This window comes from Vibrio lentus, assembly GCF_002875945.1.
GTDB classification, from domain to species: domain Bacteria; phylum Pseudomonadota; class Gammaproteobacteria; order Enterobacterales; family Vibrionaceae; genus Vibrio; species Vibrio apostichopi.
In genome coordinates this window covers 1-57,671 of the sequence record NZ_MCZK01000158.1, presented here as the reverse complement: position 1 = coordinate 57,671, position 57,671 = coordinate 1, and the positions used below count along the sequence as shown (strand labels likewise).

The 57,671-nt window shown below is 44.9% G+C and carries 47 protein-coding genes, 1 tRNA gene and 2 pseudogenes (1 of these 50 running past the window's edge); 19 read left to right on the top strand and 31 right to left on the bottom strand.

The window, feature by feature from the left end:
* The 7 genes from BCT49_RS20080 to hrpB form a co-directional block, all read right to left on the bottom strand.
* Nucleotides 1-583: the start of an ammonium transporter gene (locus tag BCT49_RS20080; protein ID WP_017106910.1), read on the bottom strand. 647 nt of this gene lie to the left of the window's left edge; only the first 583 of its 1,230 coding nucleotides appear in the window; its start codon is at nucleotides 581-583; its stop codon lies beyond the left edge, outside the window.
* A gap of 27 nt (nucleotides 584-610) precedes the next feature.
* Complete coding sequence (glnK, locus tag BCT49_RS20075) at nucleotides 611-949, bottom strand: P-II family nitrogen regulator (protein ID WP_004738200.1); 339 nt, start codon at nucleotides 947-949, stop codon at nucleotides 611-613.
* A 226-nt stretch (nucleotides 950-1,175) separates the two neighbouring features.
* Complete coding sequence (locus tag BCT49_RS20070) at nucleotides 1,176-1,544, bottom strand: YacL family protein (RefSeq protein ID WP_102437712.1); 369 nt, start codon at nucleotides 1,542-1,544, stop codon at nucleotides 1,176-1,178.
* Nucleotides 1,545-1,949: 405 nt separating this feature from the next.
* Nucleotides 1,950-4,538 (bottom strand): bifunctional aconitate hydratase 2/2-methylisocitrate dehydratase, encoded by a 2,589-nt coding sequence (acnB, locus tag BCT49_RS20065; protein WP_102382984.1) that lies wholly within the window; start codon nucleotides 4,536-4,538, stop codon nucleotides 1,950-1,952.
* A gap of 271 nt (nucleotides 4,539-4,809) precedes the next feature.
* Nucleotides 4,810-7,149, bottom strand: coding sequence for a patatin-like phospholipase family protein (locus BCT49_RS20060; protein ID WP_102437710.1), 2,340 nt, complete (start codon nucleotides 7,147-7,149; stop codon nucleotides 4,810-4,812).
* Nucleotides 7,150-7,187: 38 nt separating this feature from the next.
* Complete coding sequence (gene mrcB, locus BCT49_RS20055; protein WP_102437708.1) at nucleotides 7,188-9,587, bottom strand: penicillin-binding protein 1B; 2,400 nt, start codon at nucleotides 9,585-9,587, stop codon at nucleotides 7,188-7,190.
* Nucleotides 9,584-12,022: an ATP-dependent helicase HrpB gene (hrpB, locus tag BCT49_RS20050; protein ID WP_241908108.1), complete on the bottom strand. Its 2,439-nt coding sequence runs from the start codon at nucleotides 12,020-12,022 to the stop codon at nucleotides 9,584-9,586. The genes mrcB and hrpB overlap by 4 nt, the downstream gene beginning before the upstream one ends.
* A gap of 94 nt (nucleotides 12,023-12,116) precedes the next feature.
* Here hrpB and sfsA point away from each other — a divergent pair, with 94 nt between their 5' ends.
* From sfsA to panC, 7 genes are all read left to right on the top strand, one after another.
* Nucleotides 12,117-12,860, top strand: a complete 744-nt coding sequence (gene sfsA / locus BCT49_RS20045) for a DNA/RNA nuclease SfsA (protein ID WP_102437704.1) — start codon at nucleotides 12,117-12,119, stop codon at nucleotides 12,858-12,860.
* Between the two features lie 135 nt (nucleotides 12,861-12,995).
* Entirely contained in the window at nucleotides 12,996-13,442 is a 447-nt protein-coding gene (gene dksA / locus BCT49_RS20040; protein WP_017108728.1) for an RNA polymerase-binding protein DksA, read from the top strand.
* Between the two features lie 145 nt (nucleotides 13,443-13,587).
* Entirely contained in the window at nucleotides 13,588-14,463 is an 876-nt protein-coding gene (gene gluQRS, locus BCT49_RS20035; protein ID WP_102437702.1) for a tRNA glutamyl-Q(34) synthetase GluQRS, read from the top strand.
* A gap of 183 nt (nucleotides 14,464-14,646) precedes the next feature.
* The gene (pcnB, locus tag BCT49_RS20030; protein WP_102437700.1) at nucleotides 14,647-16,002 is read left to right on the top strand and encodes a polynucleotide adenylyltransferase PcnB; all 1,356 of its coding nucleotides are present in this window, start codon (nucleotides 14,647-14,649) and stop codon (nucleotides 16,000-16,002) included.
* Nucleotides 15,999-16,484, top strand: coding sequence for a 2-amino-4-hydroxy-6-hydroxymethyldihydropteridine diphosphokinase (folK, locus tag BCT49_RS20025; protein ID WP_017106900.1), 486 nt, complete (start codon nucleotides 15,999-16,001; stop codon nucleotides 16,482-16,484). Before pcnB ends, folK begins: the two co-directional genes overlap by 4 nt.
* 22 nt (nucleotides 16,485-16,506) lie before the next feature.
* On the top strand, nucleotides 16,507-17,301 hold the full coding sequence (panB, locus tag BCT49_RS20020; protein WP_102437698.1) for a 3-methyl-2-oxobutanoate hydroxymethyltransferase: 795 nt from the start codon (nucleotides 16,507-16,509) through the stop codon (nucleotides 17,299-17,301).
* An 8-nt stretch (nucleotides 17,302-17,309) separates the two neighbouring features.
* Nucleotides 17,310-18,200, top strand: coding sequence for a pantoate--beta-alanine ligase (panC, locus tag BCT49_RS20015; protein ID WP_017106898.1), 891 nt, complete (start codon nucleotides 17,310-17,312; stop codon nucleotides 18,198-18,200).
* A gap of 112 nt (nucleotides 18,201-18,312) precedes the next feature.
* Here the strand turns inward: panC and BCT49_RS20010 are convergent, their stop codons facing one another.
* The 3 genes from BCT49_RS20010 to BCT49_RS20000 form a co-directional block, all read right to left on the bottom strand.
* Entirely contained in the window at nucleotides 18,313-19,083 is a 771-nt protein-coding gene (locus BCT49_RS20010; RefSeq protein ID WP_102437696.1) for an ABC transporter permease, read from the bottom strand.
* 1 nt (nucleotide 19,084) lies between these two features.
* Nucleotides 19,085-20,002 (bottom strand): ABC transporter ATP-binding protein, encoded by a 918-nt coding sequence (locus BCT49_RS20005; RefSeq protein ID WP_102437807.1) that lies wholly within the window; start codon nucleotides 20,000-20,002, stop codon nucleotides 19,085-19,087.
* Nucleotides 20,003-20,313: 311 nt separating this feature from the next.
* Nucleotides 20,314-21,945, bottom strand: coding sequence for a SulP family inorganic anion transporter (locus BCT49_RS20000; RefSeq protein ID WP_198595885.1), 1,632 nt, complete (start codon nucleotides 21,943-21,945; stop codon nucleotides 20,314-20,316).
* A gap of 286 nt (nucleotides 21,946-22,231) precedes the next feature.
* On the opposite strand from BCT49_RS20000, the gene can reads away from it, so the two are divergent.
* Nucleotides 22,232-22,891 carry a carbonate dehydratase gene (gene can / locus BCT49_RS19995; protein ID WP_102437692.1) on the top strand — a complete coding sequence of 220 codons (660 nt, stop codon included), beginning with the start codon at nucleotides 22,232-22,234 and terminating at the stop codon, nucleotides 22,889-22,891.
* A gap of 91 nt (nucleotides 22,892-22,982) precedes the next feature.
* Here can and hpt read toward each other — a convergent pair whose 3' ends face one another.
* Nucleotides 22,983-23,513, bottom strand: coding sequence for a hypoxanthine phosphoribosyltransferase (gene hpt / locus BCT49_RS19990; RefSeq protein WP_010435974.1), 531 nt, complete (start codon nucleotides 23,511-23,513; stop codon nucleotides 22,983-22,985).
* 337 nt (nucleotides 23,514-23,850) lie between these two features.
* Here hpt and BCT49_RS19985 point away from each other — a divergent pair, with 337 nt between their 5' ends.
* A complete protein-coding gene (locus BCT49_RS19985) occupies nucleotides 23,851-24,456 on the top strand; it encodes a LuxR/HapR/OpaR family quorum-sensing transcriptional regulator (protein ID WP_048664508.1) in 606 nt (201 codons plus the stop codon).
* 240 nt (nucleotides 24,457-24,696) lie between these two features.
* Here BCT49_RS19985 and lpdA read toward each other — a convergent pair whose 3' ends face one another.
* The 5 genes and pseudogenes from lpdA to ampD form a co-directional block, all read right to left on the bottom strand.
* Complete coding sequence (gene lpdA, locus BCT49_RS19980) at nucleotides 24,697-26,124, bottom strand: dihydrolipoyl dehydrogenase (RefSeq protein WP_004735450.1); 1,428 nt, start codon at nucleotides 26,122-26,124, stop codon at nucleotides 24,697-24,699.
* Nucleotides 26,125-26,366: 242 nt separating this feature from the next.
* A complete protein-coding gene (gene aceF / locus BCT49_RS19975; protein ID WP_102437690.1) occupies nucleotides 26,367-28,259 on the bottom strand; it encodes a pyruvate dehydrogenase complex dihydrolipoyllysine-residue acetyltransferase in 1,893 nt (630 codons plus the stop codon).
* 26 nt (nucleotides 28,260-28,285) lie between these two features.
* Nucleotides 28,286-30,949 carry a pyruvate dehydrogenase (acetyl-transferring), homodimeric type gene (gene aceE / locus BCT49_RS19970; RefSeq protein WP_102437688.1) on the bottom strand — a complete coding sequence of 888 codons (2,664 nt, stop codon included), beginning with the start codon at nucleotides 30,947-30,949 and terminating at the stop codon, nucleotides 28,286-28,288.
* A gap of 62 nt (nucleotides 30,950-31,011) precedes the next feature.
* Complete coding sequence (pdhR, locus tag BCT49_RS19965; protein ID WP_009847596.1) at nucleotides 31,012-31,773, bottom strand: pyruvate dehydrogenase complex transcriptional repressor PdhR; 762 nt, start codon at nucleotides 31,771-31,773, stop codon at nucleotides 31,012-31,014.
* 483 nt (nucleotides 31,774-32,256) lie between these two features.
* Nucleotides 32,257-32,857: pseudogene (gene ampD, locus BCT49_RS19955) on the bottom strand (1,6-anhydro-N-acetylmuramyl-L-alanine amidase AmpD).
* Nucleotides 32,858-32,940: 83 nt separating this feature from the next.
* Here ampD and nadC point away from each other — a divergent pair.
* The 8 genes and pseudogenes from nadC to yacG all read left to right on the top strand — a co-directional run bounded on the left by nadC (nucleotide 32,941) and on the right by yacG (nucleotide 40,085).
* Entirely contained in the window at nucleotides 32,941-33,831 is an 891-nt protein-coding gene (gene nadC / locus BCT49_RS19945; protein WP_102437684.1) for a carboxylating nicotinate-nucleotide diphosphorylase, read from the top strand.
* Nucleotides 33,832-34,086: 255 nt separating this feature from the next.
* Nucleotides 34,087-34,555: pseudogene (locus BCT49_RS19935) on the top strand (pilin).
* Nucleotides 34,555-36,240 carry a type IV-A pilus assembly ATPase PilB gene (pilB, locus tag BCT49_RS19930; RefSeq protein ID WP_102437680.1) on the top strand — a complete coding sequence of 562 codons (1,686 nt, stop codon included), beginning with the start codon at nucleotides 34,555-34,557 and terminating at the stop codon, nucleotides 36,238-36,240. Before BCT49_RS19935 ends, pilB begins: the two are co-directional and overlap by 1 nt.
* A gap of 14 nt (nucleotides 36,241-36,254) precedes the next feature.
* The gene (locus BCT49_RS19925) at nucleotides 36,255-37,484 is read left to right on the top strand and encodes a type II secretion system F family protein (protein ID WP_102437678.1); all 1,230 of its coding nucleotides are present in this window, start codon (nucleotides 36,255-36,257) and stop codon (nucleotides 37,482-37,484) included.
* Between the two features lie 68 nt (nucleotides 37,485-37,552).
* Nucleotides 37,553-38,422 (top strand): prepilin peptidase, encoded by an 870-nt coding sequence (locus BCT49_RS19920; protein WP_102437676.1) that lies wholly within the window; start codon nucleotides 37,553-37,555, stop codon nucleotides 38,420-38,422.
* A gap of 2 nt (nucleotides 38,423-38,424) precedes the next feature.
* A complete protein-coding gene (coaE, locus tag BCT49_RS19915) occupies nucleotides 38,425-39,039 on the top strand; it encodes a dephospho-CoA kinase (RefSeq protein ID WP_102437674.1) in 615 nt (204 codons plus the stop codon).
* Between the two features lie 26 nt (nucleotides 39,040-39,065).
* Nucleotides 39,066-39,806, top strand: coding sequence for a cell division protein ZapD (gene zapD / locus BCT49_RS19910; protein WP_102437672.1), 741 nt, complete (start codon nucleotides 39,066-39,068; stop codon nucleotides 39,804-39,806).
* A gap of 81 nt (nucleotides 39,807-39,887) precedes the next feature.
* Nucleotides 39,888-40,085: a DNA gyrase inhibitor YacG gene (gene yacG / locus BCT49_RS19905; RefSeq protein ID WP_017056605.1), complete on the top strand. Its 198-nt coding sequence runs from the start codon at nucleotides 39,888-39,890 to the stop codon at nucleotides 40,083-40,085.
* A gap of 358 nt (nucleotides 40,086-40,443) precedes the next feature.
* Here the strand turns inward: yacG and rplS are convergent, their stop codons facing one another.
* The 5 genes from rplS to ffh form a co-directional block, all read right to left on the bottom strand.
* Entirely contained in the window at nucleotides 40,444-40,797 is a 354-nt protein-coding gene (gene rplS, locus BCT49_RS19900; protein ID WP_009847607.1) for a 50S ribosomal protein L19, read from the bottom strand.
* Nucleotides 40,798-40,856: 59 nt separating this feature from the next.
* On the bottom strand, nucleotides 40,857-41,597 hold the full coding sequence (gene trmD / locus BCT49_RS19895; protein WP_065110800.1) for a tRNA (guanosine(37)-N1)-methyltransferase TrmD: 741 nt from the start codon (nucleotides 41,595-41,597) through the stop codon (nucleotides 40,857-40,859).
* A gap of 26 nt (nucleotides 41,598-41,623) precedes the next feature.
* The gene (rimM, locus tag BCT49_RS19890) at nucleotides 41,624-42,178 is read right to left on the bottom strand and encodes a ribosome maturation factor RimM (protein WP_009847609.1); all 555 of its coding nucleotides are present in this window, start codon (nucleotides 42,176-42,178) and stop codon (nucleotides 41,624-41,626) included.
* Between the two features lie 26 nt (nucleotides 42,179-42,204).
* Nucleotides 42,205-42,453, bottom strand: coding sequence for a 30S ribosomal protein S16 (gene rpsP / locus BCT49_RS19885; RefSeq protein ID WP_004735508.1), 249 nt, complete (start codon nucleotides 42,451-42,453; stop codon nucleotides 42,205-42,207).
* A 212-nt stretch (nucleotides 42,454-42,665) separates the two neighbouring features.
* Entirely contained in the window at nucleotides 42,666-44,060 is a 1,395-nt protein-coding gene (gene ffh / locus BCT49_RS19880; protein WP_029223244.1) for a signal recognition particle protein, read from the bottom strand.
* A gap of 200 nt (nucleotides 44,061-44,260) precedes the next feature.
* Here ffh and BCT49_RS19875 point away from each other — a divergent pair, with 200 nt between their 5' ends.
* The gene (locus BCT49_RS19875; protein ID WP_102437805.1) at nucleotides 44,261-45,055 is read left to right on the top strand and encodes a cytochrome C assembly family protein; all 795 of its coding nucleotides are present in this window, start codon (nucleotides 44,261-44,263) and stop codon (nucleotides 45,053-45,055) included.
* Between the two features lie 127 nt (nucleotides 45,056-45,182).
* Nucleotides 45,183-46,454: an HlyC/CorC family transporter gene (locus BCT49_RS19870; RefSeq protein WP_102437670.1), complete on the top strand. Its 1,272-nt coding sequence runs from the start codon at nucleotides 45,183-45,185 to the stop codon at nucleotides 46,452-46,454.
* Between the two features lie 124 nt (nucleotides 46,455-46,578).
* Here BCT49_RS19870 and luxS read toward each other — a convergent pair whose 3' ends face one another.
* From luxS to BCT49_RS19820, 10 genes are all read right to left on the bottom strand, one after another.
* Complete coding sequence (gene luxS / locus BCT49_RS19865) at nucleotides 46,579-47,097, bottom strand: S-ribosylhomocysteine lyase (protein ID WP_017079953.1); 519 nt, start codon at nucleotides 47,095-47,097, stop codon at nucleotides 46,579-46,581.
* Nucleotides 47,098-47,121: 24 nt separating this feature from the next.
* Nucleotides 47,122-47,772, bottom strand: a complete 651-nt coding sequence (locus BCT49_RS19860) for a hypothetical protein (protein ID WP_102437668.1) — start codon at nucleotides 47,770-47,772, stop codon at nucleotides 47,122-47,124.
* Nucleotides 47,773-47,782: 10 nt separating this feature from the next.
* Entirely contained in the window at nucleotides 47,783-49,351 is a 1,569-nt protein-coding gene (gene gshA / locus BCT49_RS19855) for a glutamate--cysteine ligase (RefSeq protein ID WP_102437666.1), read from the bottom strand.
* Nucleotides 49,352-49,450: 99 nt separating this feature from the next.
* Nucleotides 49,451-52,309: a M16 family metallopeptidase gene (locus BCT49_RS19850; protein ID WP_102382997.1), complete on the bottom strand. Its 2,859-nt coding sequence runs from the start codon at nucleotides 52,307-52,309 to the stop codon at nucleotides 49,451-49,453.
* A gap of 9 nt (nucleotides 52,310-52,318) precedes the next feature.
* Entirely contained in the window at nucleotides 52,319-52,780 is a 462-nt protein-coding gene (locus BCT49_RS19845; RefSeq protein WP_102437664.1) for a YqaA family protein, read from the bottom strand.
* A gap of 6 nt (nucleotides 52,781-52,786) precedes the next feature.
* A complete protein-coding gene (locus BCT49_RS19840; RefSeq protein ID WP_102437662.1) occupies nucleotides 52,787-53,740 on the bottom strand; it encodes an NADP-dependent oxidoreductase in 954 nt (317 codons plus the stop codon).
* A gap of 171 nt (nucleotides 53,741-53,911) precedes the next feature.
* Entirely contained in the window at nucleotides 53,912-55,042 is a 1,131-nt protein-coding gene (locus BCT49_RS19835) for a sodium ion-translocating decarboxylase subunit beta (protein WP_004735495.1), read from the bottom strand.
* Nucleotides 55,043-55,051: 9 nt separating this feature from the next.
* The gene (gene oadA, locus BCT49_RS19830; protein WP_102437660.1) at nucleotides 55,052-56,836 is read right to left on the bottom strand and encodes a sodium-extruding oxaloacetate decarboxylase subunit alpha; all 1,785 of its coding nucleotides are present in this window, start codon (nucleotides 56,834-56,836) and stop codon (nucleotides 55,052-55,054) included.
* A 31-nt stretch (nucleotides 56,837-56,867) separates the two neighbouring features.
* Entirely contained in the window at nucleotides 56,868-57,125 is a 258-nt protein-coding gene (locus tag BCT49_RS19825; protein ID WP_010435831.1) for an oxaloacetate decarboxylase subunit gamma, read from the bottom strand.
* Between the two features lie 374 nt (nucleotides 57,126-57,499).
* Nucleotides 57,500-57,576, bottom strand: a tRNA-Arg gene (locus BCT49_RS19820).
* Nucleotides 57,577-57,671: the final 95 nt, after the last annotated feature.

Below are 57,671 nucleotides of genomic sequence, written 5' to 3'. Positions count from 1 at the left end.
TTTTACCATATTTACCTTTACGAGCACCCAGTAGAAGCACACCCGCTAACGCTGCTGAAGCACCAGCCATATGTACGATACCTGAACCAGCAAAGTCACTGAAACCTGCTTCTGATAGGAAACCACCGCCCCAAGTCCAGTAACCTTCCATTGGGTAGATGAACGCTGTTAGCACGACAGAGAAGATAAGGAATGACCAAAGTTTCATTCGCTCAGCAACCGCACCAGATACCACAGACATTGCTGTTGCAACGAATACTACTTGGAAGAAGAAATCTGATTCTAATGAATGGTCTGCACCTTCACCTTGAGTACCAATCAGAGTACCAAATGACGGTAACCAGCCACCTTCGCCGTTATCGACATACATAATGTTGTAACCAACGACTAAGAAAGTGGTACAAGCAATCGCGTACAAACAAATGTTCTTAGTTAAAATTTCTGTGGTGTTCTTTGAGCGAACGAGGCCAGCTTCTAACATCGCGAAGCCTGCAGCCATCCACATTACCAACGCACCTGAAATGAGGAAGAAAAAAGTGTCTAGTGCGTAACGTAGTTCCGTTACTGTTGTTGTAAGTTCCATATTAAAGTCTCCAGTCCTTGTAATTCTTTAAAGTGCTTCAGCATCCATTTCACCGGTACGAATTCGTACGGCTTGGCTTAGGTCATACACAAAAATTTTGCCATCGCCGATTTTTCCGGTGTGTGCCGCTTGGCTAATCGCTTCAACAACTCGGTCAACATTTTCAGCTTGGGTTGCAATTTCTAACTTTACCTTTGGTAGGAAATCAACTTGGTACTCCGCACCACGATACAACTCAGTGTGTCCTTTTTGACGACCAAATCCTTTCACTTCAGAAACTGTCATACCTTCAATACCGACATCAGAGAGCGCTTCTCGAACATCATCTAACTTAAATGGTTTAACTATGGCGTTTATTAATTTCATATTCTTTCCTTAAATTCTTCACTTAATCCGTTAATACTCTTTTTATAATCCAAGTAGCGTGCCAGGAATTTAAGTTATTGAATTTAAACAAAATAGAAACAATAGCACTTTAGAAACGAAAAAGGCCGCACCAATATGGTGCGACCTTTTCACTATCTTAATGCGTTGCACTGTCGTTGCTCTAGTTTTGGGCAACGAAGCTTTCATGATGCAAAGCCATCAATGATTAGTAACCTAAAAAATCAATCCAACGTTCGATTAGCAACTCAAAATCATCGATTCCGCAGCTTGCTTCGCTTTCACAATTATAGAAATCGAACTCACTACCCTCTTCCATCTCTTGCTCATGCCTTAGTACATTTTCTTGAATGGTAACGTCGTCTTCATTGATCGCTAGGCTGATCTCTTTGCCTAGTAAAGTAACTTCATTATTCAGATCCAAACGTGAACGCTCAATAAGCGCCATCACGTGATCGAGCTTTTGCTTATCTTTGCCGATCTCTTCTTGAAGCCAGCGGCCAACAATTTCATGACCCATGCTGCATTTCACATAGTATTCACCCATCAGAGTGTTTCTAGTAAATTCGAATTCCATAAGGCTCCAAAGCTCTAATAAAAAGAGGATTCAATAAAGAGGATGTGGCAAAAATGAGGCGAGAGTATATAGCGAAGTCTATTGGAGATCGAGCCTGATACCAATCACAGTAAGTAAGTGTTCAGAAATAGCGCAGGAAAAAGGCTTGAGAACAAGGCGGCTCTTTTCGACAAGAAGTTTCGATAAGTAGTTATTCTACAATCAAAAATTATAACGCAGTTATTGAGCGTTTTAACCAGCTAGGCTGACCAGTTATTTACTACGATTGGTATGACTTATTCAACCTCAAACGAACCGTTAGAACCCAGAAACAAAAACGCCCTCTCACAAAGAGAAGGCGTTGTATTAGCAGCGAGTGCTTTACTGCAGCGCAGTCGGCACTTTATCGCAATCCATTAACCGTGCTTACGCAGGCTCTTGGAAGATAACCGTGTCTGCTTTGTCCGTGTACTGACCCATTTTATGGAAGTTCAAGTAACGGTAAGTATCGGCAGCGGTTGCATTAATCTTCTCTGCGTACGCTAAGTACTCTTCTTTCGTTGGGATACGACCAAGAATCGCACCAACAGCAGAAAGCTCAGCAGAAGCTAGGTAAACGTTCGCACCATTACCCAAACGGTTCGGGAAGTTACGTGTTGACGTCGACATAACCGTCGAAGCGTCAGCAACACGTGCTTGGTTACCCATACATAATGAACAACCCGGAGTTTCAATACGAACCCCAGCACGACCGAAGATGCCGTAGTAGCCTTCTTCTGTTAGTTGGTCTTTATCCATCTTAGTTGGCGGAGCAACCCATAGGCGAGTATTCAAAGAGCCATTAAACTCTTCAAGCATCTTACCTGCAGCACGGAAGTGACCGATGTTGGTCATACAAGAACCGATGAACACTTCTTGAATCTCAGTGCCTTGAACGTCAGAAAGAAGACGAGCATCATCTGGATCGTTTGGTGCACATAGGATTGGCTGATCGATGTCAGCAAGGTCAATCTCGATAACATGAGCGTATTCAGCATCTGAATCAGCAGCAAGCAACTCAGGGTTCGCGAGCCACTCTTCCATTGCCGTAATACGACGCTCAATAGTACGAACATCACCGTAACCTTCAGCGATCATCCACTTAAGCATAACGACGTTCGAGTTCAGGTATTCTTCGATAGACTCTTGAGAAAGCTTAACAGTACAACCAGCAGCAGAACGCTCAGCAGATGCATCTGAAAGTTCAAATGCTTGCTCAACAGACAGATGGTCAACACCTTCAATTTCTAGTACACGACCAGAGAACTCATTGATCTTACCGGCTTTTTCAACGGTCAGTAGGCCTTGCTTGATACCGTAAAGAGGAATTGCATGTACTAGGTCACGTAGCGTGATACCCGGCTGCATTTCACCTTTAAAGCGAACCAAGATTGATTCAGGCATATCAAGAGGCATAACACCTGTTGCTGCAGCAAATGCTACTAAGCCAGAACCTGCAGGGAATGAAATACCTAGAGGGAAACGAGTATGCGAGTCACCACCTGTACCAACAGTATCAGGCAGAAGCATACGGTTTAGCCATGAGTGGATAACACCATCGCCTGGACGAAGTGAAACACCCGCACGGTTCATGATGAAATCAGGCAGTGTATGGTGAGTGTTTACATCAACTGGTTTCGGGTATGCAGATGTGTGACAGAAAGACTGCATCACAAGATCTGCTGAGAAACCAAGACAAGCCAGATCTTTCAGCTCATCACGTGTCATAGGACCCGTAGTATCTTGAGAACCTACTGTTGTCATTTTAGGTTCGCAGTACTGACCCGCACGCACACCTTCAACACCACACGCTTTACCTACCATCTTCTGAGCTAACGTGTAGCCTTTATCAGAAGCAGAAGGGTCGATTGGCTTAGCAAACAGATCGGTTTCAGCTAGACCTAGCGCATCACGAGCACGGCCCGTTAAGCCACGACCAATGATCAGTGGAATACGACCACCAGCACGTACTTCATCTAGAAGAACTTTACCTAGCTCAAAGCTTGAGATATCTGCACCGTCTTTACGAACAACACCTTCATAAGGGTAGATATCAATCACATCACCCATGTTCATGTCTTGTACGTTCAGCTCAATTGGTAGCGCGCCTGAGTCTTCCATTGTGTTGTAGAAGATCGGAGCAATTTTACCACCAAGACAAACACCGCCAGTACGCTTGTTTGGTACAAATGGAATATCTTCGCCCATGAACCAAAGTACTGAGTTTGTTGCTGATTTACGTGAAGAACCAGTACCAACAACATCACCAACGTAAGCCAGTGGAATGCCGTCTTTTTGCATTTCTTCAATTTGAGTAATTGGACCAACGTTACCCTGCTCATCAGGAGTAATACCATCACGTTCCATCTTCAGCATTGCTTTTGCGTGTACCGGAATATCAGGACGTGACCATGCATCTGGCGCTGGAGATAGGTCATCGGTGTTCGTTTCACCAGTGACTTTAAATACTTTAACGGTAATTTTTTCCGCTACTTTCTCTTTAGCTGTAAACCACTCAGCATCAGCCCAAGACTGAAGAACTTGCTGAGCAGAAGCATTGCCAGCTTTTGCTTTTTCTTCTACGTCGTAGAATGCGTCAAACATCAGTAGAGTATGAGAAAGTGCTTTAACAGCGATTGGAGCAAGCTCTGCATCATCCAGTAGAGAAACTAGAGATTCGATGTTGTAACCACCTTGCATTGTGCCAAGTAGTTCCGCAGCTTTTGCTTTGCTTACTAGTGGAGATTCAACTTCACCTTTAGTGATAGCCGTTAGGAAGCCCGCTTTAACGTAAGCAGCTTCATCTACACCTGGTGGAATACGGTTTTCTAGTAGGTCAAGAATAACAGCTTCTTCACCTTGGGGCGGGTTCTTTAAAAGTTCAACTAGGCCTGCTACTTGTTCAGCATCTAATGGTCTAGGAACAACTCCTTCGGCAGCACGCTCTGCGACGTGTTTACGGTAGGCTTCAAGCACGACTTTTTCCTCTCATTGCGGTTCCTTCTTTACATTGGTAATTATTAGTAAAATAAAGAAGCGAACATCCTTGGAAACTTGGCTCTCCATTGCCATTTTTGTCATTCAATTTATATTGATGAGCGGCGTCATAGAGGCCAAACTGTGGGCGACAGAATAGCAAATTTAACGTTAAATTAAAATCTTATCATTTTGACCAACATAGCAAGTTAAGACGAAAGTCCCACTATTTTTGCCTATTTACGCACTTAAATGACGACTCTACGCATGATTATTTGTAAGAGGTTCCTACAATCAAGTAAACCGAGTCGAAGTTATCTTCAGTTCGTCCATAAGCTAATATGATTGGTCCAATTGGCGAATCCACACCCGCGAACACAGATCCTGCTGTGTACATTGGCGCTTCATCAAGCCTTAAATCATTGTTCGACCAGACACCACCATGTTCAATGGATGCGCCCACGTAGAACGGTGATTCAAAGAGACCGAAGTCATTTTCAAACCACTTATATCGATAGATCAGACTGGTGTACGCTAAGTTCTGACCGATTAAGCTATTTCTTGGGATTCCGGATAGGTTAAGGAAACCACCTAGCTCTTTAGGGTCGATAGGGAAAACCGAGTTTTTACTCTCTACAATGCCGTAATCTACCTTTCCGACTAAAGTATGCCTTTCATAGCTTTTCGCAGCCATGAAATTAGCCGAAAACTCGTAAACAGTATCGCTTTCAGCCGCTAGCTCCGGGCTATCTCCAGACGTGTTGTCCTCAAAATCATCATGAGAAACAAGGTACTCAAGATCAACAAAGTAACCTTCCGTTGGCAAACTAAAATTATCTAAAGTATCGAGTCGATAACTAATAAATCCGCCTATACGTGTATACGCTCCTTTACCAAAAGATGGTAGCGAAGAAACCTCAAAATCCCCATCAGTATAACGAGCACCAAATTTCAACTCTTGCCACAGCGTAGGCTGATAGCCTAAAGCCAATTCACCGACATATTCACTATAAGTCAGTGGGACATAATCTTTAGTCGCATCTAATGTCGGCTCTCCGATCTCGCCCTCACCTGCTGGCAGGTTTCTGTTTTCCTTGCTGTAAACAACCGATGCTGAGGTGAACAACTTATGACTAGAAAAGAATGGCGAGTAAAGTTCCGCCTCAATTCGTTTATCCGTACCCATCTCTACATTCGTTCTTAACTCAGCACCGTGTGAGTTAATGTCGGTAAAATTGGCCGAGAGACCGATCGAGTATTGGCTTGTGGTAGAGAAATCGTCTTCAAGAAAGAATCGGAAATTAAGGTAGTTAGGGCCCCACGACTTCTCATTCACATCCACATGAAGTTGTTCTTCACCATCAACCGTATCAAATTCATAAGTCACGAGTTCAAACCTATCTAATGCATAGAGATCTTGTACTTTAGATTCGATTTCACTGGTTTTCAGAACCTCACCAGCATCGAGATTTAAGCGGTTTTCAATCAGCTTATCTGAGTAATGGGTATTGTTATTGATAACCACTTTGTCGATCACGGTTTTATCACCGTGCTTCAACTGTCTGCGAGCCTTCTGCTTATCATCAATATAGTGTTGGTAGTCTGCATTCGAGAGCGACAACTTAGAAAGTTGCTCTGTGTACTGCCTAGTCGCTTCATACCCAGCATGATAAGCCGTCGGCATTTTATCGAACTCTGTGGTTTCCATTTCCCCAACATCAGGACGTAGGAAGAAATCATGGTCTGTTAACGTCGCGGCTTGATCTTGGGTACTGCGTTGAACCAGATAATTAGAGAGTTGGTCTGCGGCAGCAAGAAAGTTAGTGAAGTCTTCTTTGCTCTTGTAGTTTGTACTGATATCAACAGCAATGACGATGTCTGCACCCATCGCTCGGGCAACATCCACAGGCATGTTATTGGTAACACCACCATCGACCAGCATTCGTCCGTCGACTTCATAAGGTGGAAGCGCTCCTGGTACTGACATACTCGCCATCATGGCGTCAACGAGATGACCATGGTCAATAACTACTTCTTCAAGTTCAATAATATCGGTAGCTACAGAGCGGTATGGGATAGCAAGGTTATCAAAAGAGTCAAATGAAGATAGATTTCCGGTGGTCTCACGCAGGATACGCAACATATTCTGGCCTTGAACCACACCTTTTCTGGCTTTGATTTCACCCCAACCTAAACCGAGGTCGGTATTCAGTTGATAACGATCTTCATACTCTTTGTCACGCACACGGCGATCACTACGGTTAACGCGATCGCGATAGCCGCGATTCCAATCCACCGTATAAATAAAGCTCTCGATCTCATCTGCGCTCATCCCTGTCGCATAAAGACCACCAACGTAAGCGCCCATACTGGTACCGGTAATGTAATCAACCGGAATTTGCATCTCTTCTAAGGCTTTAAGCACGCCAATGTGGGCTGCACCTTTAGCGCCTCCACCAGCGAGAACGACAGCAACGGTTGGCCTTTTATGAGCTTCTTTAAGTTCAACATGTTCTGATGAATCAACCTGTGCTGCAGTAGCTGCAAACAGTTGAAAACTGATCACAGTACCGACAATACCTAAGCCACTCACTAACCAACGAGAAATCATTATCTAAACTATCCTTGTCATTCTTTTCTGTTATGACTTTACCACTGAAAAAGCTTCTTTAGCCACTGTTTTGGTTGACTTTCGCAGCCCTTTTTAATGCTGCCACTCTCATCCCAAACCGGCAATTTGACCGTACCATCACAGTCAAACTCTAATGACCCTTCAGAAGTTCGAGTAAAGCTTGCGGTCGCAATTCCTGTTGGCCAAGGCAACAATAGCTGTTCTGGCGTTCTCTGTTTCAGGTAATCGGCGTAAACACGCAACGCACCACTAGAACCTGTTAGTTTAGTCGGTTTATTGTCATCTCGACCTAACCAAATGGTCGTTACTTCACGACCATCAACACCCACAAACCAACTGTCTCGGCTGTCATTACTGGTACCGGTTTTACCGGCTAACCCAGCCCATGCAAACTGACCTTGTAGGAAACGACCAGTACCTTCAGATACTCCACGCTTCATCGCATACGTTGTTAACCAAGCCGCTTGTTGATCAACGCTTTGTGAAACTCGAGGAATCGATTGATACAACACCTCACCTTCACTATCAATCACAGAGCGAAGCGCAGACAATGGCGCGATACGGCCGGAGTTGGTAATTGTTTGGTACATCTGAGCAACCTGGAAAGGTGTCAGCGAGAATGAACCCAAGAACATCGATGGTACTGGACGAATTTCGTTTTTATCGACACCCAATTTCTCAATCGTATTGGAAACACTATCGATACCTAACTGCATGCCCAAGCGAACCGTTGGTACGTTATAAGACTTAGAAAGCGCCACATACAAAGGCACGTCTCCACGGAACTTACGGTCAAAGTTTCGAGGACTCCACACGCTGCCTTTACTGCCCTTCAAGCTCAGCGGTGTATCCATCAAGGTTGTGGCAAGCGTGTACTTCTGAGGTTGATCTAATGCTGTCAGATAAATAGCGGGCTTCACCAAAGAACCAATAGGGCGACTTGCATTCAGTGCGCGGTTAAAACCGTCATAACCCGTGCGTTTACCGCCGACCATCGCTCGGATTTCACCAGTATTTCTATCAACGGCAATCGCAGCCGCTTCGAGCTTATTGCCCGCCGTTTTAGACAATTCCGGCACCTTACGTGCTATCGATTTTTCCAGCTTGTCTTGGGATACAGGATCAAGAGAAGTAAAGACTCTGATGCCTTTTTGAGCCTCAAATCGATCGCCTACGTATTTCTTCAACTCAATATTAACCTGCTGAAAATAAGCGGGTTGGCGGCTGGCAATACGCGGGTTGTCTTGAATATCCAGATCACGACTCGCGGCTTCTTCATACTGCTTAGGTGTCAATATGTCTTGCTGCATCAACAAACGCAGAACCAAATCACGTCGTGTTTTTGCACGCTCAGGGTAACGAACTGGATTGTAATACGATGGGCCTTTAACCATACCCACTAATAAGGCTAGCTGATCAATTCTAAGTTCTTGAATCGGTTGGCCGAAATACAAACGAGATGCCAAGCCGAAACCGTGGATCGCTTCACCGCCATTCTGCCCAAGGTAAACCTCGTTCAAATACGCTTCTAAGATACGATCTTTGCTATAACGATGATCCAAGATCAACGCGATATACGCTTCACGAACTTTACGCCACAAGGTACGTTCACTGGATAGGAATAGGTTTTTGGCTAATTGTTGAGTCAGGGTACTACCACCCTGTACCGTTCGCCCAGCTTTAACGTTGACCACCATGGCACGCGCTATCGCTAACGGCGATACACCATCATGTTGATAGAAATTTCGGTCTTCGGTTGCCAGCAATGCATCAACCATCACTTCTGGGAACTGATTACGTTTTAAGAACAAGCGCTGCTCATCGTTACTTTTTTCAAGCATGCCAAGCATTTTCGGTTCAACACGCAGATAGCCCATATCGCCTTTCTTCTCTAGCGACTGGATACGAGTTAGTTCGTTGCCATTGAAGTGCAACATCACATGACGATCCGCTTCTGGCCCATCGACAAACTCGAACGGACGACGAATCATTTCAATCTTGGTTGAAGAAGAAGAGTACTCACCAGGGTGACGAGGAGAATTCACCTTACGGTAATTCAGCACATCCAATTCATTTTTGACTTGCACCAAACTAACGGCTGTACCCGGAGAGAGATCCAACACACGAGCATAAACAACGGTTGGCAAATCAAACAGCTGACCTTCAAAACGCTGCTTAACCACCGAATCCAAATAGATCCCAACAAACAACAACAGAGCTGCCGTCGCTAAACCCATCTTCCAAGCGATGCCCCATAGCGTCTTCAACCAACCTCTGTTGCCCGTTTTCTTGGCCTTTGCCTTACCTTTCTTCGCTGCTGCTCTAGGCTTTCTTGGCTTGGCTTTGGTCGCTGGTGACTTTTTTGCTGGCGCTTTTTTAGGTGGTGCCTTTTTCGGCGTTAACATTTTGGTCATCATCGGTTCAACTGTCGTTTAGTTTTAGTGGTTGCTACATGATTAGCAGGGTCATCCGGCCAAGGATGTTTGGGGTAACGGCCTTTCATTTCTTTTTGAACTTCTTTATACGCGCCAGCCCAAAAGCCAGCTAAATCCTGAGTGATTTGCAGTGGTCGTTGTGCAGGCGACAATAACTCAAGCACCACCTTTTTACGTCCTTGGGCAATCAAGGGTGAATCTTGCTCACCAAAGACTTCCTGCATTCGAACAGAGATCATTGGCTCAGATTGATATTGGTATCGGATCGACTTCTTGCTGCCTGTTGGCATCAGGTAATTCGTAGGTAGCCATTGATCAATTTCTTGATTAAGAGGCCAGCCAAGATAAGCCGACAATGCTTGCTCGACCGAGATACTCATCAGTCCTTTTGCCGACTTAATACCATTCAGATAAGGTAAAAGCCATTCATCAAGGTGACGCAATAAGCTCGCTTCATCCATTTGAGGCCATTGCTGTTCGGGCAGCCATAACTCAGCACAGCGCACGCGTTCAACCAGCTGTTTAGCAGAAGCCGTCCAATTTAAACTTTCAAGTCCACGTCGAGCGATATAATTCAACAACGCTTGACTTATCTGATCGGAATCAGGCTCCGGCAAAGGTTTAGTGCTGATAATTAGCTTACCCAGTAATACTCTTTCCTCAGCAACCAAGCGACCGCGTTTTTCATCCCAATCCGCATAATTTTCGCGTGTGAAAAGACCGGAAAATGAAGTCTCTAGCTGCACAATATCAATCGGCGTCGCTAAAAATATCTGACTTGCTCGCCCTGCCGTACGCATCAAATCAATCACCACGATGTATTCGTTGTTTGCCAATGGATCATCATCACGAACCTCGGCTCCATGGCCATTGGCAAGACGAAATGCACAGCCACTCGAACTTCTCGATTGGGCAATTCGGTCTGGAAAGGCCAAGCAAAGCACTAATGGTAGCAATGATTCATCGAGTTGTGACAAATCTAAGTGATGATTGAGTTTGCTGGCGAGACTTTTCGCTCGCTGCATCACAACACTGTTTTTCGAGTGCTTTCTTTGCTTAAGTCGATGTAGCGAGTGCTGAATATCCGTCACGTTACGTTCAGGCTCTTCGAGTAAAGCGGCAGCGACAATCGCGACATTCAACAAGGCTTGGCTGTTTTGTTGCGCTTTGACCAACATACTGGCGATACGTGGCTCAATACCTAAGCGCTGGGCTTGCTTACCGACCGGAGTAAATCGCCCATTACTATCTAATAAATCAAGCTCTTGTAACAGTTCTGTCGCTTGCTCAATCGATGCCTGTGGCGGAACATCTAACCAATGAAGCTCATCGGCACTGCTTGCTCCCCATTGCGTCAATTCAGCCACCAGCGAAGAGAGATCGGAATGAAGGATTTCAGGTTCTGGAACAGAGGGTTGTTGCATCAACTGTGCCTCGCTGTATAAGCGAACACACAAGCCCTCTTCAATTCGCCCTGCACGCCCCGCTCTTTGTTCAGCTGAAGATTGTGAAATTTTCACTTGTTCAAGCTTGGTAATACCGGTTTTAAGATCGAACTTTGCTACTCGTTCCAATCCCGAATCGACCACCAAACGAATCCCCTCAATCGTCAAAGAGGTTTCCGCAATATTAGTGGCTAACACCACTTTTCGGCGACCTTGTTTTGACGGCGCAATGGCTCTCTGTTGCTGTTCAAAACTCAATTGGCCATACAGCGGACACACATCAATATCACTAGCAAGTTTTCCAAGCTGTGATTCAACCTGTTTTATCGCCGAGACACCCGGTAAGAAAGCCAAAAGTGAGCCCGATTCTTTCTCTATCAGAGATTGAATCACCTTGGCCATTTTAGGTGCTAAATATTCATTCGAGCTTAACGGCTGATAACGGAAATCGACAGGGAAAGTACGGCCTTGTGATTCAACATACTTGGCATCAGGCAACAAAGATTGCAGCGCGTGCTGATCCAATGTCGCTGACATCACGATCACCTTGAGATCATCTCGCAGCGCTTCTTGGATCTCTAAGCTAAACGCCAATGCAGTATCGGCGTGAATACTGCGTTCGTGGAATTCATCAAAGATCACCATATCCACCCCGGTCAATTCAGGATCGCTTTGGATCATTCTGGTCATGATCCCTTCGGTGACGATTTCCAAACGCGTTGCACTACTGGTTATAGATTCACCACGAACTCTAAAGCCAATGCTCTCTCCCACCTTCTCTCCCAATTGACTCGCTAAATAAGTCGCAATATTCCTAGCCGCTAAACGCCTTGGTTCGAGCATGATAATCTTCCCCTTAACAGCATTGGCCTTAACCAACTGCAGAGGGAAAAATGTTGACTTACCCGCACCGGGAGCAGCCTTTAGAATAAGTTGAGTATGTGTTTCTACGCCAGCGAGCAGATCTGGCATCACAGCTTCTATGGGCAGTTGTGGCAATGGGAGAACCTTGTGGTGTAATGTTGGCAACATTGTACATAAAAACCCACCTGTCTAAATAAGTAATATGCACTTCAATCCCCCTTTAGAGCCAGCGACTCTTATTAAACGCTATAAACGTTTTCTTGCTGATATCACATTGCCTGACGACAGTGTGCGTACCATTCACTGTGCGAACACTGGAGCCATGACTGGCTGCGCCACACCCGGTAATACGGTTTGGTATTCAACCTCAGATAATGCAAAGCGAAAATACCCAAACAGTTGGGAGATCTCAGAAACAGATAAAGGTCATCGAATTTGTGTAAATACTGCGCGAGCGAACCAGCTAGCAGTGGAAGCAATTGAAAATAAGACTATAGTTGAACTCTTAGGCTATGACGCTTTACGAACTGAAGTGAAATATGGCAGTGAGAATAGTCGAATTGATATTCTGCTGGAAGACAGTGAAAAGCCATCTTGTTATATCGAAGTAAAAAGTGTCACTTTGCTCGACGAGCAACAAACGTCAACTAAGCAAGACACCTCAACCGAAGGACAAGGCTTTTTCCCTGACTCGGTCACCACCAGAGGTCAAAAACACCTGCGTGAACTCACAGAAATGGCAGAATCTGGAAATAGAGCCGTACTTTTATTCACTGTTTTACATTCAGGTATTGAAAAAGTATCTGCAGCACACCATATAGACGCCAAATATTCGTTATTACTAAAACAAGCACAAGACGCTGGGGTTGAAGTGCTTTGCTATAAAGCAGAGCTCAGCAGTACTCAAATACAACTAAAACAGGCTGTTGAATTTATCAATAGCTAGACAAAGATGATGAAGTAATCACTTTGACTACAAGTTTGGATAAGAGTATTTGCCAGAACCAGATCTTTCTGCTATAGATACCCGCCTTAAAATTAGCTGCTTTGCAGTTGACTAGGTGTAAATAGGAGATGCTGTATGCCAGAATCTAAGAAAAAAGCGCTAGGCATCCTAGCCATCGCAGGTGTTGAACCGTACCAAGAAAAGCCAGGTGAAGAGTACATGTCACCTGAGCAAACGGAACATTTTACAAAAATTTTAGCAGCTTGGCGCAACCAGCTCAGGGAAGAAGTTGATCGTACTGTGCACCACATGCAGGACGAAGCAGCGAATTTCCCAGACCCAGTTGACCGTGCTTCTCAAGAAGAAGAATTCAGCCTAGAGTTACGTAACCGTGACCGTGAGCGTCGTCTTATCAAGAAGATTGAAAAGACACTAGATAAGATTGAAGAAGATGATTTTGGCTTCTGCGATTCTTGTGGTGTTGAGATCGGCATTCGTCGCCTTGAAGCTCGTCCAACAGCTGACCTTTGTATTGACTGTAAAACACTTGCAGAGATCAAAGAGAAACAAATGCAAGGTTAATTCTTGCTGATGTAAAAAAGGGAGCTTTCGCTCCCTTTTTTGTTTGTATTGAAAGCTATTTTCAACACGTGCTATCTCATTATCAAATAGCTACCAATACCAACAAACCGTTAATGTTGTTCTATCCAGACTAGGTTTTTCACTCATGAGTTATATCGGGCGTTTTGCACCATCACCGTCAGGTCCTCTTCATTTGGGCTCACTGGTTGCCGCACTAGGTAGCTACTTTCAAGCGAAATCACACCAAGGACAATGGTTGGTTCGTATGGAAGACCTTGATCCACCAAGAGAAATGGCTGGCGCTGCAGAACTCATCCTCAAAACACTTGAGGCTTATCATCTATTTTGGGATGGCGATGTGGTGTATCAAAGCCAGCGTCATGATTTGTACCAAGCTCAAATAGATGCATGGGTAGCCGATAACCAAGCCTACTATTGCCAATGCACTCGTAAACAGATCAAAGCCCTTGGCGGCTTTTATACTGGAACTTGCCGTAAGGCTGAGTTAATTGGTTCAGGTGACCAAGCCGTTCGCTTACTGATGGCACACCCTATTGAATCGTTTACCGACATTCGCCATGGTGAAATACATATACCAAAAGCACTGGCTGAAGAAGATTTCATCATAAAGCGTCGAGATGGCTTATTCGCTTACAACTTGGCAGTCGTGCTCGATGATATCGACCAAGGCATCACAGAAGTTGTACGAGGAGCGGATTTGATTGAGCCAACAGGTCGTCAAATTAGTTTATATAAAACACTCAAACAAAAAACAGTCAGTTACTTGCACTTACCATTGGCAACCGATGGCTTGGGTAATAAACTGTCAAAACAAAATCATGCAACTGCGATAGATCTCGACAATCCGAAACCGACGCTAATTAACGCGATGCGATTCTTAGGTTTTGATATCACCGAAGCCCTTTTGAGTGCTTCAATTGACGAGATTTTGTTTTGGGGCTGCCAGCAATGGAGCATTGCTCAATTGCCTGATAGTTTACAAAAAGAACACCGTGATTAACCCGAGTTCAGAGCTAAATAGCAAAAACGACACATAAAAATGCCATAACCAATAACTGTGGTTAAGCAGACGATGTTCTCAAATGGCTCGCGCTAAGCTATTATTAGCCGCAATTAAACTCTGCACTACCACTTTGGACTAAGAGAAAAACAAAGTTGGCGATACCTACTTTGTTCTAAACTAATGAATACAAAAGACAATACCCCAAGCGAACAACGCGGATTCCACGAATTAGCACTGAATATTTATACTCGTCAAGAGCACAATATTTCACGCAAGCAGATCAGCGACAACGCACTAAAAGTATTATATCGCCTAAATGGGGCGGGTTTTGATGCATTTTTAGTCGGTGGTGGTGTGCGCGACATCTTATTGGGTTCTCAACCAAAAGATTTTGATATCGCAACCAACGCTACGCCAGAACAGATCAAAAACCTGTTTAGAAACTGCCGCCTAATTGGCCGCCGTTTCCGCTTGGCACATATCATGTTTGGTCGCGACATCATCGAAGTTGCAACTTTCCGTGGTCACCACCAAGAGCCATCGAAAAACGTGTCTGCGCAATCTGATGAAGGCATGTTGCTACGCGATAACGTGTACGGCAATGTTGATGAAGATGCAGAGCGTCGTGACTTCACTATTAATGCGATGTACTACAACATTGCAGACTACAGCATTCACGATTACGCGGGTGGTGTGGAAGATTTAGAAGACAAGCTGATCCGCTTAATTGGCGATCCAGAAACTCGCTACCGTGAAGACCCGGTACGTATGCTTCGCGCAATGCGTTTTGCCGCTAAACTAGATTTCGATATTGAAGAAGATACTGCCGACCCAATCGAAGAGTTAGCACACCTTCTAAAAGATATTCCAGCTGCGCGTCTTTACGAAGAATCACTTAAGTTACTGCAATCAGGGCACGGTTTAGAAACTTACCACTTAATGCGTGAGTACAATCTATTCCAACAGATGTTCCCAGCCGTGGCTGAGCACTTCACTGAAGGTTATGATTCTCATACCGAGCAGATGCTTGATTTAGTACTCGATTCAACTGACCTTCGTATCGACGATGGCAAGCGAGTAAATCCAGCCTTCATGTTTGCTGCAATTCTTTGGTATCCAATGAATAAGCTAGCGGACAAACTAGTCGCTGAACAAGGCATGGCGCACTACGATGCGATCATGGAAGCAAGCAACATCATCCTTGATCAGCAAGTAAAGTCGATTGCTATTCCTCGTCGTCACACCGCGACTATTCGTGAAATTTGGCAGCTGCAAGTTCGACTTCCACGTCGCAACGGTAAACGTGCTGTACGCCTAATGGAACTGAACAAATTCCGTGCAGGCTACGACTTCCTAGAAATGCGTGGCGAAATCGAGGGTGGCGAAACCAAAGAGTTGGCAAAATGGTGGGAGCGTTATCAAACGGCCGGTCGCAATATGCGCCAAGCTATGGCTAATGACGTTGCTGCACCATCAAAATCAGGTCATCGTCGCCGTAAGACTTACCGTAATAAAAAAAGTAAGCAATCCGAATGATAACGGCTTATATTGCGGTCGGCAGCAACCTTGCCGACCCAGTTAGCCAAGCAAATTTGGCTATCGAAACACTAAAAAGCCTACCGCGATCAACGTTTATTGCGACCTCCAAGCTATATAGTAGCACTCCGATGGGGCCGCAAAATCAACCCGACTACATCAACGCGGTAGTGGCAATCCAAACCGAATTAACGCCAATTGAACTGCTTGATTGCACTCAAAAAATCGAGTTAGAGCAAGGGCGCGTCCGTAAAGACGAACGTTGGGGACCAAGAACCTTGGATCTCGACATTGTGCTTTACGGCAATGAGGTGATCGATTCAGAGCGCTTAACCGTTCCTCATTATGGAATGAAAGAACGAGAGTTTGTACTCTACCCGCTTGCTGAAATCGCACCAAGTTTACAACTCCCTGATGGGACTGAGCTGAACGAACTACTCAAAGTAGTCGATCAAAATGGGCTCAATGTTTGGCAACAATAGCCAAGCGCATTAAGGAAACCCAATGAAAAAAGTAACCATTAACGACCTTATCAAGTGCAAACAAGAAGGCCGTAAATTCGCGACGTCGACAGCTTATGATGCGAGCTTTGCTCAATTATTCGAAAGCCAAGAGATTCCTGTATTACTTGTCGGTGATTCACTAGGCATGGTTTTACAAGGCCAAACTGACACATTGCCAGTGACAGTCGACGAAATTGCTTACCACACTCGCTCAGTGCGTGCTGGTAGCCCAAACTGTCTTCTTATGGCTGATATGCCGTTCATGAGCTATGCCACACCTGAGCAAGCTTGTGAGAGCGCTGCAACCATAATGCGTGCTGGTGCAAACATGGTTAAAATCGAAGGCGGAAGCTGGTTGGTTGATACCGTGAAGATGCTAACAGAGCGCGCTGTTCCCGTTTGTGCTCACTTAGGGTTAACACCTCAATCAGTGAACATCTTTGGTGGTTACAAAGTTCAAGGCCGTGACGATGAGCAAGCGGACAAAATGGTTGCTGACGCGCTAGCTCTGCAAAATGCTGGCGCTCAAATCGTATTACTTGAATGTGTTCCGGCATCATTAGCCAAACGCATTACTGAAGCTTGCGATGTACCAGTGATTGGTATTGGCGCAGGCAACGTTACCGATGGTCAGATCTTAGTGATGCATGACATGTTCGGTATCTCTGCGACTTATATGCCAAGGTTCTCTAAGAATTTCTTAGCTGAAACGGGCGATATGCGTAAAGCGGTCGCTCTATACAAAGAAGAAGTAGAGAGCGCGCGTTTCCCTGATGAAGCTCATACAATAGCTTAGGAGTTACTATGCAAACTTTTGCTGAAATAGCGGCTCTTCGCGAGCAGATTAAACAGTTTAAGCGTGATGGACGTACCGTTGCTTTTGTACCAACAATGGGAAACCTTCATGAAGGCCACCTGACGCTGGTAAAGAAAGCGCGTGAATTAGCAGACATTGTTGTGGTGAGCATCTTTGTTAACCCAATGCAGTTTGACCGTGCTGACGACCTGAACAATTACCCTCGAACGTTAGAAGCTGATTTAAGCAAACTAACAGGCGAAGGTGTTGAGCTTGTGTTTACGCCAACGCCAGAAGTGATGTACCCAGATGGACTAGATAAACAGACGTTTGTTGAGGTTCCTGGTATTTCGCACATGCTTGAAGGAGCATCTCGCCCAGGCCACTTCCGTGGTGTGGCTACAATTGTTGCTAAGCTATTTAATATCGTTCAGCCAGACTTTGCATGCTTCGGTGAGAAAGACTTCCAACAGCTTGCGGTCATTAGTCACATGACAACGGATCTTGCTTTAGATATCCAAATTATCGGCGTACCAACCGTTCGTGAGATGGATGGACTTGCGATGAGCTCTCGCAATAGCAATCTGACTATCGACGAGCGCCAGCGCGCACCTGTGCTTGCTCGCACTATGCGTTGGATCAGTAGTGCTATTCGTGGCGGCCGTGACGATTACGCATCTGTCATTGAAGACGCAACTGACCAACTTCGTGCTGCAGACCTGCAACCTGATGAGATTTTCATTTGCGATGCTAAAACGCTACAAGCCATCACTTCAGAATCGACTCAGGCCGTTATCTTGATGTCAGCTTTCCTAGGTAAGACTCGTCTTATCGACAACCAAGTTCTCGATTTGGTCACGGAAACGAAAGAAGAAGTGAAAGAAGAAACAGCGGAGTAATCGCTCCCTGCTCTAAAGGCGAAATAAAAGCACAAAACGCAGAACACAAAAAAGGTCGATGTAATATCGACCTTTTTCTTTGCGTGTCATTCAGAGCTTTATCAGCAATATATTAACTACGTAAGCCGATGCCCTTTGTCACTAGGTAGTGTGCAATGCCATATAACACCACAATAAACACACCTAGTACGCTGAATGACGTCACGATACCCACATCAGACACACCCAAGAAGCCATAACGGAACGCGTTTACCATGTACACAATAGGGTTCAATTTCGACACGCTCTGCCAAACCTCAGGCAATAGACTGATTGAGTAGAACACGCCGCCAAGGTATGTCAGCGGTGTTAGAATAAACGTTGGGATAATAGAAATATCATCGAACGTGCGGGCAAATACCGCATTAATCAGACCACCAAGAGAAAAGACTATCGAGGTCAAAAATACCGTCGCGATGATCACACCCCAGTGCTCGACCTGCAGGTCAACAAAGAACAGCGATACGAAGGTTACGATGGTACCTACTAATAAGCCACGCACCACGCCACCCATCACGAAACCAGCGATAATCACATAGTTAGGAACAGGGGCTACGAGTAACTCTTCAATGTTCTTTTGAAATTTCGCACTAAAGAACGACGAAGCGACGTTAGAGTATGAGTTGGTGATCACCGACATCATGATCAATCCCGGCACAATGTATTCCATGTAACTAAAACCGTTCATTTCACCGATACGAGCACCAATCAGGTTGCCGAAGATGATGAAGTAAAGCGTCATAGTGATTGCAGGTGGAACCAGTGTTTGCACCCAAATTCGAGTGAATCGGTTCACCTCTTTGGTCAACAAGCTACAAAAAGCTGTCCAATATAATTTATGCATGTTACTTGCTCCCCTCACGCACGATGCTCACAAATAGCTCTTCTAGACGGTTCGCTTTATTACGCATAGAAAGGACTTTTACCTGTTGCTCTGTCAATTGAGCAAAGATAGCGTTCAAGCCTAAGTTCTTGTCGATTTCGATCTCTAGCGAGCCATTGACCATGACTTGGCTGTTCACGCCATCAAGCTTAGGCTCTGCAGTGCCCTCTTCAAGATCAAGAATAAAGGTCTCAGCACTTAATTTACCCAACAGCGCTTTCATGGTTGTGTTCTCAATCAGCTCACCACGATTGATGATACCAATGTTACGACACAGCATTTCCGCTTCTTCTAGGTAGTGCGTAGTCAAGATAATGGTAATGCCCTGCTTCTCGTTGATCTCTTTCAGGAATTCCCACATCGAACGACGCAGCTCAATATCAACACCCGCTGTTGGTTCATCAAGGATCAGCAAATGAGGTTCATGCATCAGTGCGCGAGCGATCATCAAACGACGCTTCATACCACCAGACAAGTTACGCGCACGTTCGCCACGCTTTTCCCACAAATCGAGTTGAGATAGGTACTTTTTCGCACGCTCTTTAGCTAAAGCCTTCGGCACACCGTAGTAACCCGCTTGTTGAAGAACAATTTGCTCAACGGTTTCGAAAGGATTGAAGTTAAACTCTTGCGGCACTAATCCTAAGTTCTGCTTTGCTAACTCAAGATCAGTATCGATGTCATACCCAAACACTCTAACCTTGCCTGAGGTTTTGTTCACGAGAGAGGAAATAACGCCAATGGTGGTCGATTTACCTGCACCATTTGGACCAAGGAGCGCGTAAAAGTCGCCCTTTTTCACTTGTACACTGATGCCTTTGAGAGCCTCGAAGCCCCCAGCATAAGTTTTTCTTAATTGCTCAATTTCTAATGCATACATAGAGATAGACTGCCATTTGCGATAGATAGATGTTGATGATCGAGTATGAGGAAGAGAGTAGAACTTAAAACGAGCTAGCTGAACACTAACCCAAAACTTGTTTACTCGACCATTTTGCAAGCAAGTTTATCGTTGATTGACGATTAACACAAACATCGATTGATACTTTCTTTTTTAGGGGGCGAGCGGTCTTGTTATCTGTAGATATAAAAATGCCGCTAAGTCATTCGCTTAACGGCATTTTATCTTTATAAATAAATTCGATTGTATTGGCGAAAGCCCAAACAGAGTTTAACTAAAATTACTTATGACTAAACCGTTTCGAATTGATGCTCATCTCTATCGACATAGCTCGTAGCGGCAGTGAGCGCCTCATATCTGAATCGATAAGTGTTGGACTCCGGCACTAAATCAATCACGTGGAATTTCTCTAGCTGCTGACGGGTATTCTCGTTTGGACACAACAAGTACACCTCACACTGTGCATCTAGCGCATCCTTGATGGCATTCTCAAGCGCTAGGCCAACGGTCACATCAATCATAGGCACATCCGTTAAATCTAGAATCATAGCTTCATAGTCAGAGATGCTTGAGTGCTGACGCGATATCGCCTTCGAAACACTGAAGATCATCGGCCCAGAAAGATAGAAGAACAACACCTTACCGTTAGCGGTATCTAACAGCTGACGTTCACTGTCCGTCAGCGGGATATCGTCTTCGTCATCACCATCACTGATGGACTTTACTTGTCTGGCTTGCTCACGACTCAAACGTTCAATAATCAGGATGTTCGATATAAAGACACCAAGACCAACAGCAATAATCAAATCAACAAATACGGTAAGAAGCATCACACCATACATCACGCCCATGCCCGCATAACTCACCTTGTGTGCGCGCTGAATGAAACTCCAATCAAGAATATTAAAACCTACATACATCGCGATACCCGCGAGCACGGCCATTGGGATCGGTTCGGTCAAACCACCCGCGACTAATACCACCAGCGCCAGAACTAATGCACGAATAACACCTGAAAGTGGCGAACGAGCACCTACTTGGATATTCGTAACCGTACCCATCGTAGCACCTGCGCCCGGCAAAGCGCCGAACAAACCAGAAATCATATTGGCGATGCCCTGTCCACGAAGCTCTTTATCAGAGTCATGCTCTTTACGGGTTAATGAGTCCCCTATCACAGCGGTAAGCAGCGTATCGATACAACCCAACGTACCCAACACCAAGGCATCAATCACCATGGTCGTGAACAGTTCAGGGCTAATCGTTGGAATAACTAAAGAAGGTAAGCCAGCCGGGATTTCACCAATACGACGAATAGAATCAGTATCGAAAATAATGACCGACAATAGGGTCACAGCAACTAGGGCAACCAATTGTGCAGGGACATACTTACGGTATTTAGCAGGAAAACCAAAAAGGATACCGAGCGTTAGTGCCCCTAAAAACAGTTCGCTTATTTTCAGGTTGGCCAAGGTATCAGGCAACGCAGAAAGTGTGCCCATCACTCCACCAGATGGTGCAGCATGCCCTAACAAAGGAGAAAGCTGTAAGATGATCAGAATAACGCCAATGCCCGACATAAAGCCGGAGATCACGCTATATGGCATCAAAGTAACGTATTTACCGAGCTTTAGTGTCCCAAGTAATATCTGAAATGCACCCGCCATCATCACGACGGTAAAGGTCATTGCCATGCCAGTTTCAGGATATTTAGCGACCATGCTAGTCATCACCGCCGTCATGATCACCGTCATGGGTCCGGTAGGCTCTGATATCAAACTGCTGGAGCCGCCAAATATGGCTGCAAATAAGCCGACCATAATGGCGCCCCATAAGCCCGCTTCCGCACCCGCTCCAGAAGCAACACCAAATGCTAACGCTAAAGGCAGTGAGATGATGGCTGTAGTGACACCGCCAAACATATCTCCTTTGAGATTGATATCCGCAAAACGACTTCCAAACAAAACACACCTTCCTGATGATGAAATGACAAACCTTATTACTTTAACAAATGAGTCTGTAACACAGAAAGTGTTAATTCAATCACATTATTCATGTCTTATAACCAGATGCTAGCTTCTACGCTAAGTTAATGATTTTAACAGCTAGAACACGTCAGATGAGTGCGAGTTGACACAGTTTTTACGAGATTGAATTTGTAACATTGTGTATAGTTATAATTCTTAATTAAGGGACGTAAGACGCAAAATGCCAGAGATTAAACAGCTTTTTGAAAACAACTCTAAATGGTCTGAAGAAATTCGTTCTCAAAGACCAGAGTATTTTACAACGCTTGAAGAGGGTCAAAACCCTGGTTTCCTATGGATCGGCTGCTCTGATAGCCGTGTACCGGCCGAGCGTCTCACTGGTTTGTATTCTGGCGAACTGTTTGTTCATCGAAATGTCGCTAACCAAGTGGTTCATACCGACCTAAACTGCCTGTCTGTTGTACAGTACGCGGTAGATGTGCTCAAAGTTAAACACATTATTGTTTGTGGCCACTACGGTTGTGGTGGTGTTAATGCGGCGATTGATAACCCTAAACTTGGTCTAATCAATAACTGGTTACTTCACATCCGTGATAATTACCTAAAGTACCGAAAGCAAATCGAGGGGCTTCCTCGTGAGCAATGGGGTGACAAGCTGTGCGAAATTAACGTTGCAGAACAAGTCTACAACCTTGGTAATTCAACCATCATGCAAAACGCATGGGAACGTGGACAAGATATTGAAATCCACGGTGTGGTTTATGGTATTGGTAATGGCAAGCTACAAGATCTTGGCGTTCGTTGCTCAAGTAATGACACCTTAGAAAACAGCCATTTAGAGGCGCTTGATAAAATCCTCTCGTCTCCAATTCTTGGTTAAGATTTAAACCTTATCGTTTTAATCACTAGATATAAGAAAGGCTCGCATTGTGCGAGCCTTTTTGTTTTGTCAGTCTTCAACAGAGTAATAATTACTCTTGAGGTACAACTTTACCGATGTACGGTAGGTGACGATATTTCTGTGCGTAGTCGATGCCCACACCAACAACGAATTCGTCAGGAATTTCAAAACCAATCCACTTAGTATCAACAATCACTTCACGGCGAGAAGGCTTGTCTAGCAGCGTACAAATCTCGATAGATTTAGGACCACGCAGGCTTAGAATCTCTTTCACTTTAGTCAGTGTATTACCTGTATCGATAATATCTTCTACAAGTAGAACGTCTTTACCTTGGATGTCGTCATCAAGGTCTTTCAAAATACGCACGTCACGCGAGCTTTCCATACCGTTGCCGTAGCTAGATGCGGTCATGAAATCAACTTGGTGAGTTAAATCGATAGCACGAGCAAGATCCGCCATAAAGACAAAAGATCCACGTAATAAGCCAACTAGAACTAGATCTTCACTACCGTTGTAGTGTTCCGTGATCTGTTTACCTAGTTCATTCACTCGATCCTGAACTTCTTGCTCAGAGATCATGACTTCAACTGTATGCTTCATACTGCTCTCATTTTATTTGGTGAATGCGACAAGTGTAGACAGTTTTGCCATTGATGCCGCTCAATTTTGTGGGTAAGTCTAGCATTGCTCAAATACCCACACCACCTTATGGTTCTAATTTACTCATACATTCTCAACGAAGTGTGCGCTGATGCCTTGTCTAATACTCGCTTCCTTTCACATCAATCCTGATCACGCTTTATGGATCTAGTTTGATGTAACTGCCTATAAAACAAGCTCAAAGGATTGACCATTCGCATATGCACCATTACACTCATCTTGGCTTAAATAATAATAAAATCATTAATATAAAAAATTCGTTGGCAAGGAAAACAAAATGGACTCAATCTCTAAGAGACCTAGAACTAGGCTTTCACCCCTAAAAAGAAAACTGCAATTGATGGAGATCGCTCTTGAAGTGTTCTCTCGTCGTGGCATTGGCCGTGGCGGTCATGCGGACATCGCAGACATTGCTCAAGTATCAGTTGCAACGGTATTTAACTACTTCCCAACCCGTGAAGACTTGGTTGATGAAGTACTTAATCACGTGGTTCGCCAATTCTCTAACTTCCTTTCAGACAATATCGACTTAGATATTCACGCAAAAGAAAACCTACATAATATTGCGACTGAAATGGTGACGTTAGTGGCTCAAGATAGCCATTGGTTGAACGTATGGTTTGAATGGAGTGCTTCGACTCGTGATGAAGTGTGGCCTCTATTCGTAACCACAAACCGCACTAACCAAATGTTAGTACAAAACATGTTTAGCAAAGCGATTGAACGCGGCGAAGTTTGCGACGATCACGACCCTAAGCATCTAGCAAACCTATTCCACGGCATCTGCTACTCGCTGTTCATTCAAGCGAAACGTGTCGAAACGCCAGAAGAGCTTTCAAGCTTAACGGATAGCTACCTAAACATGCTGTGCATTTATAAGTAGATTCGAGATTCGAGATTCGAGATTCGAGATTCGAGATTCGAGATTCGAGATTCGAGTAAATAATTTAAGGGTTGGCCTAATCGGTCAACCCTTTTTTGTCGTGTGTAATCGCTCTTCGCATCCCGAAGCGCAGCGTACTCGCATCTCAGAGTGAAACGTTCCTGCTCCTTACTTCAGATACAAAAAAACCGCTGACTAATCAGCGGCTTTTAGAAACATTAGCGAGTGGCTAAAAAAGAATTACTTCTTCTTTTTCACTGCTTTTTTGTTTGGAAGGTCAGTGATTGAACCTTCGAATACTTCCGCAGCTAGACCAACAGACTCGTGTAGAGTTGGGTGAGCGTGGATAGTAAGAGCGATATCTTCTGCATCACAACCCATTTCGATTGCTAGGCCGATTTCGCCAAGAAGTTCACCACCGTTAGTACCAACAACAGCACCACCGATTACGCGATGAGTATCTTTATCGAAGATCATCTTAGTCATACCGTCTGCACAGTCAGAAGCGATTGCACGACCAGAAGCAGCCCAAGGGAAAGTAGCAACTTCGTAGTTCAGGCCTTCCGCTTTCGCTTCTTTCTCAGTCTTACCTACCCAAGCAACTTCTGGCTCAGTGTACGCAATTGATGGGATTACTTTAGGATCGAAGTAGTGCTTCTTACCAGAGATAACTTCAGCAGCTACGTGACCTTCATGCACACCTTTGTGAGCAAGCATTGGTTGACCAACAACGTCACCGATCGCGTGGATGTGAGGAACGTTAGTACGCATTTGCTTATCAACATTGATGAAACCGCGCTCATCAACTTCGATACCTGCTTTTTCAGCGTCGATAAGTGCACCGTTTGGAACACGACCGATAGCAACAAGAACAGCATCGTAGCGCTCAGCTTCAGCTGGTGCTTTTTTGCCTTCCATTGAAACGTAGATACCGTCTTCTTTCGCTTCAACAGCAGTAACTTTAGTTTCAAGCATTAGCTTGAACTTGTTCTTGATGCGTTTAGTGAAGACTTTAACGATGTCTTTATCCGCAGCTGGGATAACTTGATCGAACATCTCAACAACTTCAACTTTAGAACCTAGAGAGTGGTAAACCGTACCCATCTCAAGACCGATGATACCGCCGCCCATGATAAGCAGTTTTTCTGGTACTTCGTTTAGTTCTAGTGCATCCGTAGAATCCCAAATACGTGGGTCTTCATGTGGGATGAAAGGAAGTTTGATTGGGCGAGAACCCGCTGCAATGATTGCATTATCAAAGTTAATTGTTGTCGTTTCTTCGCCAACAACTTCGATGCTGTTAGGACCAGTAAACTTACCGAAACCGTTAACAACAGTAACGTTACGCATCTTAGCCATACCGCCAAGACCGCCAGTCAGTTGATCAACTACTTTGTCTTTCCAGATACGAACTTTGTTGATGTCCGTTTGTGGCTCGCCGAATACAACGCCGTGCTCTGCCATCGCTTTTGCTTCTTCAATTACTTTAGATACGTGAAGAAGTGCTTTTGATGGAATACAACCAACGTTTAGACATACACCACCAAGAGTGCTGTAACGTTCAACTAGTACTGTTTCTAGACCTAAATCCGCACAACGGAATGCCGCTGAGTAGCCAGCAGGACCTGAACCAAGTACAACAACTTGGGCTTTAATTTCTTTGCTCATTGTGACCTCTTGTAGTCATTATCCCTAACAGGCTGAGTAGATGTTCTTAAAATTATTGGGCTTTCAAACAGGAAACATTTTACAGAGATGTTAACAGTGTGAAAGTAGCTTTAAGTTAGCCTGTGAGCTAGACAACAATTCCCCCGCAGTTTATGAGAAATGCCGGAAACTGTTCTCTAAAAATAGTCTTTATATAAAGAATTAAGGTGACCCGAAAGTCACCTTAATAATTACTTTCTCAATTACAGTACTAGACGACGAATGTCAGATAGTGCGCTGTTTAGGAAAGTAATGAAGCGTGCACCTTCAGCACCATCGATCACGCGGTGATCGTATGATAGAGACAGTGGAAGCTGTAGACGTGGTTGGAACTCTTTACCATTCCAAACTGGCTTAATCTCAGACTTAGATACACCTAGGATACCTACTTCTGGAGCATTTACGATTGGTGTAAATGCAGTACCGCCAATACCACCAAGGCTAGAGATTGTGAAACAACCGCCTTGCATGTCTGCTGCTGTTAGCTTACCAGAGCGTGCTTTCTTAGAAACAACCATTAGCTCTTCAGATAGTTCGTAAATACCTTTCTTGTTCACGTCTTTGAAAACAGGAACAACTAGGCCGTTTGGTGTATCAACTGCGATACCCACGTTTACGTACTTCTTAAGAATGATGCTTTCGCCATCGTCAGATAGAGACGAGTTGAATGCAGGGAATGCTTCTAGCGCTTTAGCAACAGCTTTCATGATGAACACTAGTGGAGTGATCTTCATGCCAGTGTCTTTCTTCGCTTCGATTGCGTTCTGTTCTTTACGGAATGCTTCTAGCTCAGTGATGTCTGCGTTGTCCCACTGTGTAACGTGAGGGATCATTACCCAGTTACGGTGCAGGTTAGCGCCAGAGATCTTCTTAATCTTAGAAAGCTTCTGAACTTCAGTTTCGCCGAACTTGCTGAAGTCAACTTTTGGCCATGGTAGTAGACCAAGAGCAGAACCGTCGCCGCCTTTGCCAGATGCTGCAGCACCAGACTCAAGACGCTTAAGTGCATCTTTAACGTAAGACTGAACGTCTTCTTTAAGGATACGGCTCTTACGACCAGTACCTTTAACCTTAGAAAGGTTAACGCCAAATTCGCGAGCAAGACGACGAACAACTGGAGATGCGTGCGCGTAGTCACCGTTCTCTTGGAAGTCGCCAGCTGCTGGAGCTACTGCTTCTGCTTTAGGTGCAGGTGCTGCTGCCGGAGCTGCTGCTTGTGCTGGAGCTGAAGCCGCTACTGCTACTGGAGCTGCGCCTTCAACAACGAAAGTCATGATTGAAGAGCCTGTTGACACTTTGTCGCCAGCTGCAATCTTGATTTCTTTTACTGTACCAGCGAATGGTGCAGGCACTTCCATTGAAGCTTTGTCGCCTTCAACAGTAATTAGAGATTGCTCTTCTTCTACTGTATCGCCAACCGCTACCATGATTTCAGTAACTTCTACTTCGTCGCCACCGATATCAGGAACGTTCACTTCTTTCTCAGCAGATGCTGCTGGAGCCGCTGCAACTGGTGCCGCTGCTGGAGCAGGAGCTGCTGCAACTGGAGCGCCAGAGCCTGCCACTTCAAATACCATTACTAGAGAACCAGTCGATACTGAGTCACCAGAAGCGATCTTGATTTCTTTAACGATACCTGCGAATGGTGCAGGAACTTCCATTGAAGCCTTGTCACCTTCAACAGTAAGAAGAGATTGCTCTTCTTCTACTGTGTCGCCGATAGCTACCATGATTTCAGTTACTTCAACTTCATCACCGCCGATATCAGGAACGTGAACTTCTTTAAGCTCAGCTGCCGCTGCAGGAGCAGCTGCAACTGGTGCCGCCGCTTCAACTGCTGGCGCAGCCGGTGCTGCTGCTGCACCTTCCGCTTCAAAGATCATGATAAGAGAACCAGTAGAAACAGAATCACCTTCTGAAATCTTGATTTCTTTAACGATACCCGCTTGAGACGCAGGAACTTCCATTGAAGCTTTGTCGCCTTCAACAGTGATCAGTGACTGCTCTTCTTCAACCTTGTCGCCAACGTTTACAAGAATCTCAGTTACTTCAACCTCGTCAGCACCGATGTCTGGTACATTAATTTCGATTGTCATTGTATTTACCTACCTTAATGCCAGTCTTATGCGTATTGCGGGTTAGTTTTTTCAGTGTCGATATCGAACTTAGCAATTGCTTCAACAACTACTGATTTCTCGATGTCACCACGTTTAGCCAGTTCAGTTAGAGCTGCAACTACGATGTAGCCAGCGTTAACTTCGAAGTGACGACGTAGGTTTGCACGGCTGTCAGAACGGCCGAAACCATCTGTACCAAGTACTTTGTAAGACTCAGTTGGCATGTACGCACGTACTTGCTCAGCGTAGTTCTTCATGTAGTCAGTCACTGCGATTGCAGGTTCTTTACCAAGAACAGTCGTGATGTACGGTACTTTCTCTTCAGCTTCTGGGTGAAGCATGTTGTCACGCTCTACCGCTTGGCCGTCACGAGTCAGTTCGTTGAACGACGTTACTGAGAATACGTCAGATGCTACGCCGTACTCTTCGCTTAGAATTTCAGCAGCTTTACGCGCTTCGTTCATGATAGTACCAGAGCTCATTAGTTGAACTTTGCCCTTAGCACCAGCGTGAGATTCAAGCTTGTAGATACCCTTACGAATGCCTTCTTCAGCGCCTTCTGGCATTGCTGGCATTGCGTAGTTCTCGTTCATTACTGTTAGGTAGTAGTAAACGTTCTCTTGATTCTCACCGTACATGCGACGGATACCGTCTTGCATGATAACCGCTAGCTCGTAAGCAAACGTTGGGTCGTAAGAGATACAGTTAGGGATCGTGTTCGCTTGAATGTGCGAGTGACCATCTTCGTGCTGTAGACCTTCACCATTCAGTGTTGTACGACCTGCAGTAGCACCTAGTAGGAAGCCACGAGCTTGCTGGTCGCCTGCTAACCAAGCCATGTCGCCAATACGTTGGAAACCGAACATTGAGTAGTAGATGTAGAACGGGATCATCGGTAGATCGTTTGTGCTGTATGAAGTTGCAGCAGCAACCCATGAAGCCATAGAACCTAGTTCGTTGATACCTTCTTGAAGAACTTGACCAGACGTTGCTTCTTTGTAGTAAGAAACGATGCCTTTATCTTCAGGTGTGTATTCTTGACCGTGTGGGTTGTAGATACCAACCTGACGGAATAGACCTTCCATACCGAATGTACGAGCTTCATCACAGATGATAGGAACGATGTTCTTACCAATGTTCTTATCTTTAAGAAGGATGTTTAGCGTACGTACATAAGCCATAGTTGTAGAGATATCACGCTTCTGTTCACCTAGTAGAGGTGCGAATGCGTCTAGCTCAGGAACCTTGAACTCTTGAGTAAACTTAGGAAGACGAGCAGGCGTGTAACCGTGTAGAGCGTTACGACGAGCATGCATGTATTCGTACTCAGGCGTACCTTCTTCTAACTTCAGGTAAGGAAGCTCTGTGATTTTCTCATCAGAAAGAATGTCTTCTAGGCCTAGGCGATCACGTAGGTGTTGAACATGAGTCATGTCCATTTTCTTAACACCGTGTGCAATGTTCTTACCTTCAGCTGCATCACCCATGCCGTAACCTTTAACAGTTTTAGCTAGGATTACAGTTGGCTTACCGTTTGTCTCTTTTGCATTGTTGAATGCAGCAAACAGTTTAGAAGAATCGTGACCACCACGCTTAAGAGCGAAGATTTCGTCATCAGTCATGTCTGCAACTAGTGCAGCTGTTTCTGGGTACTTACCAAAGAAGTGCTCACGTACGTATGCGCCATCTTTAGATTTGAATGTCTGGTAGTCACCATCGATAGTTTCGTTCATTAGTTGAAGAAGCTTACCAGTCGTGTCTTTAGCCAGTAGTGAATCCCAGTTGCTACCCCAGATAACTTTAACAACATTCCAACCTGCGCCTTTGAATAGGCCTTCAAGTTCTTGAATGATGCTGCCGTTACCCATTACAGGGCCGTCTAGACGCTGTAGGTTACAGTTGATTAGGAAACATAGGTTGTCTAGCTTCTCACGCGCAGCGAAAGAGATAGCACCACGTGATTCTGGCTCATCCATCTCACCGTCACCTAGGAACGCATATACGCGTTGCGCTGAAGTTTCTTTCAGGCCACGGCCGTCAAGGTACTTAAGGAAGCGCGCTTGGTAGATCGCAGAGATAGGACCAAGACCCATAGATACAGTAGGGAACTGCCAGAACTCAGGCATCAGTTTCGGGTGCGGGTAAGAAGGGATACCTTTACCATCAACTTCTTGACGGAAGTTATCTAGCTGTTCTTCAGTTAGACGACCTTCAACGAATGCACGAGAGTAGATACCTGGAGAGATGTGACCTTGGTAATAAACTAGATCGCCACCGTCCGTCTCATTTGGAGCACGGAAGAAGTGGTTGAAACATACTTCGTAGAACGCTGCAGCTGACTGGTAAGAAGCCATGTGACCACCAAGGTCTAGGTCTTTCTTAGAAGCACGCAATACGATCATGATTGCGTTCCAGCGAATAATCGAACGAATACGACGCTCAAGAGTTACGTCACCAGGGTAAGCTGGCTCTTGTGCTGCTGGAATTGTGTTGATGTAGTTCGTGTTGATGCCTGTAGCCATATCAACACCATCTAAACGCGCTTTATCTAGAACTTGTTCTAGTAAAAACTGTGCACGTTCTACACCTTCTTCACGTACTACTGACTCAAGAGCTTCTAACCAATCTTGAGTTTCCAGAGCATCAACGTCATGCTTCATGTCAGACATGGCGATCTATCCTTTTTGTTAGTTGGATTCTACTAAACACGTAAAAAGCCGAAGTATTACGGCTATTTACCCTGTTGGATTCGACGTAAAGAACGTTCGCGGCGCGATTCTTCTTTGGTCAAATCCATCAATGTTTCTTCGATGTAAGCTAAATGAGAGTGTGACATTTCACGAGCCTGTTCTGGCTGTCCTGAAACGATCGCATCCACAATGTTAGCTCGATGTATACTCACTTTCTCCACAACGTCTTTACGACGATGCAACAGCTTTAAATTTTCTAAGACGTTTTGCTCGAGTAACGGAGCCAAGCTACGAACAATGTGCAATAACACCACATTGTGCGCTGCCTCTGTTAAAGCAATAAGAAAAGCCATCACAGCTGCAGATTCGGCTTCAATATCACCCTTATCTTGCGCACCGCGAATTTTTTCTTGGCATGCTTGAATTCGAGCAAAGTCTTCATCAGTGCCACGTAATGCCGCGAAGTAAGCCGAAATCCCTTCCATCGCATGACGCGATTCCAACAAGTCTAGTTGGGTTTCAGAATGGGAGGACAACAAATTAAGCAAAGGATCTGAAAAGCTTTTCCAGATATTTTCGCTAACAAACGTACCTCCACCTTGACGGCGAGTAAGCAAGCGTTTTGCTTCTAAACGTTGTATCGCTTCTCGGATTGAAGGACGAGACACATCGAACTGTTTCGCCAGTTCGCGCTCAGGCGGCAGCTGCTGCCCTGGAGCCAGTGTTCCTTCCACTATCAACCTTTCTAACTCTTGTTCGATAACGTCCGAGAGTTTTGGCTGACGAATCCGTTGATAAGCCATAGTTTGTTATTCTTCTTTTTCTTCGCTGACAATTGGTATTACCAATTTTAAGTTGGGCAGAAATTAACATAATTAAAACGCCACTGTCCAGCCTAAAGTTGACCTGAATCATAGAACGCAATGTGAATTAACCGTGATTTAACAAATGAAATTTAAAACAGCAACCAAATTGGTCTTACCATTTACAGGGGTAATACTTTTGGGGAGGTTTCGTGCTAGAAAGTTTCAGGATAAAAATGAATTGTTTCAGAAAGATTAGCGTCACTTGATTAAAAATCGAACCAAGCGCACATTTAAGGTGGAAATTCTGTTCATAAGTTTTAATAAATGAGTGTTTGATAAGCTCGTCACACTCTCGATTTATTGACGCTCACCGTCCTACCACTTCCTTTACAAAAGCACAACAAAAATTCACAAACAATTATGCTCATCGTTGATTATCTAGAGCCCTTCAATGAGCAGGGTCTTGTTGTGAATTCGGATTTAGAAGCTCAGTTGACCTTGATATTTCTTCCAATCAAAAACCAAACCGGGGTCCGTTTTTCGTAGCGGGGCGATGTATTGGTGGCCAGTGATACGCTGACGAGTAATCTGCGGGAAGTTCGACACCAATGTCTCCGTTAATTGTGCCAAAGATTGGTATTGCTGCTCGGTATAAGCAACAAAGTCACTGCCTTCCAATTCAATACCAATAGAGTAATCATTACACCTTTCGCGGCCAGCGAAGCTCGATTGGCCCGCATGCCAAGCTCGGTCTAAGAAAGAAACGAACTGCACCACTTCCCCATCACGACGAATCAAGCAATGCGCCGAGACGCCCATTTGGTGAATCACCTTAAAAAACGGATGTTCGACAGGGTCGAGTTTTCCCGTAAAAAACTGTTCGATGTAAGGCCCACCAAATTGACCCGGTGGCAAACTTATGTTGTGAACCACCAGCAAAGAGATATCGTCACCCTTTGGCCTTGCATCAAAATAAGGGGAAGGAACATGCCGAGCGTTGTCATACCATCCGTTGGAGCTGATCGTCATCTTGGTCTCACTTTCTTTTCTGCTAGCACAATAAGATTGTGACCTTGCCCATAGAGCAGTCGCGCTAGCCTCTTTAATTTGAAGTTAAGCAAGAGTATCATTCCATTCCCACTCCCTTTCAAGATTAGATTTGCGATGAAAAACACACATAACAGCCACCAACGCCTTGATTACTTAAAAGAGCAACTGCCGCTAGAGATCACTCGCTCAGTAGCTGAGACCATCAAAGAAGATCTAGGCGGAACGTTAGATCCAGCGGCTGATATCACGGCAAGTCTAATCCCAGCAGACGCAATCAACAGCGCAACCATCATTACACGTGAGCACGGTGTGTTCTGTGGTAAAGCTTGGGCTGACGAAGTGTTTAAGCAATTGGGCGGTGAAGTGACTATCGAGTGGAACGTAGAAGATGGCGATAAAGTTGAACCAAACCAAACGCTTTGCTCGTTAACAGGCCCAGCACGCGCACTATTAACTGGTGAGCGTAATGCCATGAACTTCATTCAAACGCTATCGGGTTGTGCGACTACAACGGCAATCTACGCTGACAAAATCAAGCATACAGAATGCCGCCTGTTGGATACTCGTAAAACGATTCCAGGCCTACGTAGCGCACTAAAATACGCTGTGGCTTGTGGTGGCGGTTTCAACCACCGTATCGGTGTTTTCGATGCCTACCTAATCAAAGAAAACCACATCATCGCATGTGGCGGTATCGAGAAAGCTATCTCGACGGCAAAAGAGCTCAACCCAGGTAAACCTGTTGAAGTAGAAACAGAAAGCCTAGCAGAGCTAGAGCAAGCGATCAGCGCAGGTGCAGACATCATCATGCTAGACAACTTCACCACAGACATGATGCGTGAAGCCGTTAAAATCAACGCAGGTCGTGCAGCATTAGAGAACTCAGGTAACATCACTCTAGATACTATCGCAGAGTTCGCTGAAACGGGTGTTGATTACATCTCTGTTGGTGCATTAACTAAGCACTTAAAAGCGATGGATTTATCAATGAGATTCAAAGCTTAATTTATTGAAATATAAATAACTTATTCATAAAGGCACGGTTAACTACCGTGCCTTTTTTATTGCCTAAATTATCAGTATTTCAATCACTAATTTAAGTTGATCGCATAATTTTGCGCGCTATATGAAACACCACACTAATAAATACTAAACCACTCGCGACCACACCTGAATACCATTCCACTTCCCCATCCCGACTTCTATTCTCTCTACCAACCAGCGCTTACGCTGAAACAAACTAAACAATGGAATTAGATAATGAAGAACAAAAGAACGAAGCAAAAAGGCTTTACGCTGATTGAATTGATGATTGTGGTGGCGATCATTGGTATTTTGTCCGCATTTGCTGTACCGGCTTATCAAGACTACACAAAAAAAAGCGACTCTAGCTGAATTCCCAAAAGCAGCTGCTGCTTTAAAAATGGCGGTTGAACTATGTGCACATGAAAGTGCTTCGGATGGTGATACATTTAAAACAAACTGTATAAGTACTACCGACAATATTCCCGCAGCATTTGACCTTAACGGTATGAACATATTAGCTATTGGAGGTACCAACTCAGGAGCTGTAGATGTAAGAGTCAAAGCAACTGCAATCAAAGGGCCTATTGCTGCAAATGAAACTTACGTGATGACAGCAACGTACACCACAAATGGTATCACGTGGGAGACTAAGTGTTATACAGATGCAGCTTTGAACAATCAACAAGAGACCTACTGCCCATAATGCTAACCAACCTCCCAACCGTTCTGCGTCAGGCTGATTTACTTAGCCTGACTCAGGAACAAGCTGTTGCGGAGCATGTGCAAGCTTCAGGTGTTTCTACGCCTGAAGCTTTGCTCGTTCTAGACATCTTCACAAGCGAGAGTCTCGCACATAACATTCAGGCCATCTTCGGTTTACCGCTGGTACAGCTAGCCAACACTGACTATGAAGTATTGTGTGAACAGTTAGGGCTTCGTGAGCTGATCACCAAGTATCGCGCCATTCCAATTTCAGTTTCTAGCTCAACTCTTACACTTGCCTCAGCTGATCCGACCGACTTACAAGCAGAAGATGATTTCCGCTTTGCGACGGGATTACAGATTGAATTAGTTGTCGCCAACTACTCCGAACTAGAAGGCGCAATTCGCAAGCTGTATGGACGCTCTATTTCTGGGCAAGACTCCAAGCGCAAAGAGATCACCCAAGATGAACTCGCCAATCTGGTTGAAGTCTCTGACGATGAGATGACTTCAATTGAAGACCTCAGCCAAGACGACTCCCCTGTTAGTCGTTTTATTAATCAGATACTGGTTGATGCGGTGCGTAAAGGTGCATCGGATATCCATTTTGAACCTTATGAAGAACGCTTCCGAGTTCGCCTGCGTTGTGATGGGATCCTTGTTGAAATACAACAACCCGCCTCCCATTTAAGTCGCCGTTTATCTGCTCGCTTAAAGATCCTCGCTAAGCTTGATATTGCCGAACGTCGCTTGCCTCAAGATGGTCGTATTAAGTTGCGTTTGAACGACGAACTCGCGATTGATATGCGTGTGTCAACGCTGCCAACATTATGGGGAGAAAAGATCGTACTGCGTCTTTTAGATAGCAGCGCGGCCAATCTAGATATCGATAAGTTGGGTTACAGCGAAGGTCAAAAAGCACTATACCTCAATGCATTGAAACGCCCACAAGGTATGATCTTGATGACCGGACCAACCGGCAGTGGTAAAACCGTTTCTCTCTATACTGGCCTTCGAGTGCTTAACACCACCGAGCGCAACATCTCAACTGCTGAAGATCCGGTCGAGATCAATTTATGTGGTATCAATCAAGTTCAAGTCGCACCCAAAATCGGCTTTGGGTTCGCTGAAGCACTGAGATCGTTTTTACGACAAGATCCTGATGTGGTGATGGTTGGTGAGATCCGCGATTTAGAAACCGCAGAGATCGCGATAAAAGCATCGCAAACCGGACACCTAGTTCTTTCGACACTGCATACCAACTCCGCTGCAGAAACCGTGACTCGACTCGCTCACATGGGCATTGAACCCTTTAATCTTGCTTCATCACTAAGCCTGATTATCGCCCAACGACTGGCAAGACGATTGTGTAACCACTGTAAAGCCGCTGACGACTCTCCGGACATATTCCTGCGTCACTCTATCCCTAACAGCCAAACGATTTACAAAGCCGACCCTCAGGGGTGTAATGAGTGTAACCAGGGATATTCTGGGCGAGTGGGGATCTATGAAGTTATGCCGTTTAGCGACCAACTGAAAAGCAGCCTGATCGACAAACCGAACGCGTTAGCCATTGAAAACTTGGCGCGCCGAGAAGGCATGCGAACACTACAAGAGTCAGGGCTAGATAAATTGCTGGAAGGCACCACCAGCTATCAAGAACTACAACGTGTTCTGTACCTATAATTCACGGAGCGAGAATGAGTAGTAAAACCAAACAATCACAACTAAAAAACTACCATTGGAAGGGAATAAACAGCTCCGGAAAGAAAGTATCAGGGCAAACCTTAGCATTGACGGAATTAGAGGTACGAGAAAAGCTCAAAGACCAGCATATCCAAATAAAGAAAATCAAAAAGAAAAGCATCTCAGCACTGACTCGTTTAACACACCGAGTTAAGGCCAAAGACATCACAGTACTGACTCGACAGCTCTCGACCATGTTAGCAACGGGTGTTCCTATCGTGCAGGCCATCAAGCTAGTCTCAGACAACCATCGCAAAGCTGAAATGAAGTCTATCTTGTCGCATATCTGTAAAGGCGTGGAAGCAGGCACTCCGATTTCAAAAGCCATGCGCACCGCAAGCCGTCACTTTGATGATCTGTATACCGACTTAGTTGCAACAGGAGAACTCTCAGGAAACCTAGCGCAAGTCTTTGAACGTTTAGCGACATACCGTGAAAAAAGTGAGCAACTAAAATCTAAGGTTATAAAGGCTCTCATCTACCCAGCAATGGTTGTAGCGGTCGCCCTTACCGTTTCCTATTTAATGCTGACCACGGTCATACCTGAATTTGAATCGATGTTTTCTGGTTTCGGAGCAGACTTACCTTGGTTCACTCAGCAAGTGCTTTATCTTTCTCACTGGATGCAGGCCTACAGTTTCTATACTGCTATTGGTATTGGTTTATTAATTCTGTCCGTTCAGCAACTGCGTCAGCGATCTTACTCGATTCGACTTTCAACCAGTCGTCTTGGTTTACGCTTTCCTATCTTAGGTGCTGTCATCACTAAGGCATCAATTGCCAAGTTCAGTCGGACGCTATCAACCAGTTTTAGTTCCGGGATTCCCATCTTAACAAGCCTGAAAACAACGGCTAAAACGGCGGGTAATCTGCATTATGAAGCGGCAATCATCGAGGTTCACCGTGAGACTGCCGCAGGCATGCCGATGTACATTGCAATGCGCAATACCAACGCCTTCCCAGAGATGGTTTTGCAGATGGTGATGATAGGAGAAGAGTCGGGAAACCTTGATGATATGCTCAATAAAGTCGCTTCCATTTACGAGTTTGAAGTAGACAACACCGTCGATAATCTAGGTAAAATTCTCGAACCGCTGATTATTGTGTTTTTAGGTACGGTTGTTGGTGGACTTGTTGTCGCGATGTACTTACCGATCTTTAATCTTATGAGTGTGTTAGGATAGCCAAAAGCAACTAAACACCCATGAGTAGCCGATCTCTACTCATATAGATCAAGTGGTAAAAGGACACTATGGAAGTATTTCACTACTATCCTTGGCTATTCCCCGTATTAGCTTTCATTTTTAGCCTTCTTATCGGCAGCTTTCTCAACGTCGTCATACACCGTTTACCGATTATGATGGAACGAGAATGGCAACAAGAGTGCTCGGAGTATTTCTCTCAATACAAAATTCCAGCGCCAGAGGGGAAGTTTAATCTCAGCATTCCTCGTTCTACCTGCCCAAAATGCAAAACCCAATTAAGGGTAATCGACAATATTCCTGTATTAAGCTGGTTGTTCTTAAAAGGCAAATGCCATAGCTGTGATAATCCAATCAGTGCTCGCTACCCTTTGGTCGAACTGCTTACCGCAATCCTTTGTACTGTAGTCGCTAACCATTTTGGTTTCAGTTACTACGCTATCGCCCTGATTTTTTTCACGTTTGCCTTGATTACCGCAACCTTTATCGATCTCGATACCATGCTGCTGCCTGATCAAATCACCTTACCTTTAGTTTGGTCTGGTATTGCTCTCGCTCTGTTTAATATCAGCCCAATATCGCTTCAAGATTCAGTGATTGGTGCAATGGCAGGCTACCTAGCGCTTTGGTCGGTTTATTGGCTGTTCAAGCTACTGACAGGCAAAGAAGGCATAGGTTACGGTGACTTCAAACTTCTGGCTGCGCTTGGCGCATGGCTTGGCTGGCAGCACCTACCAATGATCATTCTTTTGTCGTCGCTGGTCGGTTTGGTTTTCGGCTTGATTCAACTTCGCTTGAAACAACAAGGCATAGATAAAGCCTTCCCATTTGGTCCTTACCTCGCGATTGCTGGTTGGGTAAACCTATTATGGGGCAATGACATCATGGGTTGGTATTTCACTTCTGTGCTAGGGATTTAATCATGGCAATCATTATCGGATTAAGTGGTGGTATCGCCAGTGGCAAAACCACGGTAGCCAACCTATTCAATCAGCATTTCAATATTGATATTGTCGATGCTGATATCGTGGCACGCGAAGTAGTGGCATTGGGCAGCGAAGGCCTAAAACAGATCGCCGCTCATTTTGGTGAAAACATATTGCTTGAAGATGGCATGCTAAACCGAGCTAAACTGCGCGAAGTGATCTTCACTGATCCCACCGAAAAACAATGGCTCAATGATCTTCTTCATCCAATGATCCGCGACAAAATTGACAGTGACCTGTCTAAAGTCACATCCCCTTATGCTTTATTAGTCGCACCACTATTGGTTGAAAACCAAATGCAAGGCATGGCCGATCGCGTTTTAATCGTTGATGTGCCTACAGAAGTGCAAATAGAACGAACAATGAGTCGTGACAATGTTTCTAAGGAACAGGTTGCCGCAATTTTAAAATCACAAGCTTCAAGAGAACAGCGCTTAGCGGTTGCAGATGACGTGATTAAAAACCATACTAAAAACCAAGAACTTTTGCCTCAAATCACAGATTTACATCAAAAGTATCTGGCAATCAGTACAGTAGATGGGTCAGAATAGAACTATGTTGAATGAAGGTTTGCTTGATGATCACCCATAAATTTGAACATCCTCTAAATGAGAAAACAAGAATCTACTTAAGAGTTGAATCACTCTTGAGGCAGCTCCACCTGTCTTCTACATTTTCGGATGCTCAACAGTATCAACTCTTTTTCCGTTCAATCTTTGATCTGATTGAAATATTCGAACAGATCCAACTTAAGAGTGAACTGGCGAAAGACATTGAGAAACAACGTGTAACCTACAAGAGTTGGTTAGATGTTGAAGGTGTCGATCAAGAGATGCTAACGTCGTTACTTAATGATATTGGCAACATCTATCGCGAACTGATGCAGGCCGAGCGTTTTGGGCAATCCCTAAAAGAAGACCGCTTCCTGAGTGCGATACGCCAACGCTTTAATTTACCCGGTGGTTCGTGCTGCTTTGATTTACCCGCACTGCATTATTGGCTGCACCTGCCTCTCGATAAAAAAATGAGAGATGCCAAAGCATGGATGGACAGCCTACAACCGCTATATGAAGCGCTGACACTGTGGTTAAAGCTCACCAGAGAGACTGGTCACTTTAAAGAGCAAATCGCTCGTGCAGGCTTCTTTCAGAGCGATGCTGATGAAGCGAATATCCTTCGCCTTTCTATTCCAATGCAATACGGCGCCTACCCGATGATCTCGGGTCATAAAAACCGTTTTGCCGTTAAGTTCATGAGTTTTGAAACAGGCCAAGCCTGTACTCAAGATATCGAATTTAAACTGGCTATCTGCACCTAATTAATTTCCTTTTATAGTTTGGCTTGAGTCCTCACTCGAGCCTAAACTCTTTCTTACAATACCCTCTAATTAAGAATCAATATGTCGAAAAAAATCACCATCGTAAAATGCCCTCAATGTAATACCGACGTTGAATGGGGCGAGCAAAGCCCACATCGCCCGTTTTGCAGCAAGCAATGTCAGATGATTGATTTCGGTGAATGGGCAGATGAAGAGAACAGCATCGCTGGCGCACCAGACATGTCAGATAGCGATGGTTGGTCGGAAGACCCGCATTAAGCGAGTAACGAGTAACGAGTAACGAGTAACGAGTAACGAGTAACGAGTAACGAGTAACGAGTAACGAGTAACGAGTAAATTTTGAAGGGTTGACGTTTTACGTCAATCCTTTTTTATTGCCGCTAAATGGTATAAATAGAGATTCCCTACTCCTTCCTTCGTCAGTCTAGGGAATGACAGCACTGGTTGATTCAAAACTCCCTCAGCGATTCGACAGCCTATCAAGGCTTGTCATTCGTCCCCCCCCAAGAGCGAGAAACGAGCGAGTTGGGGACCTCTTATCTGCGAAACTCTAAATAGCAGGTACAAAAAAGCGGAGCCAAATGGCTCCGCTTTTATCGATAGAATGCAAAAAGAATTACTTCTTAGTAAGCTTCTCTTTAATACGAGCTGACTTACCAGAACGCTCACGTAGGTAGTACAACTTGGCACGACGTACTGCACCACGGCGTTTAACTTCGATGCTATCAACCATTGGAGAGTGAGTTTGGAACGCACGCTCTACACCTTCACCGTTCGAAATCTTACGAACTGTGAATGCAGAGTGAAGACCACGGTTACGAATAGCGATTACAACGCCTTCGAAAGCCTGTAGACGCTCACGGTCACCTTCTTTTACCTTAACCTTAACTACAACAGTGTCACCTGGTGCGAATTTAGGAAGGTCTGATTTTAGTTGCTCTTCTTCAAGAGCCTTGATGATGTTGCTCATTTGTATAAATTCCTAGAATAAACTGATACTAAATTTAATAGGTTACTGCTTGCTTTTCGTTAAGAGCGTTGCTCTTTAATGAATTCAGCCAGTAATTGTTCCTGTTCGTCAGTCAGAGCTAGGTTTTCCAGGAGTTCTGGTCTTCTTAGCCAAGTTCGGCCCAACGATTGTTTCAATCGCCAGCGACGAATGTCCTTATGGTTTCCAGACTTGAGTACCGAGGGCACATCTTTATCGTCTAGCACCTCAGGGCGCGTATAATGGGGACAATCTAGCAAACCATTTGCAAAAGAATCTTCTTCTGCTGAAGCGAAATCTCCAAGTACACCCGGAACAAACCGAGAGACTGAATCAATCAACGTCATGGCTGGCAGTTCACCACCCGTCATCACAAAATCTCCAATCGACCATTCTTCGTCGACTTCAGATTGAATGATGCGCTCATCTACCCCTTCATAGCGACCACAAATAAGAAGCAAGTTCTCGTTCGTTGCCAGCTCTTCAACACCTTGTTGGTCGAGTTTACGACCTTGAGGTGAAAGGTAGATAACCTTCGTCTTTCCCGGTGCTGCCTGTTTGGCTGTTTGGATAGCGTCGCGCAAAGGCTGAACCATCATTAACATGCCAGGACCACCACCGTAAGGTCTGTCATCAACAGTGCGATGTTTATCATGAGTGAAATCACGAGGATTCCATGTCTCAATAGATAAAAGACCTTTTTTAACCGCTTGACCTGTTACTCCGAAATCAGTAACAGAACGGAACATTTCAGGAAACAGGCTAATTACGCCAACCCACATGTGTTCTCTCGCTCTGTAATTTGGAGTTAGAATCCAGGATCCCAGTCAACTTCGATCCGGCGAGCTTCGCGATCAACTTTCTTGATCACTTGCTCTTCAAGGTACGGAATTAACCGTTCCTTTTGGCCAAAAGCATCTTTAAGATTTGCTTTGATTACTAGAACATCGTTCGAGCCAGTTTCTAATAGGTCAGTGACCTCACCAAGGTTGTAACCTTTAGTGGTAAAAACTTGCATACCGAACAATTCGCGCCAGTAGAATTCATCTTCTGACAATTCAGGTAATGAAGCAGGGTCAATAGCAATTTCAAAGTTGGTCATCAGTTGCGCGTCTTCACGTACATCTAATCCCGCTAGCTTACATACATAGCCTTGGCCATGACGTTTCCAGCTTTCAACTTTATACTCAACCCACTCGCCCTTTAGCTTTAAATACCAAGGACTGTAATCAAATATGCTTTCAGCATTGTCTGTGTAGGAGAACACTTTAAGCCAGCCACGAATACCATAGGTAGACCCAAGTTTACCCATAACAATTCTTTCGTTTTGCTCGCTCATCGTTTCTTTACCCTTCATCGACATAAGCTATTTCTCTTTTTAAAAAAGAATTAAGCCGCTTTTTGAGCGTCTTTAACTAGCTTAGCTACGCGGTCAGATAGAGATGCGCCTTGACCAACCCAGTGGTTAACACGATCTAGGTCTAGACGTAGACCTTCTTCTTGACCTTGAGCAGTAGGGTTAAAGAAACCTACTTTCTCGATGAAACGGCCAGTTACAGAGTTACGGCTATCCGCAACTACGATTTGATAAAATGGGCGCTTCTTTGCACCGTGACGTGCCAAACGAATGGTTACCATGTCGTCCTCTTTGCTTTCTTAATAAAATAATTAACCCCAAGTATAAGTAAATAGCTTGGGGTCTCGTGCCAAATTAAAGCCCCGGAATTTTACTCTTATTCCGGTGCAATGCAAGGGCTTTAGCTATTTTTTCACCAACATAGCCACCGTACACTTTCTGTGACACGGCTAACACTATGAAAAGTAACGTAGCTAAAGCTTACATTTGTAGATTATCGGCCAAACGGGTTAAAACCACCACCCATTCCGCCCATACCTCCACCGCCGCCCATCATGCCTTGCATGTTGCGCATCATGCCTTTCATTCCACCCTTCTGCATTTTCTTCATCATCTTCTGCATTTGAGTGAACTGTTTCAGCATACGGTTTACATCTTGTACTTGAGTACCAGAACCTGCAGCAATACGCTTCTTGCGTGAGCCTTTGATTAGGTCAGGACGCTGGCGCTCTTTCATTGTCATAGAGTTGATGATCGCTTCCATTTGCTTAAACATCTTGTCATCAACTTTGTCTTTTACGTTGTCCGGTAACTGAGACATGCCTGGAAGCTTATCCATCATGCCCATCATGCCGCCCATGTTCTGCATTTGTCCTAGCTGTTCACGGAAGTCTTCAAGGTCAAAACCTTTCTTCTCTTTGAACTTCTTAGCCAGTTTCTCTGCTTTCTCGGTATCAACGTTTTTCTGTAGGTCTTCAATAAGAGACAGTACGTCGCCCATACCAAGGATACGAGAAGCAACACGATCTGGGTGGAACGGTTCTAGTGCGTCAGTTTTTTCACCGACACCCAAGAATTTAATTGGTTTACCCGTGATATGACGAACAGACAGTGCAGCACCACCACGCGCATCACCATCCACTTTCGTTAAGATAACACCGGTAAGTGGTAGCGTATCGCCAAAGGCTTTTGCAGTATTAGCAGCATCTTGACCTGTCATTGCATCAACAACGAACAGTGTCTCTACTGGGTTAATTGCAGTATGAAGCTCTTTGATCTCGCCCATCATCTCTTCATCGATAGCCAAACGACCAGCAGTATCGACAATTAGAACGTCGTAGAATTTCTTCTTCGCGTGGTCGATTGCAGCGTTTGCAATATCAAGAGGCTTTTGGTCAGCTGAAGATGGGAAGAAGTCGACACCAACATCGCTTGCTAAGGTTTCAAGCTGTTTGATCGCCGCTGGACGGTAAACGTCGGCAGACACAACCAAAACTTTCTTCTTGTCACGCTCAGTCAGGAGCTTAGATAGTTTACCTACCGATGTGGTTTTACCCGCACCTTGTAGACCCGCCATTAAGATAACTGCTGGCGGTTGTGCTGCTAGGTCAAGAGCCTCGTTGGACTCGCCCATCACAGCTTCAAGTTCAGCTTGAACGATCTTAATGAATTCTTGGCCAGGTGTTAGAGATTTAGATACCTCAACACCCACAGCGCCTTCTTTTACGCGCTTAACAAAATCACGGACAACTGGCAGTGCAACGTCGGCTTCAAGTAGCGCCATACGTACTTCACGCAGCGTCTCTTTAATATTGTCTTCGGTCAGACGACCTTTACCGCTGATATTCTTCAGCGTTTTGGATAGACGATCCGTTAAATTATCAAACATAGTTTTCTCTTCGCTCAATCCTGCGACTATTACTGTGAGTATACATTAGCGTGGATTAGAGTCATACCCGTTGTAGAGCGTTAATCATCCACGCTTGTGATGTGAGACATTGTTCCCTTGGAATTGAGTGAGGTTCACCATAGCCCCAAAGAGCGATGCAAGGTATAATTCGTCAATTAGTAATCATTTAAATGGATACCATGGACAGTCTTATTGCGATCGCAGCAGCCTTTCTTTATACAATAGCGATTTCCACGATCATTCCAGGTCTCGTGCACCAAACAGGAATCCGTGTAAAAACGGTGTTTATCAGCGCATTACTTGCTTTAGCTTTCCATGCTTGGTTGCTTGGCGATTTAATCTTTAATGCCAGTGGCCAAAACCTCAGTATCTTGAACGTTGCTTCATTGATCAGTTTAATCATCTCTTTGGTGATGAGCGGTGCTATGCTCAAAACCCGATTGTGGTTCATCTTGCCCGTCGTTTATAGCTTCGCTGCGCTTAATTTGATGGCTGCCACTTTTCTTCCGAGCACCTTCATCAAACATCTAGAGAATGACCCAAAACTGCTTGTGCACATCTCTTTGGCGCTCTTCTCATACGCGACACTGACTATCGGCGCGCTATATGCTCTGCAACTCGCGTGGCTCGATCACAAACTTAAAAAGAAAAAAGCGTTAGTAATAAACCCTAACCTACCTCCATTAATGATGGTGGAAAGACAACTTTTCAAGATCATTCTTATCGGTAATGGTTTATTAACTGGTACCTTGCTGACTGGCCTTATCTTCGTACAAGATATGTTTGCTCAAGGAAAGGCGCACAAAGCCGTGTTGTCTTTTATTGCTTGGGTTATCTACTCCATCCTTCTTTGGGGTCATTATCAAAAAGGTTGGCGTGGACAGAAAGTCACTTGGTTCGCCCTTGCTGGCGCCAGCATGCTCACATTAGCCTACTTCGGTAGCCGCTTCGTTCAGGAAATCATCCTGAATTAGTCTGTAAAATAAAGGCAAGGTCTCACACACCTTGCCTTTAAAATATTGAGTCCGTTAGATTCAATTGACATCTCGACCATGTTCGGTCATAAATTAATCAAGATACACAAATAGGAAAAGAATAGTTTTGGACGACATATCAACGGGTATCTTATTTGCGCTACTCGCGTGTCTCATCGTAATTTCTGGTTATTTCTCTGGTTCTGAAACGGGCATGATGTCCCTGAACCGCTACCGTTTAAAGCACTTAGCCAGTACGGGCCATAAAGGTGCCAAACGCGTAGAAAAACTTCTGAGTCGCCCAGACAGATTGATCGGCCTCATTCTCATCGGCAACAATCTCGTCAACATTCTTGCATCTGCGATCGCTACGATTCTTGGTATGCGTATCTATGGGGATATCGGTGTTGCAATCGCAACCGGAGCCCTAACCCTAGTGATCCTCGTATTTGCTGAGGTTACCCCAAAAACCATCGCCTCACTTTTCCCAGAACGAGTGTCTTACGCCAGCAGTATTCTATTAATGATACTGATGAAGGTGCTGTCGCCACTGGTTATCTTGGTTAACTTTATTACTAACGGTTTCATACGTATCCTAGGTGTCAAAGCCAGTCATGATGCGACCGACCATTTGAGTTCTGAAGAGCTTAGAACCGTAGTAAATGAAGCGGGAACCCTGATACCTCAGCGTCACCAAGATATGTTGGTGTCTATTCTAGATTTAGAGCACGTCACCGTGAATGACATCATGGTGCCGCGTAATGAGATCACCGGCATCGACATCAATGATGATTGGAAATCGATCGTCCGTCAGCTCACTCACTCTCCTCATGGTCGTGTCGTGCTATACCGCGATCAGATAGATGAAGTGGTTGGTATGCTGAGGCTGCGTGAAGCTTATCGCTTGATGCTTGAAAAGAACGAGTTCAATAAAGAGACACTGCTGCGTGCCGCAGATGAAATCTACTTTATTCCTGAAGCGACGCCACTCAACATTCAACTGCTTAAATTCCAACGCAACAAACAGCGCATTGGCTTGATCGTCGATGAGTATGGCGATATCAACGGCTTGGTCACGCTAGAAGATATTCTTGAAGAGATCGTGGGCGAATTTACGACTTCTATTGCACCGAGCTTATCTGAAGAGATCACTCCACAGAGTGATGGTAGCTTTTTGATTGAAGGCAGCGCCAATATCCGAGATATAAACAAAGGCTTGCAGTGGAAATTGCCAACTGACGGCCCAAGAACACTCAATGGCCTGATATTAGAACATCTAGAAGATATCCCAGAAAGTCACCTCAGTGTTGAGGTTGCCAGTCATCCGATGGAAATCGTTGAACTCGAAGAAAACCGCATCAAGCTAGTACGCGTGTTTCCACAGGTAGCTAACGGGTAATCGCGACTCGAAAAAAAAACAAAAGGCCCGGTTCATTGAACCGGGCCTTTTAGTATCTAACTCGCTCTTTCTCTAAAGTAGGATGTATCTAGAGTGAAGCGTATTCAAAGTGAACTAACAATGACTAGTCGATTTTAAGCTCTTGAAGCATCGACTCTGGCAGTGCCAGTTCATCATTTTTGTTTACAGAGATACCAGCAGCGATGATCGCGTTGGCGATATCTTTCGCTTCATCCAAAGAGTGCATTGCCGCAGTACCACATTGGTATTCGTTCAGCTCAGGGATCTTATTTTGATTCTCAACTTTCAGCACATCTTGCATTGCTGCTAACCAACCGTCTGCGACTTGTTGCTCTGAAGGCGTACCAATCAAGCTCATGTAGAAACCAGTGCGACAACCCATCGGTGAAATATCGATGATCTCTACATCTGAACCGTTCAATTGATTACGCATGAATCCAGCATATAGATGCTCTAGAGTATGGATACCTTTTTCAGATAGGATATCTTTGTTTGGTGCAGTAAAACGCAGGTCAAATACCGTGATGGTATCCCCTTTTGGGGTTTGCATTGTTTTCGCAACACGAACTGCCGGGGCGTTCATGCGTGTATGATCAACAGTAAAACTATCTAATAAAGGCATTGCTATTCTCCATGACGGTTGGCTTTAGAAAAACCAACTTCGATTGTCTTCTAGTTCTTTGCGGCACTGTTTAAGTTGCCAGCCATAATCTTTTGCTTGCTGCTCGACTTTGCGGGCCACCTTAATCAAAGATGGTTTGCTGTTATACGATTTACGCTTAAAACCACCGCGACCTTCATGATAAGCCAAGTACTGGTTATATGGGTCCCAAAGTGAAACCCCTAGCTGACGACGCGTCTCGCTGGTGTACCAGCCAATAAACATCAGTGCATCGTCAAAGTTGGTTCTTGAACCACCATTGTTGGTTGCCTTCTGGAAATCTTCCCAAGCAGGATCTTGAGCTTGTGCATAACCATAAGCACTGCTCACACGACCCCATGGAATGAAACCCAAAATGTAGTCTTTTGGTGGGCGCGCATCATGACGAAAGCTACTCTCTTGTTTAACAAAAGCCATCGCTACGTTGATGGGCGTTCCCCACTCTTCTTGCATATCTAACGCATCTTCGTACCACGAAGGGTGCTCTCTAAAGATACTACAGATGTTACTTTGCTCTTTAGGCGGTGGTGTTGCACAGCCAACCAATAGGCTAGAGACAACACCAACAGTCACTACGGGCAGCCACTTTCCACTTACACGAGTGGACGGGCCTAATAAGGCTTGCTTCCTTTCCACCGAAGTCTCGCTATGCTTTTAAATACGAAAAATAATCCGTTAAGAAGCTATCAAAATCTTGCGCGCTTGCTTCTTCACTTTGTTGCTGAGCAATCATTGAGCGTTGAACTTCCGCTTCCATCAACTCGGCTGAGTAAACTTTATATTGGTGTGCTTTGTGTTGTTGAGCGTAGGTTTTTCCTAGCGCACAACCGACTTTACCCAAACCACCTAATCTTTTAGTCTCTTCAAGTAGCTGACCAGAAATCGTTAATTCTGGGTTATCGATCCAAGTTTCAAGCGTATCGCATGTTTCTTGGTATGCACGGCCACCTTGCTCTGCGTCCATCATTTCGGCAATAGAGCGTAGGTCTTTGAAGACACGCTTCGCCCAGTCTTGCAGAGACAGTCTTTCGCCATCACAACCGATTTTCAGCTCTAAACCAACTTGACGACCTTCTAAGATCACCTTGTTCCAGTTATCACGCCAGCATTCAAGTTCGCAGTTATCCATCTCAGCAGAGTCAGTTAACACACTCCAAGTTAGGAATAAATCTAAGAAGCGAACTTGTTGCTCATTGATACCAATTGAGCTGAATGGGTTTACGTCTAAAGAGCGAACCTCGATGTACTCGACACCAGCACGAGCTAGTGCTTCAGATGGCTTCTCACCACTTTTAGCAACACGCTTAGGACGAATTGGCGCATAAAGCTCGTTCTCGATTTGAAGAACATTGCTATTCAACTGACGGTATTCACCATCAACTTTAGTACCGATTTCAGCAAATTCTTCCGATGGTGTGCGAATCGCTTGGTTCAATCCCTCTAGGTACTGGTCTAGGCTATTAAAGCCAATTTTCAATACACTTTGAGCACTGTTGGTGTAGCCAAGATCGCTCAGACGTAGCGCCGTTGCTTTTGGCAGATACAGCGTCTCGCCAATCTTTTCAAAAGGTAGCTTTGTCTCTCTTCCTTTGATGAAAGAAGGACATAGTGCAGGTGAAGCACCGAAGAAATAAGGAATTAACCAGCCAAAACGGTAATAATTACGAATCAAACCAAAGTAAGCATCGGACTTAGATTCACAACGCGCTTCTTCGGTTTGCTCTCCAAACAGGCTATCCCAAAAACTATCCGGGAAAGAGAAGTTGAAGTGAACACCTGAAATAATCTGCATCAGGCTACCGTAACGACGTTTTAGGCCTTCACGATATAGCGTCTTCATCTTGCCGTTGTTAGAGGTGCCGTATTGCGCTAACTGAATGTAATCTTCACTGCCTACATAACAAGGCATAGAAAGAGGCCACATCTTTTCGCCATCTAACTTGGTTTGTGTGAAGTGATGGATATCAGACAACTGATTCAAAAGCGTCGGGACGTCGTTAGAAACAGGCGTAATAAACTCCAGTAGCGACTCAGAAAAATCGGTCGTTACCCATCCGTTCATCAACGCAGATCCCAAAGCCTTTGGGTGCGGCCCAGTCGCAAGATGCCCATCTTCCGTGTAGCGTAACGTTTCCCTTTCAACACCACGACCAAATTGAGAGAAGGTCTTAGGGTTGGTTGCAACTTGCTTTAGTCGCGCAGCAAAATCAGTCAAAATTTAGTTCACTTATCTTATATCGTTCTGATTAGAACTATCATAAATTAGGTCGGAGGAGAAAAATAGAGTCTTTTCCCTCCCCCTTTAATGTGTACTCTAACGAATGATTTCAAGCTCTTCTATTGGAATATCTAACTTTTCTAGTTGAGGACGAAGCGAAGCCGCGTCACCAACAACAATTATTTGATAATCATTCGGGTCAAACCATTTCTTAGATAGCTCGTTTAACGTCTCTTTTGAGACCGTTTCAACTATCTGATTACGTTGTTGCAGGTAATCTTCGTCAAGGCTCAGCGCAACAATATTACTCAACAACCCGGCCTTTTGACTTGGTGTTTCGTATTTAAGCGCATCTTGTTGACCGACGGCAAGGCGCATAAATTTCACCTCTTCGTCAGTTAATCCACTCTGACTAAATTCATTTAGCTCTGAGATAAACTCTTGAATCGATGGAACCGTCGCATTGGCTCTCACTTGAGCACTAAATACTACCGCACCAGTTTCACGTGTACTCGCGAAGTAACCGCTCGCACCGTAAGTGTAGGCTTTATCCTCACGTAGATTCTGGTTGATACGGCTATTGAAGTTACCGGCTAAATTGAAGTTAGCCAACTGGCTCAAATACAACTCACCCGTCGCATCAAAAGGTAAACCTTTACGCACCAAACGAACAATACTTTGTGGCGCACCTGGTTTATCTACTAAGTACAGATGTTGTCCTGAAAGCTCTTTGATGATCTGCGGACGCGTTAGTGGTGCCGCATCGCCTTGCCACTGTTCAAAGAATTGTAGCTGTTTCCCCACCTCTTTCTTCGAGATGTCTCCCACAACAACAATATTGGCACCTTCTGGTGTGTAATGTTGGCCATAGAATTTTTTCACGTCATCTAAGGTAAGTTGCGATAGAGACGCTTTCGTACCATCGCTTGCTCGAGCAAAAATACTGTCACCAAATAGCACTTCACGGGTTGCTTGAGAAGCCATCCAGCTTGGTTGTTGATGCTGATAGACAACACCTTCAAGCATCTGCTTCTTCACGCGTTCAAAGTCTTGCTCATCAAACTTAGGCTCAAACAGAACCTCTTGTACGATCGCTAAGGTTTGAGGCAGGTTTTTCTCTAGCGTTGAAACCGAGATATCCGTGGTATAACTTCCAGCGCTAATGCTGACACTGCTACCTAGCTTATCTAAGGTCGCCTGTAGCTCTTCAACCGTGCGTTTCGTCGAACCTTCTTCCATCATAGAAGCCGTTAAGTTCGCTAGGCCTTCTTGCCCTTTACGAACATAGCGTTCGCCTGCAGGCAGTTGAATTTGTAGCTGTACTGTCGGCGTTTCACTGGTCACGGTACCAATCAAGTCAGTGCCATTCGCAAAGTGCATGCGATACAGCTCAGGCATGGTCGCTTCAACACCAAAGTTAACTTCTGGCATCACACTGCGATCAAATGTGTTGGGTGCTTTTCTGAAATCAAGCTGATCCTCAGTGACCTTAGCGTATTCAGGTAACGTACGATCTGGAGTGGTGAATGTAGCTTCACGAACCGCGAGATCGAGCTGCTTCTTAGGAACAACACTCAAGGTAACCTTATGCTTACCCTCAATAAATTCTTGGTAGGCTTTACTGACGCTTTCGGGTGTTACCGCTCGAATTTGATCGAGTTGCGATTCAATACGATCCGGTTGACCATAGAAGGTCTGATTCGACGCCAGCTGTGACACTTTCCCTTTGACACTTTGCAGAGCGAAAACCGCATCCGCTTCAGCCATACCGGTAATTTGGTCTAAGCGCTCTTGTTCAACACCCTCTTTCGAGAACTGTTCTAAGGTATCCATCAACTCTTTGTTAAGAACCGTCAAATCACCTTTTTTACCAGAGTCACCCATCGCATAAACATACATGGTACAAGCCAATTCAGCACAGTCATGGAATGAACCTGCACTCACCGCTTTTTGCGTCTTAACCAAGTTTTGATATAGGTAACTGTTGGTACCCGAACCTAAAACATTAGACAGTGCATTTAGCGAAGCTTGTGTTTCTTCACCACGATACGTCGTTGGCCAACCGACCAGTACCATCGGCTGACGAATATTATCTTTTAAGGTGATGTACTTATCTTCAGTCAGCACTGCAGGTTGTTTCTCAGCAGCCTTAACTTCAGGGCCTTGAGGGATAGGACCAAAGTACTTGTTAACCCACTCTAGCGTGTCATCAACATCGATATCACCACCGATAGTCAACACCGCATTATTTGGGCCATACCAGCGTAGGAAGAAGGCTTTAAGATCATTCACATCCACACGGTCTAAGTCTTCAACATAACCGATTGGTTGCCACGAATACGGGTGTCCTTCAGGGTAAAGCGCTTCTCCCATTCGTTCCCACATCAAGCCGTAAGGGCGATTTTCGTAGCTTTGAGCTCGCTCGTTCTTAACCGTGCCTCTTTGAACTTCAAATTTCTTCTGAGAAACCGCATCCAACAAGAAGCCCATACGATCCGATTCCAACCACAACATTTTCTCAAGTTGATTAGAAGGAACGGTTTCAAAGTAGTTGGTACGGTCACGGTTGGTGGTGCCGTTTAACGAGCCACCCGCCTCGGTAATGATCTTAAAGTGCTGTTGGTCACCAACGTTCTCAGAACCTTGGAACATCATGTGCTCAAAGAAATGAGCAAAGCCTGACTTACCAATCTGCTCACGTGCAGAACCTACGTGATAAGTAACATCAACATGCACCAGTGGGTCTGAATCATCTGGAGAAAGAATCACGGTCAGGCCATTTTCAAGCTGATATTTCGCATACGGAATCACGACTTTATCTTTAGAAGGCTTAACTTCTTCTAATAAGGTGACACCTTCAGGTAGCGAAGAAAAGAAGGGGGTTGAGCTAGGTACATTGTAAGAACAGCCAGCGATGGCGATAAGAGAAAATGTACCAAGTAAAACCTTTTTCATAGGTTCTCCTTAGAAAAAACCGAAGTAGATAGCAGCAAGTAAGGTGTAGCGAGCGGCTTTGCCAATCGCTATCAAAATAACGCTAGGGATAAATTTCATTCTCAGCCAGCCCGCAGCCAGACACAAAGGATCACCAATGATGGGTAACCAACTAAATAACAGTGTCCAGTAACCATAACGGCTCAGCCAAGCCATAGCCTTATGACCATGCTTTTCAGATTGAGTTCGATTAGGCAACCACAAACCAATCCAATAGTTGGTCAGGCCGCCTAAGGTATTACCAAGTGTCGCTAGCAAAATGATCGATGATGTTGAAAACTGATCCAAGCTCAATGCCGCAACCAGGCTTGCCTCTGAACCGCCGGGCAATAACGTGGCACTCAAGAAGCCACTAATGAAGAGTACCCACAGCGCTGAGTCAGAGAACCACAGCGCTATGTTTTCAAACAGAGAATTAAAAAACTCTAGCACTGCCTATCAACCTTCTTGCATTTTAAGTAGTACCTTGCCTCTGGTATGTCCGGTTTCAACCTGTAGATGAGCTGACTGCGCTTCGTCTAACTGGTAGATCCCTTGAATTTCTGTTTTGAGCAATCCGACACTGACCATGTACAGCATGGTGTCCATTTGCTCTGGGTTTGGCTCAACCAGCATACCTGACGCAGTAAAGCCTAATAATGTTGCTTTTTCACAGATCAATTCAGCAGATAAAGTTGGGACTGTCACGACTCTCGCGCCATCTTTTAGACACTTCAATGCATCGAGAGCGGTGTCGCCACCAACCAAATCAATCAGCACATCAACATCAGATACTCTTTCTGATGCTGGCGCAAACTTATAGTTAATCGCATGAGCGCCTAGCGTTGCTAAGTAATCAAGGTTCGCTTCACTACAAGTTGTATAAACCTCAGCTTTAGCTGCCACTGCGATTTGAACCGCTAGATGACCAACACCGCCTGCGCCCGCTAAGATGAGTACGCGATCGCCCTCTTTCACTTCAGCTTTGTTGAGTGCCTGTGCTGCCGTTTGGCTGGCTAGTGGTAATGCAGCTGCCGCTTCTAGAGTCACTGAATCAGGAACCATGCTTAATGCCGCTTCTGGGACACACACATATTGGCTGTAACCGCCGCCTTGCAATGGGAAGCCAATAAAGCCGGCTACGTTATCACCAACAGTAAAACGCTCTGCCTGTTCGCCTAGCGTGACAATTTGCCCTGAAATATCGTAACCAAGCACCCAAGGAAGGTTATCTTTGTTCTGTGCTGCAGCCCAACCAAGGCCAGCACGGGTTTTGACATCAATCGGATTAATGCCTGAAAAAGAAACTTTAACCACGACCTCCCCGGCTTTAGGCTCAGGAATAGCACTGGTTTGAATACTTAGGTTTTCGACGCCGCCGAATTGAGTAATCGCAATCTGTTTGTTTTCCATTTCCACATTTCCTTGATTGATAAAAGCCCTAGTGAGCAAACACCCTAATTGATAAAAAGAAAGGGATGCGAAAGCATCCCTTTGACTATAAACCATTTAATAAGGCGAAGTTAACCGCTCATTCGTAAATTGACGACCAATTAACGTAACGATACATGACCCAGCAGTCCATTAGCCAACTAGTGCTAATAGAATACCGGCGGCAACCGCACTACCAAGTACACCTGCCACGTTCGGCCCCATCGCATGCATCAACAAGAAATTCTGAGGGTTTGCCTCAAGACCGACCTTGTTTACAACACGAGCTGCCATAGGAACCGCTGATACACCGGCTGCGCCAATCAATGGGTTAATATCTTCTTTAGAGAAGCGATTAAGTAGCTTAGCCATTAATACGCCACCCGCCGTACCTATACTGAACGCCACCGCACCTAAACCTAAAATACCCAGTGTCTCTAAGTTTAAGAACGTATCCGCTTGAAGTTTAGAACCAACACCTAGACCTAGGAAAATAGTCACGACGTTAATCAGTTCGTTTTGAGCTGTTTTTGAAAGACGATCAACCACACCCGCTTCACGCATTAAGTTACCTAAACAGAACATACCCACTAGAGGTGTTGCTGAAGGTAGGAACAGAATCGTCATCAGTAGTACAGCAAGCGGGAAAAGGATCTTCTCAGCTTTACCAACGTGACGTAACTGCGCCATTTTAATCTTACGTTCTTCAGGCGTCGTTAACGCTTTCATGATTGGCGGCTGAATAATAGGAACCAACGCCATGTAGCTATAAGCCGCTACCGCAATGGCACCTAATAAATCAGGAGATAACTTACTCGCCAAGAAGATCGCGGTTGGGCCATCGGCACCACCAATGATCGCAATTGACGAAGCATCAGCCATTGAAAATTCCATTCCTGGAACATAGTTCAGCAAGATCGCACCAAATAGCGTTGCGAAGATACCAAACTGAGCCGCAGCCCCTAGCCATAACGTTTTAGGATTAGCAATCAACGCACCGAAGTCCGTCATTGCACCAACACCCATAAAGATCAGCAGTGGGAAAATACCCGTTTCAATACCAATGTAGTAAACGTAGTAAAGCAAACCACCTGGATCAGTAAACCCAGCATTTGGAATGTTTGCTAATACGGCACCAAAACCAATTGGCAGTAGAAGTAACGGTTCAAATCCTTTACGAATTGCCAAAAACAACAGTAAGCAACCGACCAACATCATACAGATCTGGCCGAACTCAAAGTTAGCAATACCTGTTTCAGACCATAAGGTCATCAATCCTTCCATGGGACTCCCTTACGCTAAGCTTAGTAGTGGAGCGCCTACAGTAACTGCATCGCCTTCTTTAACATTCAACTCTTGAACGATACCACCACGAGCAGCACGAACTTCGGTTTCCATCTTCATCGCTTCCAAGATCAGTAGCACATCACCTTCAGCCACTTCAGCGCCCGGCTGAACGATAACTTTGAAGATGTTGCCCGCTAACGGAGCTGGAACGGCTTCTGCATCAGAAGCCGCAGCTGGTGCTGCTTGAGCCGCTTGTGCTGGTTTCGCTGATGGAGATACCGATGTCAGTTCACCTTGAGGGCCAACTTCAACATCATAAACCTGCCCGTCAACCTTCACGCTGTAGCTTTCAATGCTACCAGAAGCTTGTACCGGAGCTGTCGCAACTGGAGCCGCTGTTTCTAACGTTGGTGCAGGCTCAAATGCTTCAGGGTTACGGCGATTCTTAAGGAACTTAAGACCGACTTGTGGGAAGAGTGCGTATGTAAGGACATCATCGACAGTATCTTCAGCTAAAGAAATGCCATCTGATTTCGCTTTTTCTAAAAGGTCCGTCGTTAACGTATCCATTTCAGGCTTAAGTAAATCAGCAGGACGACACGTGATTGGCTCAGCACCATCTAGCACTTTCGCTTGCAGTTCAGCATCAACCTCAGCAGGAGCTTGACCGTATTCGCCTTTCAGCAAACCCGCAGTCTCTTTAGTTATGCTCTTATAGCGCTCACCAGTTAAGACGTTGATTACCGCTTGAGTACCGACGATTTGAGAAGTCGGTGTTACCAAAGGAATGTAACCCAACTCTTTACGTACGCGCGGGATCTCTTCAAGCACTTCGTCCATACGATCGGCTGCGCCTTGCTCTTTAAGCTGACCTTCCATGTTGGTTAACATGCCGCCAGGAACTTGAGCAATCAAGATGCGAGAATCCACACCTTTTAGCTGACCTTCCCATTTCGCGTACTTTTTACGTACGTCGCGGAAGTAAGCCGCGATAGGTTCGATCTGATCAAGCTTAAGATTGGTGTCGCGCTCTGTGCCTTCTAGCATAGCAACAACCGTTTCGGTTGGCGTATGGCCGTAAGTACAGCTCATAGAAGAGATTGCGGTGTCTAGAATATCAATGCCAGCCTCAACCGCTTTAACGGCTGTAGCGGTTGATAGACCCGTTGTCGCGTGGCTATGCAGCGCTAGAGGTACATCACAAGACGCTTTGATACGAGTGATTAGCTCTTCCGCTTCATAAGGCTTTAATAAACCTGACATATCTTTGATACATAGTGAATGACAGCCTAGGTCTTCCAAGCGCTTAGCGAGATCAACCCATGTATCTGAGTTGTGAACTGGGCTGGTTGTGTAAGACAACGTACCTTGAGCGTGGCCGCCAACATCAATCGTTGCTTTCACTGCCGTTTCAAAGTTACGAACATCATTCATCGCATCAAAAATACGGAATACGTCCATGCCGTTCTTATGGGCACGTTCAACAAACTTTTCAACTACGTCATCCGCGTAGTGACGGTAACCTAATAAATTTTGACCACGCAGTAGCATCTGCATTGGTGTGTTTGGCATCGCTTTTTTTAGCTCACGCAAACGCTCCCACGGATCTTCTCCAAGAAAACGGATACACGAATCAAACGTCGCTCCACCCCAAGTCTCTAAAGACCAGTAACCGACTTTATCCAGTTCTGCCGCAATAGGCAGCATATCTTCGATACGCATACGTGTAGCAAATAGTGACTGGTGCGCGTCACGAAGTACCACATCAGTGATAGCTAGTGGTTTAGACATGCTCATAAACTCCTTTTTAATCCTTTAAATGCTACTTAGCAGTAGACGCACGGTATTGGTGAACCGCGGCCGAAATTGCTGCCACTACCTGTGGACTAACAGCAGAAGGGTTTGATTGTGATTTTTTAATTTTTTTAGGTGCTGCGATCGGTTCAGGTACTTCTTCTGGTACCAGTTTTGACATCAACCGAACGAGGTAAACTAGAATAGTTAGGAAAATAAAGACAACGGACATTCCCGTTATCATTAGAGTTGCTGCATCTCCTAGCAGGCTTCCAATATTAGTCATGTTGCTTCCTTTCTTCGTCATCCTGACATAGGTGCAGGATTTCAGCGAATAGTGATCCCGACCCATGGATTATCTCGATTGGTAAAAGTTTGTCAATTTTGTTTAAGGTTCTGTTACGGATAACGCACACATAAGGTTAATTATTCGCCTATCAGATCACATAAATCTGTCAAATGAGTCATTTTTAGATATTTAAACTGTGACTTAAACGGGGCTTTTCGGAGAAATGATATGAGAAAGGTAGAATAACAAAGAAGCAATCAAGAATTACTTTAAATACAACAAGTTAAAAAAACTTAAATTTAACATTGTTGCAACAAATTTACAGCAGGCATAAAAAAAGCCTCGTAAAAACGAGGCTTTCTCTAATAATGTGGTGCGCCCTGGAGGATTCGAACCTCCGACCGCCTGGTTCGTAGCCAGGTACTCTATCCAGCTGAGCTAAGGGCGCAACGGTTTCGATATTGAGCATAAGCTTGAGATAATAAAGCCAAACTAAACATTCAACATCAGGATTAATGAAAACCCTAAATAGTGGTGCGCCCT

Coding starts and splice junctions, on each gene's coding strand:
- glnK (WP_004738200.1), bottom strand. CDS start 949: ATGAAATTAATAAACGCCATAGTTAAACCATTTAAGTTAGATGATGTT.
- BCT49_RS20070 (WP_102437712.1), bottom strand. CDS start 1,544: ATGGAATTCGAATTTACTAGAAACACTCTGATGGGTGAATACTATGTG.
- BCT49_RS20060 (WP_102437710.1), bottom strand. CDS start 7,149: ATGATTTCTCGTTGGTTAGTGAGTGGCTTAGGTATTGTCGGTACTGTG.
- mrcB (WP_102437708.1), bottom strand. CDS start 9,587: ATGATGACCAAAATGTTAACGCCGAAAAAGGCACCACCTAAAAAAGCG.
- hrpB (WP_241908108.1), bottom strand. CDS start 12,022: ATGCCAGATCTGCTCGCTGGCGTAGAAACACATACTCAACTTATTCTA.
- sfsA (WP_102437704.1), top strand. CDS start 12,117: ATGCACTTCAATCCCCCTTTAGAGCCAGCGACTCTTATTAAACGCTAT.
- dksA (WP_017108728.1), top strand. CDS start 12,996: ATGCCAGAATCTAAGAAAAAAGCGCTAGGCATCCTAGCCATCGCAGGT.
- gluQRS (WP_102437702.1), top strand. CDS start 13,588: ATGAGTTATATCGGGCGTTTTGCACCATCACCGTCAGGTCCTCTTCAT.
- pcnB (WP_102437700.1), top strand. CDS start 14,647: ATGAATACAAAAGACAATACCCCAAGCGAACAACGCGGATTCCACGAA.
- folK (WP_017106900.1), top strand. CDS start 15,999: ATGATAACGGCTTATATTGCGGTCGGCAGCAACCTTGCCGACCCAGTT.
- panB (WP_102437698.1), top strand. CDS start 16,507: ATGAAAAAAGTAACCATTAACGACCTTATCAAGTGCAAACAAGAAGGC.
- panC (WP_017106898.1), top strand. CDS start 17,310: ATGCAAACTTTTGCTGAAATAGCGGCTCTTCGCGAGCAGATTAAACAG.
- BCT49_RS20010 (WP_102437696.1), bottom strand. CDS start 19,083: ATGCATAAATTATATTGGACAGCTTTTTGTAGCTTGTTGACCAAAGAG.
- BCT49_RS20005 (WP_102437807.1), bottom strand. CDS start 20,002: ATGTATGCATTAGAAATTGAGCAATTAAGAAAAACTTATGCTGGGGGC.
- BCT49_RS20000 (WP_198595885.1), bottom strand. CDS start 21,945: ATGTTTGGCGGTGTCACTACAGCCATCATCTCACTGCCTTTAGCGTTA.
- can (WP_102437692.1), top strand. CDS start 22,232: ATGCCAGAGATTAAACAGCTTTTTGAAAACAACTCTAAATGGTCTGAA.
- hpt (WP_010435974.1), bottom strand. CDS start 23,513: ATGAAGCATACAGTTGAAGTCATGATCTCTGAGCAAGAAGTTCAGGAT.
- BCT49_RS19985 (WP_048664508.1), top strand. CDS start 23,851: ATGGACTCAATCTCTAAGAGACCTAGAACTAGGCTTTCACCCCTAAAA.
- lpdA (WP_004735450.1), bottom strand. CDS start 26,124: ATGAGCAAAGAAATTAAAGCCCAAGTTGTTGTACTTGGTTCAGGTCCT.
- aceF (WP_102437690.1), bottom strand. CDS start 28,259: ATGACAATCGAAATTAATGTACCAGACATCGGTGCTGACGAGGTTGAA.
- aceE (WP_102437688.1), bottom strand. CDS start 30,949: ATGTCTGACATGAAGCATGACGTTGATGCTCTGGAAACTCAAGATTGG.
- pdhR (WP_009847596.1), bottom strand. CDS start 31,773: ATGGCTTATCAACGGATTCGTCAGCCAAAACTCTCGGACGTTATCGAA.
- nadC (WP_102437684.1), top strand. CDS start 32,941: ATGAAAAACACACATAACAGCCACCAACGCCTTGATTACTTAAAAGAG.
- pilB (WP_102437680.1), top strand. CDS start 34,555: ATGCTAACCAACCTCCCAACCGTTCTGCGTCAGGCTGATTTACTTAGC.
- BCT49_RS19925 (WP_102437678.1), top strand. CDS start 36,255: ATGAGTAGTAAAACCAAACAATCACAACTAAAAAACTACCATTGGAAG.
- BCT49_RS19920 (WP_102437676.1), top strand. CDS start 37,553: ATGGAAGTATTTCACTACTATCCTTGGCTATTCCCCGTATTAGCTTTC.
- coaE (WP_102437674.1), top strand. CDS start 38,425: ATGGCAATCATTATCGGATTAAGTGGTGGTATCGCCAGTGGCAAAACC.
- zapD (WP_102437672.1), top strand. CDS start 39,066: ATGATCACCCATAAATTTGAACATCCTCTAAATGAGAAAACAAGAATC.
- yacG (WP_017056605.1), top strand. CDS start 39,888: ATGTCGAAAAAAATCACCATCGTAAAATGCCCTCAATGTAATACCGAC.
- rplS (WP_009847607.1), bottom strand. CDS start 40,797: ATGAGCAACATCATCAAGGCTCTTGAAGAAGAGCAACTAAAATCAGAC.
- trmD (WP_065110800.1), bottom strand. CDS start 41,597: ATGTGGGTTGGCGTAATTAGCCTGTTTCCTGAAATGTTCCGTTCTGTT.
- rimM (WP_009847609.1), bottom strand. CDS start 42,178: ATGTCGATGAAGGGTAAAGAAACGATGAGCGAGCAAAACGAAAGAATT.
- rpsP (WP_004735508.1), bottom strand. CDS start 42,453: ATGGTAACCATTCGTTTGGCACGTCACGGTGCAAAGAAGCGCCCATTT.
- ffh (WP_029223244.1), bottom strand. CDS start 44,060: ATGTTTGATAATTTAACGGATCGTCTATCCAAAACGCTGAAGAATATC.
- BCT49_RS19875 (WP_102437805.1), top strand. CDS start 44,261: ATGGACAGTCTTATTGCGATCGCAGCAGCCTTTCTTTATACAATAGCG.
- luxS (WP_017079953.1), bottom strand. CDS start 47,097: ATGCCTTTATTAGATAGTTTTACTGTTGATCATACACGCATGAACGCC.
- BCT49_RS19850 (WP_102382997.1), bottom strand. CDS start 52,309: ATGAAAAAGGTTTTACTTGGTACATTTTCTCTTATCGCCATCGCTGGC.
- BCT49_RS19840 (WP_102437662.1), bottom strand. CDS start 53,740: ATGGAAAACAAACAGATTGCGATTACTCAATTCGGCGGCGTCGAAAAC.
- BCT49_RS19835 (WP_004735495.1), bottom strand. CDS start 55,042: ATGGAAGGATTGATGACCTTATGGTCTGAAACAGGTATTGCTAACTTT.
- oadA (WP_102437660.1), bottom strand. CDS start 56,836: ATGTCTAAACCACTAGCTATCACTGATGTGGTACTTCGTGACGCGCAC.
- BCT49_RS19825 (WP_010435831.1), bottom strand. CDS start 57,125: ATGACTAATATTGGAAGCCTGCTAGGAGATGCAGCAACTCTAATGATA.